This is a genomic window from Streptomyces sp. NPDC002057 (assembly GCF_040296665.1).
Classification (GTDB): Bacteria; Actinomycetota; Actinomycetes; order Streptomycetales; family Streptomycetaceae; genus Streptomyces.
The window spans coordinates 1-51,687 of record NZ_JBEOXR010000062.1 but is presented as its reverse complement, the minus strand read 5'-3'; the positions used below and the strand labels follow the sequence as shown (position 1 = coordinate 51,687).

Sequence of the window (51,687 nt, the reverse complement as noted above, 5' to 3'; positions counted from 1 at the left end):
TGGCGAGGTTGAGCTGGTCGAAGGAGGTGCACGTGGGGTTGTTGCGGTTGGAGCAGCCACCGGACGAGGACCAGGTGATCCCGGACGACTGGAACCGCGCGGTGGCGGTGGAGTGGCTGATCTTGGTGACCGCGTGAGCCTCGCCGGCGGCGGTGAGGACGCCGACGCCGGGCGCGAGGAACGCGCCGAGGACGAGGGCCAGGGCGGTCAGGACGGAGCGGAGCTTCATCGGAGTGCCTCCTGCTGGGGACCGTGAGGGGTGGGGACGGCGGTGCAGGTGGTGCCGGTGGTGCCGGTGGGGCTGGTGATTCCGGTGGGGACTGCGGTGCAGGTGGTGCCGGTGGGGACGGCGGTGCGCCTGGTGCTGGTGGCGCGTGGCCCGGGGGTGCCGGTGGCGCGTGCCGCGGCTCCGGCCCATGGGGTGCCGGTGGCGCGAGTGGAGCCGGTGAATCCGGTGGCGCAGGGAGATGGTGCCGCAGTTCTACGCGCGTCCGATAGGGGGCCTCACCCGATTCCTCGTCCGTCCGGGTGAACATCCTCCGGAGATGTTGAATGTTGAACGGAATGGAGCTACAGTCATTCTCGTTGAAGGTTCAACAAGTGCCGACAACCAACGTCCCGATCAAGGAGCAAGTCATGGGTCTCTTCAACCGCAAGAACGAGTCCGCCGTCGCCACCGCCACCCGCCCCGTGGACCCGGCCCTGGCCGCCCTGACCGGCGACTACACCATCGACCCGGCCCACAGCAGCATCGGCTTCACCGTCCGCCACGCCATGGTCACCAACGTGCGCGGCACCTTCGCCGAGCACGAGGGCGCGCTGACCCTCGACGGCTCGAACCCGGCCGCCTCCGCCGCCTCCATCGAGGTCCGGATCGCCTCCATCGACACGGGCATCGCCGACCGCGACGGCCACCTGCGCAGCGGCGACTTCTTCGACGCCGAGCAGTTCCCGCTGATGACCTTCCGCTCCACGCGGGCCGAGCAGCTGGGCGGCGACACGTACCGGATCACCGGCGACCTGACCATCAAGGACGTCACCAAGCCGCTCTCCATCGACCTGGAGTTCAACGGCGCCGCGACCGACGTCTACGGCAACGAGCGCGTCGGCTTCGAGGGCTCCGCCGAGATCCTGCGCTCCGCCTGGGGCCTGACCTGGAACGCGGCCCTGGAGACGGGCGGCGTGATGGTCAGCGACAAGGTCAAGCTGAACTTCGACATCTCCGCGATCAAGAGCGCCGCCTGAGCCGGGTCCCTCCCCCGGTTCCACCCCTGACACACGAGCGCGCCCGCCCTCCGCAGCAGCGGAAGGCGGGCGCTCGGCGTTCCCCGGACCGCGGTCAGCCCAGCTTCCCGGCGGCCGCGACCACCGCCGCGATCAGACGGCCGTTCTCGGGGGCGCCCGGGCCGCCGAGGAAGGCGAAGCGACGGCGGGCGTAGCTGTAGGCGAGGCCGGTCGACCGGTCGGCGAAGGCCTGGGAGCCGGGGGCGCCGCTGTGACCGACGGCGGTGGGGCCGAGCTCCGGGTAGCGGGTGGCCAGGGGGACGAAGCCGAGGCCGAAGGCGTTGTCGCTGCCCGTCACCAGGTCAGTGCCGGCGGAGTGGACCCGGGACACCTCGGCCAGGATGTCCGGACGCAGCAGCGGGGCGCGCCCGTCGAGCTCGCCCGCGATCGCCGCGTACATCCGCGAGAGGCCGCGCGCGGTGCCGATGCCGCCCCCGGAGACCGGCGCCTGCGCACGGACGGCCCGGGAGTTGGCGTACCCGACCATGTCGAAGGGCGGGTCGGCGTGGAGGTTGAACGCGATGGCCGCGAGGCTGTCGGGGGCGAAGGGGTTCTCCGTGAGGAACTCCTGCTCGGCGGGGGTGGGCAGCATCGGCAGGGCGGGACGGAAGCGGGGCTCCAGCTCTTCGGGGAGGCCCAGGTAGTAGTCGAGCGCGTACGGGGCACGGACCCGCTCCTCGTACAGGTCCCGGATCGTCCGGCCGGTGGCCCGCAGGACCACCTCGCCGACGAGGGCGCCGATCACGAGGCCGTGGTAGCCGTGGCCGGTGTCCGGCTCCCAGAAGGGGCGCTGCCCGGCGAGGCGGGCGGCGATCGCGCGGTCGTCGGCGAGCTCCTCGGGGCTGAGGCCGCCGTCGGCGCCGATGACGCCGGAGCGGTGGGAGAGCAGCTGGCGCAGGGTCAGCCTCTCCTTGCCCTCGGCGGCGAACTCGGGCCACCAGGAGGCGACTTCACGGTCCAGGTCGAGGACGCCGTCCTGGACGAGGAGGGCGGCGACCAGGGCCATGGCGCCCTTGGAGGAGGAGTAGAGGCCGAGGAGCGAGTCCCCGTCGACCCCGTCGCCGCCCCAGAGGTCGACGACCAGGCGGCCGTGGTGGTGGACGGCGAGCTGGGCCCCGCCGTCGCGCGCCTCCCGCGCCGCGACGGTGGCGAACTCCTCGCGTACGGACTCGAATCCGGGCTCCACCGTGCCGTGGACACGGCCCTGGACGTCACTCATCGCGCTGCTCCCCCTGCGAGGTCGTCGGCTCGTTCACAGACTCGAACGGTAGGGGACGCGATTCCCTTCCCGCGCGCCCGGGTGCGATCCGGCCGGCGGCGTTGTCAGTGGCGGCGTCTAGCGTCGGGGGCATGGAATTCCGTATCGACAGCGGCGTGTTGACCGATGCCGTGGCCTGGGCCGCCCGCGTCCTGCCGGCCCGCTCCCCCATGCCCGTCCTCGGCGGCCTGCTACTGGAGGCCGCGGACGGCCGGCTGCGGGTCTCCGGCCTCGACCACGAGGCCTCGGCCCGGGTCGAGGTCGAGGCGGACACGGGTGTCGAGGGCCGGGCCCTGGTCCTGGGCAGGCGCCTGCTCGACATCTGCAAGGTGCTTCCCCGGGGCGTCACGGAGCTGGCGGTGGAGGGCGCCCGGCTCTCGGTGACCTCGGGCGACGCCCGCTTCGGTCTGTCCCTGCTGCCGCTGGAGGACCATCCGGCCCCGCCCGCGCTGCCCGAGCTCCGCGGCGAGGTGGACGGGGACGCCTTCGCCACGGCGGTCGGCCAGGTGGCGGTGGCGGCCGGACGGGACGACTCGCTGCCGGTCCTGACCGGGATACGACTCGCCCTGGACGGTACGACGATGACGCTGGCGGCCACCGACCGCTACCGCTACGCCGTCCGCACCCTGGAGTGGAAGCCGGGGGCGGATGCCCCGGACGAGGCCGCCGACGTGGTCGTCCCGGCCCGGCGCCTCACCGAGATCGCCCGCTCCCTCGCGGGCACCGGCCCGGCCCGGCTCGCCCTCGACTCCGGTTCGATCGGTTTCGAGAGCGGCGGCCTGCGCACCACCACCCGGCTGCTCGACGGGCGTCTCCCCCGCCACGACAAGCTCTTCGCCCTCGGCGACCACGCCCTCGCGGCCACCGGCCGGGCCGCGCTGACCGAGGCCGTGAAGCGGGTCGCGGTCGTCGCCGAGGGCGACAGTCCGGTCCGGCTGACCTTCACCCGCACCGCGATCCACCTGCGGGCGGGGTACGAGGACGACGTGGCCTCCCAGCACCTCCCGGCCACCCTCGCGGGCCCGGACACCCTGACGGTCGCCTTCAACCCGGGGTATCTGCTGGACGCCCTCGCCACCCTGGACACCCCCGAGGTCCACTTCCACCTGCTGGGCCCCGGTCAGCGGGCCCTTCTCACGGACGGTCCCCGGGCCGCCCACCGCCACCTGCTGATGTCGGTGAAGCCGCTGGACTGAGGGAGACAGGGGGGAGGGCGGGAGGACGGGGTGGCCGGCTAGAACCCGCCCCCGCCGAAGTCGCCGCCCCCGAAGCCTCCGCCGTCGCCTCCTCCGAAGCCGCCACCGCCGCCGAAGTCACCGCCTCCGAAGTCGCCGGAGTCGAAGTCGCCGCCGGAGACGTCGCCGCCGCCGAAGTCACCGCCGCCGTACTCGGAGGCGTAGGCCGGGGTGGCGAGCATCGAGCCGAGCAGGGTGCCGGCCAGCAGACCGGGGAGCAGGCCGCCGCCGAAGTAGCCGCCCGCCCAGGGGCCGTAGGCGGGGCCCGCCTCCCAGTAGGGGCGGCGGACGCCGTCCGCGTCGACCATGCGGGCCATCGGGTCGAGGCCGCTGTCGAGGCGGGCCGCGTCGGCGGCGCAGACCGGGACCTGGCGGGCGGCGCCGCCGGCCGGGGTCCAGGTGCGGTCCTCGGTGGAGAGGCCGTGGCGCGGGTCGAAGAAGCAGGGGGCGCGGCGCTCGGGAAGCGGGCGGGACTCGCGGCGGGCGGCGAGGGCCGCCAGCGCGAAGCGGCCGTCGTCCAGTGCCTCGGTGACCGCGCGGACGTCGTGGGGGTGGGCGGCGGAGGCCATGAGGGACTTGGCCCTGTCGTAGGAGTCGAGGGCGCTCTCGTAGTCGCCGCGCATGGCGTCGTCGGCGCCGGGCTCCCCCGGGTGGAAGTCGAGGCGTTCGAGTTCCTCGCCGAAGGCGGTGATGTCCTCGTCGACGACGACCCGGAGCTTGTCGAGGGCGGCGCGCTCCTCGGCCTCCTTGCGGAGCCGGTTGCGGCGGACGACCGCGTAGGCGCCCGCGCCTCCGGCGGCGACGACGGCGCCGAGGGTCACGAGTCCGGCGACGGGGACGCCGGGGTCGTCACCGACGGAGCCCCAGCTCGCGGGGGCGGAGCCGCGCAGGGTGGGCAGGGCCTGGTCGACGAAGTTGTTGAGTTCGGTGGCCGCGTCCACGCCGGGCTGGCGTACGGAGGTGACGAGGTTGTCCACGGCCCGCGGGGAGATGACGGAGGCGTCGGCCTTGGCGTCGAAGCCGTCGCCGAGCCGGATCGCGTAGAGGCCGGTGACGCCGGTCTGGGTGCGCAGGTTCTGGAAGACCGTCTCCGGCGGGAACGCCGCGTTCGCGGGCAGGACGGCCACGAAGAGCGGCTTGTCGGCGTCCTTGATCTTCTGGGCGAGGGCGTCCGCGTCGGCCCGGGAGAGCTGGGCGGCGGCGCCCGGGTCGACGTAGACCGGGCCCTGTTTCAGGGCGGCGGCCACGTCGGGTATCCCCGTGGCCCTGGCGCCCGCGGAGGGGACCAGGACCAGGAGCAGCAGCAGTATCGGCCCGCCGAGGGCCGACAGGAGGCAAAGCGGCCTGGTCCTCATGGTTCGACGCTACCCGAACCAGGCCGAACTAGACATAGAGGACTATTCTGCGGGGTCGATCCCGGCCCGCAGCACTCCGTACGTGAAGGCGTCCTCCAGGGCCTGCCAGGAGGCGGCGATGACGTTCTCGCCGACGCCGACCGTCGACCACTCGCCGTTGCCGTCGCTGGTGGTGATCAGGACGCGGGTCGTGGACTCGGTGCCGTGGCGGCCTTCCAGGATGCGGACCTTGTAGTCGACCAGCTCGAACTTGGCGAGCTGGGGGTAGATCCGCTCCAGGGCCAGCCGCATCGCACGGTCGAGGGCGTTGACCGGGCCGTTGCCCTCGGCGGTGGCGACGATCCGCTCGCCCTTGGCCCAGAGCTTCACCGTGGCCTCGTTGGCGTGGGTGCCGTCGGGGCGGTCCTCGACGATCGCGCGCCAGGACTCCGTACGGAAGTAGCGGCGGGCCCGGCCCTCGGCCTCCTCGCGGAGCAGCAGCTCGAAGGAGGCGTCGGCGGCCTCGTACGTGTAGCCCTGGAGCTCGCGCTCCTTGACCCGCTCGACGACGCGGGCGACGAGGGCGCGGTCGTCGCCGAGGTCGACGCCGAGCTCCTTGCCCTTGAGCTCGATGGAGGCGCGGCCGGCCATGTCGGAGACGAGCATCCGCATGGTGTTGCCGACCAGCTCGGGGTCGATGTGCTGGTAGAGGTCGGGGTCGACCTTGATCGCGGAGGCGTGGAGTCCGGCCTTGTGGGCGAAGGCGGAGACACCGACGTACGGCTGGTGGGTGGAGGGCGTGAGGTTGACGACCTCGGCGATGGCGTGCGAGATCCGGGTCATCTCGGCGAGGGCGCCCTCGGGCAGCACCCGCTTGCCGTACTTGAGCTCCAGGGCGGCGACGACGGGGAAGAGGTTGGAGTTGCCGACCCGCTCGCCGTAGCCGTTGGCGGTGCACTGGACGTGGGTGGCGCCCGCGTCGACGGCGGCGAGGGTGTTGGCGACGGCGCAGCCGGTGTCGTCCTGGGCGTGGATGCCGAGGCGGGCGCCGGTGTCGGCGAGGACCGTGGCGACGACGGCCTGGACCTGGGCGGGGAGCATGCCGCCGTTGGTGTCGCAGAGGACGACGACGTCGGCGCCGGCCTCGTGCGCGGCCCGGACCACGGCCTTGGCGTAGTCGGGGTTGGCCTTGTAGCCGTCGAAGAAGTGCTCGCAGTCGACGAAGACCCGGCGGCCCTGGGAGGTCAGGTGGGAGACGGTGTCGCGGACCATCTCCAGGTTCTCGTCGAGGGTGGTGCGCAGGGCGAGCTCGACGTGCCGGTCGTGCGACTTGGCGACCAGGGTGATGACCGGGGCGCCGGAGTCCAGGAGTGCCTTGACCTGCGGGTCCTCGGCCGCGTTGCCGCCGGCCCTGCGGGTCGCGCCGAAGGCGACGAGCTGCGCGTTCTTGAACGCGATCTCCTGCCGGGCGCGGGCGAAGAACTCCGTGTCGCGCGGGTTGGCGCCGGGCCAGCCGCCCTCGATGAAGCCCACGCCGAAGTCGTCGAGGTGTCGGGCGATGGTCAGCTTGTCCGCGACGGTGAGGTTGATGCCTTCACGCTGCGCCCCGTCGCGCAGCGTCGTGTCGAAGACATGGAAGCTGTCGTCGAGGCGCGAGCCTTCGGCGTTCTCCGTGGTCATGACTGTGATGGCTCCTGTCGGATGTGGCTCCGGAAGGTCTGGATCCACTTGCCCCCATTCTCACGCGTCGTCCGTTTCCGGCGGGGGTGGGGCCGGAAAACGAAAAAACCCCTCGCGGGTGCGAGAGGTCTGCGCGCGGGTCTGGGGCACGGTGTCCACTGCCGCGGGGGTCGTGCCGCGATTCAGTGGCCACTGCGGACCGGCGCGCCGCTGCCGATAATCATCGTGGTAGCAAGCACGCCGGAAGTCTGACACAGGAGAAGGCCCGGCGGGACGCCGGTCTCACGATACGGGCAGCCGGTCCCGCTTCCGTCCGGGCACGGCGGGGCCGTCCGTCCCGACCCGGCCCAGATCGATGTCGCGGGTCTCCCGCATCGTGAGGTAGACGACCAGGGAGACGGCCGCGCAGCCCGCCACGTACCAGAAGAAGCCCGACTCGATGCCGGCGTCCTTGAACCACAGGGCGACGTACTCGGCGGTGCCGCCGAAGAGGGCGTTGGCGACGGCGTACGGCAGGGCGACCCCGAGGGCGCGGATGCCGGTGGGGAAGAGCTCGGCCTTCACGCAGGCGTTGATGGAGGTGTAGCCGGTGATGACGACGAGCGCCAGGAGCGAGAGCCCGAGCGCGGGCCAGAAGGAGCCCGCGTGCTTCAGCATCGTCATGATCGGCACGGTGAGGAGGGTGGAGCCGACCGCGAAGGTGATGAGGAGCGGGCGGCGGCCGACGCGGTCGGAGAGCAGGCCGGCCAGCGGCTGGAGGCAGGCGAAGACGATGAGGGCGCAGAAGGAGACGAGCGTCGCGGTCTGCTTGGGCAGTCCGGCGGAGTTGGCGAGGTACTTGGTCAGGTAGGTGGTGTACGTGTAGTACGCCACGGTCCCGCCCATGGTGAGCGCGACGACGAGGAAGGCCTCGCGGCGGTGCGCCCACAGGGCCGTGAGGGTGCCCTTCTGGTCGCTCGCCACCCCGGCGTCGGCGGACTCCTCGTACACCTCGGTCTCCAGCATGGTGCGGCGCAGGTAGAAGACGACGGCCGCGCCGAGGGCGCCGATGACGAACGGGACGCGCCAGCCCCAGCTGTGCAGGGCCTCGTCGCTCAGGGTGTGCTGGAGGACGAGCAGCAGGCCGAGGCCGAGGACCTGGCCCGCGGTCATGGAGACGTACTGGAAGCTGGAGGCGAAGCCGCGGTGCTGCGGCGCGGAGGCCTCGGTGAGGTAGGTGGCGCTGGCCGCGTACTCGCCGCCGACGGAGAGCCCCTGGAGGAGGCGGGCGACCAGGAGGACGGCGGCGCCGCCGTATCCGGCGACGGCGTAGGTGGGCGCGACGGCGATGAGGAGCGCGGAGGCCGACATCAGGGTGACGGTGAGGGTGAGGGCGGCCTTGCGCCCCTTGCGGTCGCCGACCCGGCCGAGGAGCCAGCCGCCGACGGGCCGCATGAAGAAGCCGACGGCGAAGATGCCGGCGGTGTTCATGAGTTTGGCGGTGTCGTTGCCCTCGGGGAAGAACGCCCCCGCGAAGTAGGTGGCGAAGCTCGCGTAGACGAACCAGTCGAACCACTCGACCATGTTGCCCGCGGAACCGACCCAGATCTTCTTCCAGTGCTCTCGTCCCATGGGCAGGAACCGTGCCGGAGATCATGTACGGGCAACAAGGGTGCAGGCCGCAACGATCGGGTGTACTTACGTGCGTTGCGGTCGTGACGCCGGGTGCGGGCCGCTGCCGTCAGGGTCGCGACAGCAGGTCCTGCTCGATGAACTCCCGCACGTGGGAGAGGACTTGTTGCCGTCCGGTGCCGGGGATCCCGACGGCGACGTGCACGCTGAAACCGTCCAGGAGGGCCCGCATCCGGGTGGCGGACCGGTCGGGGTCGACCGCCCGGAACTCGCCCCGCGAGACCCCCTCGGCGAGGATCGCGACCAGGTCCCGGTGCCAGGCCCCCTCGATGGCGGCCTGCCGGGCGCGGGCGTCGTCGTCGGCGTTCTGCGAGCGGTTCCAGACCTCCAGCCACAGGGTCCAGTGCGGGTCGCGGGGCCCGTCGGGCACGTACACGTCGACATAGCCGTCGAGCCGCTCGCGCGCGGTCCCGGGCCGGGACAGCAGGGCGCTCCGCTCGGCGCCGAGCCGTCCCTCGCTCCACTCCAGGGTCTGGAGCAGCAGCTCGTCCTTGGTGCGGAAGTAGTAGAGCAGGTGCCCGCTGCTCATCCCGACCTGCCGGCCGAGCCCGGCCATGGTGAGGCCGTCGAGCCCGCGCTCGGCGATGGTGTCCATGGCGGCGGCGAGCAGCTCCTCACGGGGAGGGGCGGCCTGGTTGCGGCGGCGGGGCGGGTTGCTGCTCTGACTCACCCGTATGTTCTACAGGATGGCCCCGTCGGGCCCGCGTCCGAAGGCGGCCTCCATGACGGCGGCCAGATCCTCCTCGGGCACCTCGGCGCGCACCTCGGCCAGGACCGGGGGGACGTCGTCGTCGCCGATGACCCCGAGGTACTCCTGGCGCAGCCGGTGGATCACCGCGACGAGCTCGGGGCGCAGCTCCATCCAGGCCCGCCCGCTGCGGACCTCGGCGTCCACGTGGTCCATGAACCAGCGCATGACGGGGTACGGGACCTCCGCGTGCCCGCTGACCGGGTCGTAGCAGAGGACCGGCTGCCGCGCCGGGTCCTCGTCGGGCACGATCGCCGTCACCAGGGTCCGGTTCCGGGACGACTCGTCCAGCTCCAGGTACCAGGCGTCGTCGGGCACGGAGTACATCGTGGTGATCACGTAGTCACCACCGGGGTGCGGTGTCGGCATGGCCGCAGGCTGTCACGGAGCCCGCGGCCGTCGCCAACCGGTTTCAGACCCTCGGCTGCTGCTGGGTGATGCAGTGGATGCCGCCGCCGGCCGCGAAGATCTGCCGCGCGTCGACCAGGACGACCTCGCGCTCGGGGAAGAGGCGGCGGAAGATCTCGGCGGCGAGTTCGTCGTGGGGGTCGTCGAAGGCGCAGAGGACCACGCCGTCGTTGCAGAGGTAGTGGTTGATGTACGAGTAGTCGACCCACTCCCCCTCCTCGTCCTTCAGGACGGTCGGGGCCGGGATCTCGACGACCTCCAGCGGGCGGCCCTGGGCGTCGGTCTGCCCGCGCAGGAGGCTCACGTACGTCTTCGAGCGCTCGTAGTCGGGGTGGGCCGGGTCCTGCTGGCTGTGGACGAGGACCGTGCCGGGGCGGGCGAAGGCGGCGACGATGTCGACGTGGCCCTGGGTGCCGTAGAGGCCGTAGTCGCCGGCGAGGCCGTGGGGGAGCCAGATCGCCTTCGTGGTGCCGAGCCTGGCGTGGATCTCGTGCTCGACCTGCTCGCGGGTCCACTCGGGGTTGCGGCCGGGGCCGAGCTGGACGGTGTCGGTCAGCAGGACCGTGCCCTCGCCGTCGACGTGGATCGCGCCGCCCTCGTTGACGAGGGGCGAGGACCGCACGCGGACTCCGGCGAGGTCCGCGACATGGCGGGCGATCGTGGAGTCGTGCTCCCAGCGGGCCCAGTCCTGGGCTCCCCAGCCGTTGAACACCCAGTCGACGGCGGCCAGTTCGGTGCCGTCGGTGACGAAGGTCGGGCCGATGTCCCGCATCCAGGCGTCGTCGAGGTCGCGCTCGACGAGGTCGACGTCCTCGCCGACGAGGGCGCGCGCCGACTCGGCGTCGCCGGGGGCGACCACCAGCGTCACCGGCTCGAACCGGCGGACGGCGCGGGCCACGGACGCCCAGGCCGCGCGGGCGGCGGCGAGCTCCTCCCCGTCGGTGAAGGTGGGGTTGGGGCTGGGCCAGGCCATCCAGGTGCGCTCGTGCGGCATCCACTCGGCGGGCATGCGGTAGGTCATCGGGGAGTCCTAGGGGGGGTCAGAGGAAATAGAGGCGGTTGAGCGAGACGGACTCGGCCGCCTCCGAGCGGATCGGCGCGCCGTCGAGCGAGACGAGGCCGGTGCGGCCGTCGACCTGGACGTCTCCGGTGCGCGAGTTGAGCCGCAGGTCGGCGGGGCCGATGCCGCGGGTGCCGCGCACGGCGACGCGGCGGCGGCGGGTCGGCATCCTGTCGGCGCCGAGGTCGACGGCGGCCCGGGCCACGAAGGCGACCGAGAGGTCCGCGGGCGTGGCGCCGTGACCGCCGAACAGCGGTCCGAGGACGAGGGGTTCGCAGGTGTCGGTGGCGGCGTTCGGATCGCCCACGACCCCCCACGCGGGGAAGCCGGACTTCAGCACCATCTGGGGCTTGGCGCCGAAGAACTGCGGCCGCCACAGCACGATGTCGGCCAGCTTGCCGACCTCGATCGAGCCGATCTCGTCTGCGAGGCCGTGGGCGATCGCCGGGTTGATGGTGAGCTTGGCCAGGTAGCGCAGGACGCGCGCGTTGTCGTCGTGCGCGCCGTCGCCCTCCATGGGTCCGAGCTCGGCCTTCATCTTCCCGGCCATGGCGAAGGTCCGGCGTACGGTCTCGCCGGCCCTTCCCATCCCCTGCGCGTCGGAGGAGGTGATCCCGATCGCGCCGAGGTCGTGGAGGACGTCCTCGGCGCCCATGGTCCCGGCCCGGATCCGGTCGCGCGCCATGGCGGCGTCGCCCGGGAGGTCGGTCTTGAGGTCGTGGACGGAGACGATCATCCCGTAGTGCTCGGCGACGGCGTCGCGGCCGAAGGGGAGCGTGGGGTTGGTGGAGGAGCCGATGACGTTCGGCACGCCCGCCATCTTCAGGACGTTGGGGACGTGCCCGCCGCCGCAGCCCTCGATGTGGAAGGCGTGGATGGTGCGCCCGTCCAGGACCCGCAGGGTGTCCTCGACCGACAGGCACTCGTTCAGGCCGTCGCTGTGCAGCGCGACCTGCACATCGTGCTCCTCCGCCACCCTGAGCGCGGTGTCGAGCGCCCTGGTGTGGGCGCCCATGTCCTCGTGGACCTTGAAACCGGACGCCCCGCCCTCGGCGAGCGCCTCCACCAGGGGCGCCGGGTCCGAGGACGAACCCCGGGCGAGGAAGCCGATGTTGACCGGCCACGCGTCGAAGGCGTTGAACGCGTGCCGCAGCGCCCACGGCGAGTTCACCCCGACCCCCCACACGGGGCCGAACTCCTGGCCGATGACCGTGGTGACGCCGCTCGCGAGCGAGGCCTCCATGATCCGGGGCGAGAGCAGGTGGACATGGGTGTCGATCGCCCCCGCCGTGGCGATGAGGCCCTCGCCGGAGACGATCGAGGTGCCGGTGCCGACGACGACGTCGACGCCGTCGAGGGTGTCGGGGTTGCCGGCCCGGCCGATCGCGTGGATCCGGCCCTCGCGGATGCCGATGGACACCTTGCGGATGCCGAGGACCGCGTCGAGCACCAGGACGTTGCTGATGACGACGTCGCAGGTCTCGCGGACGGCGGCGGCCTTCAGGTGCAGACCGTCGCGCGCCGTCTTGCCGAATCCGGCCAGGAACTCGTCGCCCGGCCTCTGCGAGTCCGACTCGACCCGGACGACGAGCCCGGAGTCGCCCAGGACGACCCGGTCGCCGGCGCGCGGGCCGTGCACGGATGCGTACTCGTACGGGTCCATCAGTGGCCCTCCTCGTCCGGCCGGACTCCCAGGTAGCCGCAGGCCGCCGCGCGGCGCAGGGCCTCTTCCCTCGCGCCGGGCGCGTCCAGCGGGCCGTCGACCAGGCCCGCGAAGCCGATGGCGACGCGCGCGCCGCCGATGGGGACGAGGCCGACCTCGGCCGCGCCGCCCGGATCGAAGCGGAAGGAGGCGCCGGCCGGGATGGCGAGCCGCATGCCGTAGGCGGCGGCGCGGTCGAAGTCGAGGCGCGGGTTGGCCTCGAAGAAGTGGAAGTGGGAGGTGACGCTCACGGGGACGGTCGCCGTGTTCCGTACGGCAAGGGTGAGCGCGGGCGTGGACTCGGGGTGTCCGGGGCCGGGCAGCAGCGCGCCGGGGGCGGCCTCGCCGAGTCCGCCGCCGCCGATCGGGGCGGTGACGACGGCGAGCCGGGAGCCGTCGTCGAAGACGGCCTCGACGTGGACCTCGGTCACCACGTCGGCGACGCCGGGCAGCACGTCGTCGGGGCCGAGGACCGCGCGGGCGGCCTCGATCGCCTCGGCGAGCCGGCGGCCGTCACGGGCCGCCTCGCAGACCGTGTCCGCGATGAGCGCGGTCGCCTCGGGGACATTGAGCCGCAGGCCCCGGGCCCGGCGGGCGCGGGCGAGCTCGGCGGCACCGAAGAGCAGTAGCCGGTCGCGTTCCGTGGGGGTCAGTCGCACGTCCGAAACACCTCCTGTTTGAGCGACACTCTAAATGTTGGGACGCCCGGTTCCAAGCATTGACGCGAGGTACGACCACAGGTCACATTGAGCGCCACTCTAAAAGTGCGCCGCGATCCACCGTCGCCCGTCACGGCCACCCGCGGCCCGCCCGACAAGGCCCCCGAAGCCCCCGCTCCCTTCCCCAGGAGTCCCCATGCCGATAGAACAGCGCGGAGTCGACACCGTCCCCGAGGCCGAGCGCACCAGCGGCCCCCGCGATCTCGTCGCGATCCTCCTCGGGTCCAACCTCTGCCTGGGGGTGATCGTCTTCGGCTGGCTCCCCGTCTCCTTCGGCCTCGGCCTGTGGGCCTCCGTGACCTCCGTCGTCACCGGCACCCTCGTCGGCGTCGCCGTCACCGCCCCGCTGGCGCTCGTGTCGCTCCGTACCGCGACCAACCTCTCCACCTCCTCCGGCGCCTTCTTCGGCGTACGCGGCCGGCTCGTCGGCTCGGTGGTCGGGCTGCTGCTCTCCCTCGGCTACACCGCGCTGACCCTCTGGATCGGCGGCGACGTCATGGTGGGGACGCTCGCCCGGCTGGTCGGCCTGCCCACCGGCGGCGCCACCCACACCGTGGTCTACGCGCTGCTCGCCGCCTGCACCGCGGTCGCCGCGGTGTACGGCTACCGGCTGCTGCTCAGGCTCAGCAAGGCGCTCGCCGTCGGCATGACCCTGCTCCTCGCCCTCGGACTCCTCGCCTACGCCGGGGACTTCACGACGGCCGCCGTCCCGGACACCCCGTACCTGCTCGGCTCGTTCTGGCCGACCTGGCTGTTCTCCGCGGTGGCGGCGGGCCTCAGCGGACCGGTCGCCTTCATCACCCTGCTCGGCGACTACACCCGCTACGTCTCCCCCGCGCGGCACAGCTCCCGGACCGTGTGGCGGGCCACCTGTCTCGGCCTGCTCGTCGGGCTGCTGATCCCCCAGCTCTTCGGTACGGTCACGGCGCTCGCCGCGCGCGGATCGCTCGACTACGCGGGGCCGCTCGTCGCCGCCTCCCCCGCCTGGTACCTGGTCCCGCTGCTGATCGCGGCCACCGCCGGATCCGTCGGCAACGCCGGGCTGATGCTGTACTCCATGGGGCTCGACCTGGACGCGATCCTGCCCCGGGCCACCCGGGCGCACGCCACGCTCGTGGTCGCGGCGGTGGCGACGGCCTTCGTCTTCCTCGGCCACTTCGCCTCGGACGCGCAGACGGCGATGACCTCGTTCGTCCTGCTGCTCACCGCGATCGGCACCCCGTGGGCGGTGATCACCCTGATCGGTCACGTGCGCTGCCGGGGCGCGTACGACCCGGAGGCGCTCCAGGTCTACAACCGGCGCTCGCGCGGCGGGATCTACTGGTTCTCGGCGGGCTGGCACCCGCGCGCCACCGCCTCCTGGGCGATCGGCGCGGCGGTCGGCCTGGCCTCGGTGTCGACGCCGCTCTACGAGGGGCCGCTGCTCGCCCTGACGGGCGGGATCGACTGCAGCTTCGTCCTGTCGGGGATCGTGGGCGGGACGCTGTACGCCGTCCTGACGCCGAACAGGGCCCCCGGGGCCGTGACGGCCCCGGAAGCCCTGGTGGGAACGGAGTGACGACTAGCCGAGCTCGTGCATCCAGCCGTGGGTGTCCTCGGCCCTGCCGGTCTGGACGGCGAGCAGCGCGTCGCGCAGCTTCATCGTGACCTCGCCCGGCTCACCGCCGGACTGCTGCCACTCGCCCCGCTCGGACTTGACCGTGCCGACCGGGGTGATCACGGCGGCGGTGCCGCAGGCGAAGACCTCGGTCAGGGTGCCGTTGGCGGAGTCGGTCTGCCACTGGTCGATGGAGACGCGGCCCTCCTCCGGCTCCAGGCCGAGGTCCGCCGCCAGCTTCAGCAGCGAGTCACGGGTGATGCCGGCGAGCAGCGAACCGGTGAGGGTGGGGGTGACCAGCCTGTTCCCGTACACGAAGTACAGGTTCATGCCGCCGAGCTCCTCGACCCACTTGTGCTCCACGGCGTCGAGGTAGGCGACCTGGTCGCAGCCCTTCTGGGCGGCCTCGGCCTGGGCGAGCAGGGAGGCCGCGTAGTTGCCGCCGGTCTTGGCGTCGCCGACGCCGCCGGGGACGGCGCGGACGCGGTTCTCCGAGAGCCAGATGGAGACGGGCTTCACGCCGCCGGGGAAGTACGGGCCGGCCGGGGAGGCGATGACGACGAAGAGGTACTCGTTGGCCGGGCGGACGCCCAGGCCGACCTCGGTCGCGATCATGAACGGGCGCAGGTAGAGCGAGGCCTCGCCGCCGTGCTCCGGGACCCACGCCTTGTCGTGCTGGACGAGGACGTCGCAGGCCTCGACGAAGGTCTCGACGGGCAGCTCCGGCATGGCCAGGCGCCGGGCGGAGGACTGGAAGCGGCGCGCGTTGGCGTCGGGGCGGAAGCTGGCGACCGAGCCGTCGGGGCGGCGGTAGGCCTTCAGGCCCTCGAAGATCTCCTGCGCGTAGTGCAGGACGTTGGTGGCCGGGTCGAGCGCGAGCGGGCCGTACGGCACGAGCTGGGCGTCGTGCCAGCCGCGGCCCTCGGTCCACCGGATGGTGACCATGTGGTCGGTGAAGTGGCGGCCGAATCCGGGGTTGGCCAGGATCGCCTCGCGCTCCGCGGCGGACAGCGGGCTGGAGGAGGGCTTGAGCTCGATCGTGGGCGTCGTCATGAGTGCGTGTCCTTCACCGGTTGTGTGGGGAGGACCGCGCGCGCACGCCATGGCCGGGGACTGGCGTCCCTGACGAGGTGGCGTCCGAGCATGCCCGTATGCCGCGGCCCCACGTTCGATTATCGCTCGCGGGGGCCGGTGCGGAAAACGGGTGAGCGCGGTCCTGGGTTCGAGGGGGTCGCCCGGGGCCGCGCAAGGGACAGCCGCCGGGCGCTGTGCGACCCGGCGGCTGCTGTCGTGTGTCAGTCGGCGCGGGTCAGCTCGCTACTCGCGCGGCGAGCGCGTCGCCGATCTCGTCCGTCGTGCGGACGGTGTCGCCGCGCTCGGTGAGGTCGGCGGCGACGGCCTCCTCGACCCGCACGGCCTCGGTCTCGTAGCCGAGGTGGCGCAGCAGGAGCGCGACGGAGAGGACGGTGGCCGACGGGTCGGCCTTGCCCTGGCCCGCGATGTCCGGCGCGGAGCCGTGGACCGGCTCGAACATGGACGGGAACTCGCCGCTCGGGTTGATGTTGCCCGAGGCGGCGACGCCGATGCCGCCGGAGACGGCCGCGGCGAGGTCGGTGATGATGTCGCCGAAGAGGTTGTCGGTGACGATCACGTCGAAGCGGGCCGGGTCGGTGACGAGGAAGATCGTCGCGGCGTCGACGTGCAGGTAGTCGGTGGTGACCTCGGGGAACTCGGCGGCGACCTTGTTGAAGGTGTCCGTCCAGAGGTGACCGGCGAAGGTCAGCACGTTGTTCTTGTGGACGAGCGTGAGCTTCTTGCGCGGGCGGGCCTGGGCGCGGGCGAAGGCGTCCCGGACGACCCGCTCGACACCGAAGGCGGTGTTGACCGAGACCTCGGTGGCGACCTCGTGCGGGGTGCCCTTGCGGATGGTGCCGCCGTTGCCCGTGTACGGGCCCTCGGTGCCCTCGCGGACCACGACGAAGTCGATCTCGGGCTGCCCGGCGAGCGGGGTGGCGACGCCGGGGAGCAGCTTCGAGGGACGCAGGTTCACGTGGTGGTCGAAGGCGAAGCGGAGCTTCAGGAGGAAGCCGCGCTCCAGGACGCCGGAGGGCACCGACGGGTCGCCGATGGCGCCGAGCAGGATGGCGTCGTGCTTCTTGAGGGAGTCGAGGTCGGCGTCGGTGAGGGTCTCACCGGTGGCGTGGTAGCGCTTGGCGCCGAAGTCGTACTCCTCGGTCTCCAGCTTCACGTCCTGGGGAAGGACGGCCGCGAGGATCTTGAGGCCCTGGGCCACGACCTCCTGGCCGATGCCGTCGCCGGGAATGACTGCGAGATTGATGCTGTGAGACATGTCGGCACCCTACTCTTCGTCCCATCGACTGACACGTCACGTCCATCATGTGGACGAACGGACGAGTCGGGACAGGGTTCGGCGGACGGTCCGGGCGGACGTCAGTGGCCGGTGGATCCGCCGTTGTCACGGCGGTCGAGGGCGCGCTGGAGGGCGGCGGCGGCGTTCTGACGGGCCTCGTCACCGGAACGGCCGGCGGAGTGGCGGACGCGGGGGGCGGTCTGAGTGGCCATGAGGGATCGACTCCTTGAGATCAGTGGTGATCCGACGTGCGGAGATCAGTGGTGATCGAAGGTGCCGGCAGGGGCGGGGAGCGCCGCCGCAGGGGTTGCCTGCACAGGGGCGTCGCGCTCTCGACCGCCATTCGCTGATGTAGCGAGACGTTCGGCTCCTACAAAGCTAGGGCAGCGCACCGCATCTGTCTCCACAATTACTCGGACTTCCTACTATCTGAGACGGCACGGGACAGCGCGTCACCTTCGGCCGCTGATCCTGCATCGCTATCTAGTTTGCGTTCCTACCTAGCTGGTGATCCAATACAGCCCATGGCCGCAGACCGCAGATCCAGCTGGCTCAAGGGAGTCCTCGACCTGCTCGTCCTCTCCCGCCTGACCGACGGGGAGAGTTACGGGTACGAGATCGCCAAGGCGCTCGCCGAGGCAGGACTCGGCGAGATCAAGGGCGGGACGCTGTATCCCGTGCTGAACCGCCTGGAGGAGGCCGGTCTGGTGGAGGCCGAGTTCCGTGCCGCCGAGCGCGGCCCGGGGCGCCGCTACTACCGGCTCACCGCGCGGGGGCGCGAGCACCTCGCCGCCGAGAGCCGCGACTGGCTCCGTTTCCACCGCGCCGTCGAGACCACGCTCCACCCAGGGGGAAGCACGACATGACCACGGAAACCGACCGGTACTTCACCGAGCTCGCCGACTCGCTGCGCGCCACGGGCGTGCCCGAGGAGCAGATCGCCGCCACCGTCGAGGACCTGCGCGGACACCTCGCCGAGACCGGGACGGGCGCGGCGGAGGAGTTCGGGCCGGCCGCCGCCTTCGCCGTCCAGCTCGGCGGGCTCGCCCCGCCGCCCGGCGAGCCGGACGAGCGGGCGGAGAGCTGGACCTGGACGGCCGACCTCTTCAACGACCGCCGGATGCTGGCCGTCCACGGCGAGCAGGGCTGGGAGGTGGAGTCGCTCGACGCGATCGGGCGGTTCGTCTCCCGCCGGGCGCCGGGGGCGGCGCTCCGCTGGGAGTACCGCCGCGAGGTCCTCAAGGGCGGGCGGCGCGAGCGGGTGCTGGCCGAACTGGAGCCCGAGGGCTGGGAGTTGTGCGGCGAGTGGGCGGTGTACGGCTACTTCAAGCGCCCGAAGGCGGCGAGCGCGGGCCCCGAGGGGGGCCTGGAGGCGGTGCCCGCGCGCCCGCGCGGATGGCTGTTCCTCAGCCGCCGGGGCAAGGTGGCGCTGGTGGTCTGGGTGCTGGCCGTCCTCGGCTGCCTGGCGGTGTCCCTGACCGACCTCGGACTGCCGGGGTACACGATCGGGCTGCTCGGAGTCGGATACGCGATCGGCATGACGTACACGGCGAAGCTGGAGACGGACAGGGCGCACGTCCACGCGGACCGCGCGGCGGCGGCCCGGAGCGACGGCGCCTGACGCGCCCTCACCCGGAGGCGCTCACAGCACGTCGCCGTCGCGCCAGTCGAAGACGAGCGCGGCGGCCGGGTCGGGCAGCGCGCGGCCGGTCGCGGGGCGGAGGTGGACGTACCCCTCCTCCTCCGGGAGCGGGACGATGCCCTCGGGGCCCATGGCCTCCAGGCGCCCCGGCCAGATCTGCCAGCCGCGCGCCCGGTAGAGCGCGGCCCCGTCGTCGGAGGCGCCGAGCGCCCCGAAGACGTACGCGCCGTCGATGACCCGCTCCAGCTCGGCCATGACGGCCCCGCCGAGTCCCCGGCGCCTGAGGTCGGCGCGGACGGCGACCCCTTCGACGTATCCGACGCGGTACGAGCGGCCGCGGTGCAGGGCGCGGCGCATCACGACGGCGCCGTGGGCGGTGATGCCCCGCCCGTCCTCGATCCAGGCGTGGACGCCGCCGAGGGTGTGGTCCCAGTCGTCGTCGGAGAAGTCGCCGTCGAAGGCGGTGTCGAGCAGTTCGCGTACGGAGCGGAGCCGGTCGGCGCCGAGTTCATGGGTGGGCGCGGTCCTCACGGTCATGCGCCCACCCTGCCACACCCACCTAACCCCTTAGTTGCTGTTGACAGGTTAGCCCTGGCCTGATTGAGTCGAGTCATAACCAGTGACACACACCTAAGGGGTTAGAACGATGTCCGTGCTGCCGACCCACCACCGCACCGTCACCGTCCGCGGCCACGAGATCGCCTACCGGGAGGCGGGTCCGGCCGGCGCCCCCGCCCTCCTGCTGCTGCACGGCTTCCCCACCAGCTCGCACATGTTCCGCGACCTGATTCCGCTGCTCGCCGACGAGTACCGGCTGATCGCCCCCGACCACCTGGGCTTCGGCCGCAGCGCCACCCCCTCGGCCGCCGACTTCGACTACACCTTCGCCGAACTGGCCTCGCTCACCGCCGAGTTCACCGAGGCCATCGGCCTGGACCGGTTCGCGCTCTACATCCAGGACTACGGCTCCCCCATCGGCCTGCGCCTCGCCCTCGCCCACCCCGAGCGCGTCACCGCGATCATCAGCCAGAACGGCAACGCCTACGAGGAGGGCCTCGGCGCCGAGGCCTGGGCCCCGGTCCTCGCCCTGATCGCCGAGCGCACCCCCGAGACCGAGGAGCCGGTCCGCGCGATCCGCTCCCTCGAAGGCATCAGGTGGCAGTACGAGACCGGCGTCCCCGCGGAGTACCGCGACCTCCTCAGCCCCGACGCCTGGCACCACGACGCCGGCCTCATGGCCCGCGAGGGCCAGGACGGCATCCAGCTCGGCCTGATCGCCGACTACGGCTCCAACTTCGCCCTCTACCCCGCCTTCCAGGAGTACTTCCGCGCCTCCCGGGTCCCGCTCCTCGCCGTCTGGGGCGAGGGCGACCAGGTCTTCGTCCCGGCGGGCGCCGAGGCCTTCCGCCGGGACCTCCCGGACGCCGAGATCCACCTCCTGCCCACCGGCCACTTCGCCCTGGAGACCCACGCGCCGGCGATCGCCGGACTGATCTCCGACTTCCTCGGGCGGCGCGTCGCCCTCAGGCCGTAGCCCGCTCCAGATCCCGGCCGATCCGCTCCAGCCACCCTGCAAGCTGCTCCCGTGAGGAGGCCTCGCCCCCACTCAGGACCGCGGCCTGCGCGTCCGTGATCCGGTCGGGCCCCGACGCCGTGAGGAGCCCGTGGAGCCGCTTCACCAGGGACATCATCCGCAACGCGTCGAGATGCTCGACCGCGTCGACCCCGTGCCCAGGGCCGAGTGTCGTCGAACCGGGCATGTCAGCCTCCTCACCGATCCCCCTCCAAGCAGCCTAGGCCCACCGAAGGAGAACCGCCCCCGCCCTCAGTGGGGGACAGCGCCCGTCAAGAGGAGGGACGGCCCGTTCAGCGGATCGCGATACGTCAGCGAGGTCGCCCACCCGGGCGTCGGCCGCGTCGTAGTGTCCGGGCCCGGAGTCCCGGTGCGCCTGTGTGAGAAGCCACGCGGAGGACATGGCCGCCCGGCTACCGGAGACCTACTACCACCCGGTCACCTCGTTCTCCCGGGCCATCATGGGCGCCCACGCCGTGACCGCATCGCCCAGTGACTCCCGCCCCCCTGGGGCGGGCCCTGCACCATCGGACATCCACCGCCAGGGGGACCCATGGCCTGCACGACCGGCAACCCCACACCCTGCTCGGCCAGTCCCGAGCCGCCCGGCAGCCCGGCCGGCGCCCGAGCCATGCTCAGCGACGCCGCGTTCAACGGCGTGACGCACTCGGTCCTGGACAACAGCCCCGAGTGGACCACCGACAGGGCCGGCCGGGTCGTGGTCGAGGCCCTCACGTTCGTCGCGGCCGCGTCGCTCTTCCCCACGGCCCGGATCTCGCCGACGCAGGAGGTCGACGAGGACGTCGTCCACCCGCCTCAGCCTGAATAGGCTTGGCGCCCGCCGACGCAAGGAGAGCCGCCATGGACGCGCGCGACGTCAAGGCCCTACACGACTCGATGCGCGAGTACGGGATTCCCGGCACGCTGGAGCCGGTGGAGCCGAAGAACCGCGCGGGTGACTGGCGGGTCGTCGACCCCGAGGACGGCCGGGACATCACCGAGGACGTCCTCGCCCGCGTGGCCGCCCTCGACCGTCACCGGCCCACCCGCGGGTTCGTCATCCCGCGGTAGCCGCGCCTGGACCGTCGAGCGACGGACTGCACAGCTCACCGATACGACGACGGCCCCGGCTCTTGGGGAAGAGCCGGGGCCGTCGTCGGCGCTGGTCAGAAGACCAACCTGGAACCGCCCCCGTCCGCGGTTGGGGGACCGGGGCGAGGGCGGTGATCAGGGGCCGCTCGCGCGGCGGGCGGGCGTCAGCCCATGTGCGGGTAGCCGTACTCGGTCGGCGGGACCAGCGTCTCCTTGATGGCGCGGGTCAGCGTCCAGCGCATCAGGTTCTGCGGGGCGCCGGCCTTGTCGTCGGTGCCGGAGGCGCGGCCGCCGCCGAAGGGCTGCTGGCCGACGACGGCGCCGGTCGACTTGTCGTTGATGTAGAAGTTGCCCGCGGCGTAGCGGAGCTTCTCCATCGTGTACGCGGCGGCGGCGCGGTCGTTCGAGATGACCGAGCCGGTGAGCGCGTAGTCCGAGACCGACTCCATCTGGGTCAGCATCGCGTCGTACTGGTCGTCCTCGTAGACGTGGATCGCCAGGATCGGGCCGAAGTACTCGGCCTTGAAGACCTCGTTCTCCGGGTCGGTGCAGGCGATGACGGTCGGGCGGACGAAGTAGCCCACCGAGTCGTCGTACGTGCCACCGGCGACGATCGTGCAGGTCGGGTCGGCCGCCGCGCGGTCGATCGCGGCCTTGTTCTTGGCGAACGAACGCTCGTCGATGACGGCGCCGATGAAGTTCGACAGGTCGGTGACGTCACCCATGGTGATGCCGTCGACCTCGGCCGCGAACTCCTCCTTGAAGCCGTCGTTCCAGATGGAGGCCGGAACGTAGGCGCGGGAGGACGCGGAGCACTTCTGGCCCTGGAACTCGAAGGAGCCGCGGGTCAGCGCGGTCTTCAGGACGGCACGGTCGGCGCTGGGGTGGGCGACGACGAAGTCCTTGCCACCGGTCTCGCCGACGATCCGCGGGTACGAGCGGTAGTTCTCGATGTTGTTGCCGACCGTCTTCCACAGGTGCTGGAAGGTCTTGGTCGAGCCGGTGAAGTGGATGCCGGCCAGGTCGCGGTGGTTCAGGGCCACCTCGGAGACGGCGATGCCGTCGCCGGTCACCAGGTTGATGACGCCCTTGGGCAGGCCGGCCTCCTCCAGGAGCTCCATGAGGAGCACGGCGGAGTGGGTCTGCGTCGGGGACGGCTTCCAGACCACCACGTTGCCCATGAGGGCGGGGGCGGTGGGCAGGTTGCCCGCGATGGCCGTGAAGTTGAACGGCGTGATCGCGTAGACGAAGCCTTCGAGCGGGCGGTGGTCCAGACGGTTCCAGACGCCCGGGGAGTTCGCCGGCGGCTGCTCGGCCAGGATCTGGCGGGCGTACGCCACGTTGAAGCGCCAGAAGTCGACGAGCTCGCACGGGGTGTCGATCTCGGCCTGCTGGGCGGTCTTCGACTGGCCGAGCATCGTCGACGCGGCCAGCGTCTCGCGCCACGGGCCGGCGAGCAGCTCGGCGGCGCGCAGGATGATCGCGGCACGGTCGTCGAAGGACATCGCGCGCCAGGCCGGGGCCGCGGCCAGGGCCGCGTCGATCGCGTCCTGGGCGTCCTGCGTGGTGGCGCCGCGGAAGGTACCGATGACGGCCCGGTGGTTGTGCGGCTGGACGACCTTGAACTCCTCGCCGCCACCGTGGCGCTTCACGCCGCCGATGGTCATCGGCAGCTCGCGCGGGTTCTCGGCCAGCTCCTTGAGCTTGATCTCGAGGCGGGCGCGCTCGGGGGAGCCGGGGGCGTAGCTGTGCACCGGCTCGTTGACCGGAGCGGGGACCTGGGTGACAGCGTCCATGAGTCGCGTTACTCCTTCTGAGGGGTGGGGGGCTCAGCCCTTGGTGAGGATGGAGCGGACGAAGAAGAGGAGGTTGGCCGGCTTCTCGGCGAGGCGCCGCATGAAGTAGCCGTACCAGTCGGTGCCGTAGGCCGTGTACACGCGCATGCGGTGTCCCTCGGCGGCGAGGCGGTGCTGCTCCTCGCCCCGGATGCCGTACAGCATCTGGAACTCGTACTCGTCCAGCTTGCGCCCGGCGCGGCGCGCCAGCTCCTGGGCGACGGAGATGAGGCGCGGGTCGTGGGAGCCGATCATCGGGTAGCCCTCGCCGTCCATCAGGATCCGCATGATCCGGACGTACGCCTTGTCGATCTCGGGCTTGTCCTGGATGGCGACAGATGCGGGCTCCTTGTAGGCGCCCTTCACGATCCGGACGCGGGAGCCGTTCGCGGCGAGGCGGCGGGCGTCGTCCTCGGTGCGGAAGAGGTAGGCCTGGATGACGCAGCCGGTCTGCGGGAAGTCCTTCCGCAGCTCCTCGTGGATGGCGAACATCGAGTCGAGGGTGGTGTGGTCCTCGGCGTCCAGGGTGACCGTGGTGCCGATCTCGGCGGCGGCCTCGACGACCGGACGGACGTTGGCGAGGGCCAGCTCGTGGCCGCCTTCGAGCGCCTGGCCGAACATGGAGAGCTTCACGGACATCTCGGCGCGCTCGCCGAGGCCCAGCTCCTTGAGGCGGCCGATGAGCTCCAGGTAGGCGTCCCGGGCGGCGTGGGACTGCTCGACGGTGGTGATGTCCTCACCGACGACGTCGAGGGTGACCTCCAGGCCGCGCTCGCTCAGCTCCTGGACGATCGGGACGACGTCGTCGACCGACTCACCGGCGATGAAGCGGGCGACGACCTGCTTGGTCCCGGGGGCGGCCGACACGAAACGACGCATCTTGTCGCTGCGGGACGCGGCGAGGATCACGGGACCCAGCACGGGGCACCTCCAGAAAGCACAGGGTGACGAAGGGTGCCGTACCCGTTCTTTCGTAAGAATTCGGGAACAGCACGGAGAACCACCGTGAAACCTATGGATCGCTCCGATCGTCCGCCATCTACAGCTGTCACGCATCCGTGCGCGGCATCTCATACATATGTCTGAGAGGGTGCGAGAATGGCTCCGTGAAGGGCGATTACCAGGAACTGGTGGACGAGATCTCGGCGCTGCTCGGCGCCCCCGCGACGCTGGAGAACCGTGACTTCGGCCTGATCGCCTTCGGGGCGCACGACAGCGACGACGACACCGCCATGGACCCCGTGCGGACCCGGTCGATCCTCACCCGGAAGTCGACGCCCGCGGTCCGCGCCTGGTTCGAGGGCTTCGGCATCACCCGGGCGACCGGCCCGGTCCGCATCCCGGCCGCCCCGGACGCCGGGGTGTTCCGGGACCGCGTCTGCCTTCCCGTACGCCATCGGGGTGTCGTCCTCGGCTACGTCTGGCTCCTGGACGCCGAGCCCGGCCCCACGCCCGACCAGCTGACGGCGGCGATGGAGGTGGCCACCCGGATCGGCGGGCTCCTCGCCGACGAGGAGCGCGCGGGCGCCGACCTCTCGCGCGAGTTCGCCGCGGTCCTGACCGCCGGCCGGGGCTGGCAGAGCGACATGGCCGTCGCGGCGCTCCGGGCGGCCCTCGGGCCCGGCGCGGACGGGCTGCACGCCGTCGTCTGCGTGACCCCCTGGCAGGGCGACGCCCCCTCGGTCCGGGCCGTCCCCGGCGCGGCGGCGATCGCCACGCTCCCCGAGGGCGACTCCCTCGCCGCCCTCGTACGGCTGCGCACCGCGGAGGACCTCTCCCCCGCCCACAAGGCCGCGGAGCGGCTGCGCGGCGACGCCCCGGCCGGCGTCGCCACCCCGCGCCGGGGTCTCACGGAGCTTCCGGCGGCCTGGCGCGAGGCCAGCACGGCGGCCCGCGCGGCCACCGCGCAGCCGACGCTCGGCCCGGTCGCGGAGTGGGCCCGGATCGGCCCGTACCGCCTCCTCGCGGCGCTCTACCACCCGGAGATCGACCCGGCCGTCGCACCGCTGCTCGCCCCCGCCCACACCGAACTGGCCCGCACCGCCGAGGTGTTCCTCGACAACGCGGGCCAGGCGGGCCGCACGGCGGCGGCCCTGGGCATCCACCGGCAGACCCTCTACTACCGGCTGTCCCGGGTCGAACAGCTCACGGGCCTCGACCTGGACGACGGCGAGGACCGGCTGCTGCTCCACATGTCCTTGAAGTCGGCCAGGCTGTAGCGGTCAGCTCCGCTCCCCCATCAGCACCTTGAGTCCCTCCGTGAGGTCCTCCGCGCTCGGTGCCGTGTCGGGGTCGACCATCCACTGGATCATCACTCCGGTGGCCAGGGCCTGGCAGAGCAGGCCGGCCACCCGGGCCTTCTCCGGGTCCGCCTCGGGGTCGATGCCGAGGAAGCCCTCGGCCATGCCGAGCCGGCCCTCCCGCTGCGGTTCCTTGATCGCGTCGCGCAGCTTCTCGTCGTCGTCGAGCCGGGTGACGACCTCGGTCTGGAGCCTCCAGAGGGGGCGGCTCTCCTCCGCCGCCGCGATGACCTGCTCCCAGACGGCGTGGAAGCGCCGGTACGGGTCGGCCGGCAGCTCCCGCTTCACCTCGTCGGCGCCGGCGGGGCCGACCCGGTCGCCCCACTCCTCGGTGAGGGCCAGGAAGGCCTGCTGGAGCAGGGCGTCCTTGGAACCGTAGTGGTAGCCGATCGAGGCGAGGTTGGTGCCCGACGCGGCGACGATGTCACGGGCCGTGGTCCGCCCGTACCCCTTCTCCAGGAGGCACCGCTTGGCGCCTTCGAGCAGGTCTTCCTTGTGTCCCATGACAGCACTGTACCCGGCTGCTAGACGCTCGTGTAAGACGATCGTCTAGCAGCCGGGCACGGGTACTGCGGGGTGCTAAGGGGCCGTGCGTCAGATCAGGTTGACCGAACGGGCCGAGGTCGCGCCGATCTCCTCCGCGATCTCCGCGAGCACCGGCGCCGGGAGCGTGTCGTCCACGGTGAGCACGACGAGCGCCTCGCCGCCCTCCTCCGCGCGGGAGACCTGCATGCCGGCGATGTTCAGACCGGCCTCGCCGAGGATCCGGCCGACGGTGCCGACGACACCCGGGCGGTCCTCGTAGCGCAGCACGACCATGTGGTCGGCGAGCGCCAGGTCCACGTCGTAGTCGCCGACCGCGACGATCTTCTGGAGGTGCTTGGGGCCGGCGAGCGTGCCGGAGACCGCGACCTCCTCGCCGCTCGACAGGGTGCCGCGCACGGTGACCACGTTGCGGTGGTCGGGCGACTCGGAGCTCGTGGTCAGACGGACCTCGACACCGCGCTCCTGCGCGAACAGCGGGGCGTTGACGTACGACACGGTCTCGTCGACCACGTCCTCGAACACCCCCTTGAGCGCGGAGAGTTCGAGCACCTTCACATCGTGCTGGGTGATCTCGCCGTACACCTCGACGTCGAGGCGGGCCGCGACCTCGCCCGCGAGCGCGGTGAAGATCCGGCCGAGCTTCTCGGCGAGCGGCAGACCCGGCTTCACGTCCTCCGCGATGACACCGCCCTGGACGTTGACCGCGTCCGGGACCAGCTCACCGGCGAGCGCCAGGCGCACCGAGCGGGCGACGGCGATGCCGGCCTTCTCCTGGGCCTCGTCCGTGGACGCGCCGAGGTGCGGGGTGCAGACGACCTGGTCGAGCTCGAAGAGCGGGGAGTCCGTGCAGGGCTCCTTCGCGTACACGTCGAGGCCGGCGCCGGCGACCCGGCCCTCCTTGAGGGCGGTGTAGAGCGCGGCCTCGTCGACGATCCCGCCGCGCGCGGCGTTGACGATGCGGACCGAGGGCTTGACCTTGTGCAGCGCCTCGTCACCGATGAGACCGAGGGTCTCCGGGGTCTTCGGCAGGTGGACGGTGATGAAGTCGGCGACCTCCAGGAGCTCGTCCAGGGCCAGCAGCTTCACCCCCATCTGGGCGGCGCGGGCGGGCTGCACGTAGGGGTCGTACGCGACGATCTTCATGCCGAAGGCCGACATGCGCTGGGCGACCAGGACGCCGATGCGGCCGAGGCCGACGACGCCGAGGGTCTTCTCGCTCAGCTCGACGCCCGTGTACTTGTTGCGCTTCCACTCGCCGTTCTTCAGCGCGGTGTTGGCCTGCGGGATGTTGCGCGCGGTGGCGACGAGCAGACCGCACGCGAGTTCGGCGGCGGTGACGATGTTCGAGGTCGGAGCGTTGACGACCATCACGCCGGCCTTGGTGGCGGCGGAGACGTCGACGTTGTCCAGACCGACACCGGCACGGGCGACGACCCGGAGCTTGTTCGCGGCGGCGAGGGCCTCGGCGTCGACCTTGGTCGCGGAGCGGACCAGGATCGCGTCCACATCGGCGATCGCGGGGATCAGTTCGGCGCGGTCGGCGCCGTTGCAGTGCCGGATCTCGAAGTCCGGGCCCAGCGCGTCGACGGTGGCGGGCGACAGCTCTTCAGCGATGAGTACGACAGGTTTCGAGCTCACGTGAGTCCTCACAGATCCAGTGCGGACGGCCGTCCCGACGGCCGCAGGCGGTGGAGGGGCTAGCCGCGTGAAAGCGCACGACGCTGTGGGCCTGAACGCGAATGTTGTTGAGCAGTGTAGTGGTGTGCCGGCGCCGTTCATGCGCCTCGTTGGAAGGATCACCCGTCCGTGGTTGGACGGGGTGTCCAACGATGGGGACAGGGGCCGGACACGCTGTCCGGCCCCTGCCCGGAAGGCTTACGCCTCCTCGTCGTTCACCCAGCTCATGAGCTTGCGCAGCTCCTTGCCGGTGGTCTCCAGGAGGTGGTTCTCGTCCTGGGTCTTGTACTCGTTGTACTTCTTCAGACCGCCGTGGTACTCGGCCATCCACTCCTTGGCGAAGGTGCCGTCCTGGATCTCCGCGAGGACCTTCTTCATCTCCGCCTTGGTGGCGTCGGTGATGATCCGCGGGCCGGTGACGTAGTCGCCCCACTCGGCGGTCTCGGAGACCGACCAGCGCATCTTCTCCAGGCCGCCCTCGTACATGAGGTCGACGATGAGCTTCAGCTCGTGGAGGCACTCGAAGTACGCGATCTCCGGCTGGTAGCCGGCCTCGGTCAGGGTCTCGAAGCCCGCCTTGACCAGCGCCGCGGTACCACCGCAGAGGACGGCCTGCTCGCCGAACAGGTCGGTCTCGGTCTCCTCGGTGAAGGTCGTCTTGATGACGCCGGCGCGGGTGCCGCCGATGCCCTTGGCGTACGAGAGGGCCAGCGCGAAGGCCTTGCCGGTCGCGTCCTGCTCGACGGCCGCGATGCACGGAACGCCGCGGCCCTCCTCGTACTGACGACGGACCAGGTGGCCCGGGCCCTTCGGGGCGACCAGGGCGACGTCGATGCCCTCGGGCACCTTGATGAAGCCGTAGCGGACGTTGAGGCCGTGACCGAAGAAGAGCGCGTCGCCCTCCTTCAGGTTGTCCTTGATGGACTCCTCGTAGACCTGGGCCTGGATCGGGTCCGGGGTCAGGATCATGATGAGGTCGGCCTCGGCCGCGGCCTCGGCGACGGAGACGACGCGCAGGCCCTGCTCCTCGGCCTTGGCCTTGGACTTCGAGCCCTCCTGCAGACCGACGCGGACGTCGACACCGGAGTCACGGAGCGACAGCGCGTGGGCGTGGCCCTGGCTGCCGTAACCGATCACCGCGACCTTGCGGCCCTGGATGATGGACAGGTCGGCGTCGTCGTCGTAGAACAGCTCGGCCACTGGGAATCTCCTTGAGGTGCTGGTGTTGCGTCCCACCGTACGGCGGGGAGCGGGAGGAAGGTTTTCGGGTCTCGTCAGTCGGACCGGCGGGTGGACCGCCGGTCGACCGTCGATGACTCTCAGGCGCTGCGGTCGAGAGCCCGCAGGGACCGGTCCGTGATGGACCGGGAACCACGCCCTATGGCGATCGTGCCGGACTGCACGAGCTCCTTGACGCCGAACTGCTCCAGCATCTTGAGCATGGCGTCGAGCTTGTCACTCGAACCGGTGGCCTCGATGGTGACCGCCTCGGGCGAGACGTCCACGGTCTTGGCGCGGAACAGCTGCACGATCTCGACGATCTGGGAGCGGGTCTCGTTGTCGGCGCGGACCTTCACCAGGACGAGCTCGCGCTGGATCGCGGCGCTGGGCTCGAGTTCGACGATCTTCAGGACGTTGACCAGCTTGTTGAGCTGCTTGGTCACCTGCTCCAGGGGCAGGCCCTCGACATTGACCACGATGGTGATGCGGGAGATGTCAGGGTGCTCGGTGATGCCGACGGCGAGGGAGTCGATGTTGAAGCCGCGGCGGGAGAACAACGCGGCGATCCGGGCGAGGATGCCGGGCGTGTTCTCGACGAGAACGGAGAGCGTGTGCTTGGTGGACATGGTCTGGGTCTCTTCCTTTTCGCTCTGCTTCGTTCCGCGCTTCAGTCGTCTTCGCCGTCGCCGAAGTCGGGGCGGACGCCCCGCGCGGCCATGACCTCGTCGTTCGAGGTGCCGGCGGCGACCATCGGCCAGACCTGGGCGTCCTCGTGGACGATGAAGTCGACCACGACCGGGCGGTCGTTGATCGCGTTGGCCTCGGCGATGACCTTGTCCAGGTCGGCCGGGTCCTCACAGCGCAGGGCGACACAGCCCATGGCCTCGGAGAGCTTGACGAAGTCGGGGACGCGGGTGCCCTTGTTCGCCTGGACGTCGTCCGGGCCGGAGTGCAGGACGGTGTTGGAGTAGCGCTGGTTGTAGAAGAGGCTCTGCCACTGACGGACCATGCCGAGGGCGCCGTTGTTGATGATGGCGACCTTGATCGGGATGTTGTTCAGGGCGCAGGTGGTGAGCTCCTGATTGGTCATCTGGAAGCAGCCGTCGCCGTCGATCGCCCAGACGGGACGGTCGGGCACGCCGGCCTTGGCGCCCATCGCGGCGGGGACCGCGTACCCCATCGTCCCGAGGCCGCCGGAGTTCAGCCAGGTGGCCGGCTGCTGGTAGTCGATGAAGTGGGCGGCCCACATCTGGTGCTGGCCGACGCCCGCGGTGAAGATCGTGCCCTCGGGGGCGAGCTGTCCGATGCGCTGGATGACCTGCTGCGGCGAGAGGCTGCCGTCCTCCGGCAGGTCGTAGCCGAGCGGGTAGGTCTCGCGCCAGCGGCTCAGGTCGCTCCACCAGGCGGCGTAGTCGCCCTTGTTGCCCTCGCTGTGCTCGGCCTGGACGGCCTGGACCAGGTCGGCGATGACCTCGCGGGCGTCCCCGACGATCGGGACGTCGGCGGCGCGGTTCTTGCCGATCTCCGCCGGGTCGATGTCCGCGTGGACGATCTTGGCGTACGGGGCGAAGCTGTCCAGCTTGCCGGTGACGCGGTCGTCGAAGCGGGCGCCGAGCGCGACGATGAGGTCGGCCTTCTGCAGCGCGGTGACGGCGGTGACCGCACCGTGCATGCCGGGCATCCCGACGTGCAGCGGGTGGTTGTCGGGGAACGCGCCGAGCGCCATCAGGGTCGTGGTGACCGGGGCGCCGGTGAGCTCGGCGAGGATCTTCAGCTCGGCGGTCGCGCCGGCCTTGATGACGCCGCCGCCGACGTACAGGACGGGGCGCTTGGCGGCGCTGATCAGCTTGGCGGCCTCGCGGATCTGCTTGGCGTGCGGCTTGGTCACCGGACGGTAGCCGGGCAGGTCCGTCTGCGGCGGCCAGCTGAAGGTGGTCTTCGCCTGCAGGGCGTCCTTGGCGATGTCGACCAGGACCGGGCCGGGACGGCCGGTGGAGGCGATGTGGAAGGCCTCGGCGATCGTCCGCGGGATGTCCTCGGCCTTGGTGACGAGGAAGTTGTGCTTGGTGATCGGCATCGTGATGCCGCAGATGTCCGCCTCCTGGAAGGCGTCCGTGCCGATGGCCTTCGAGGCGACCTGGCCGGTGATCGCGACGAGCGGGACCGAGTCCATGTGCGCGTCGGCGATCGGGGTGACGAGGTTGGTCGCGCCGGGACCCGAGGTCGCCATGCAGACGCCGACCTTGCCGGTCGCCTGGGCGTAGCCGGTGGCCGCGTGGCCCGCGCCCTGCTCGTGGCGGACCAGGATGTGGCGGACCCGGGTGGAGTCCATCAGCGGGTCGTAGGCCGGCAGGATGCAGCCGCCGGGGATGCCGAAGACGGTGTCGGCGCCCACTTCCTCGAGAGAGCGGATCAGGGACTGCGCACCCGTGACGTGCTCGACGGCGGTGGCGGGCTGCGCGCCGCTACGGGGCCGCGGCTGCGGATGGTGCCCGGTGGCCTGGTCGGTCATCAGCATCTCTTCTCGAAGCAGAGGGTTTTTGAGAGGTGTTTTGCGGGGGTTCGCGTCGCTTTGGTGGTGAGCCGGTGCAACAAAAAACCCCTCGTGCCGTGAGGCAAGCGAGGGGAGCGCGTCGGGTGCTTTCTCAGCGGGGCCCAGTGGGTCCTGCTTCAGCCGACGCGCTTTCCAAGTACGAGAATTCGGGTGCGCATGGCACTGACCCTCCCTCTCAGCCCTCACGACTGTCAAGTGGGTGGGACAGGCGTCTCATTATTTGAGCGGAACGGGGGACGGTTTCCGACACGGACGGGAACCGCTCCGGGCAGCGGGTACTCGTCCCGCACCAGCGCCCTGCGCAGCCGGTACTCGTCCAGCGGGCCCGAGAAGGCCATGCCCTGGGCGTGGCCGCACCCCATCGCCCGCAGGGCGACGACCTGCTCCGGCACGTCGACCCCCTCGGCCACGGTCTGCATCCCGAGCTCGCCCGCGATACGGAGCACCCCTCGCGTGATCTTGCGGAGCCGGGCCGACTCCACCACGCCCTCGACGAGCCCCCGGTCCAGCTTCAGTATGTCGACGGGAAGCCGCCGCAGGGCGTTGATCGCCACATGTCCGCTGCCGAATCCGTCGAGCGCGATCCGCACCCCGAGGCGCCGCAGGGTGACCAGGCGCTGCTCCAGCTCGTCGAGCGGGATCCGGGGGTCGCTGTCGGCGAGCTCGACGATCAGGGAGCCGGACGGCAGCCCGTGCCGGGTCAGCAGGGACTCGACCGAGCCGAGCGGCAGCGAGCGGTCCAGGAGGCGGCGGGCCGAGAGCCGGATGGAGACCGGCGCGCGATGGCCGATTCCCGCCCTCTCGGCGGCCTGCTCCACCGCTTCCTCCAGCAGCCAGCGGCCGAGCTCCGCGGTGCGCTCGCTGTCGTCGGTGACCCGGAGGTACTCGGCGGGGGTGAAGAGGATGCCCTGGGTCGACCGCCAGCGCGCCTGGGCGCTGACGGCGGAGATCCGGCCGGTGGCGAGGTCGACGACCGGCTGGTGGAGCAGGGCGAACTCGCCGTCGTGGAGCGCGGTGCGCAGCCGCGCGGCCAGCTCCGTCCGCCGGACCACCTCGGCCTGCATCTGGGGCGCGTAGAGCTCGACGCGGTCCTTGCCGGCGGCCTTGGCCCGGTACATGGCGAGGTCGGCGTTGCGCAGGAGGTCGCCCGCCTCCATGCCGGGCTCGGCGAAGGCGACGCCGATGGAGGCGGCGACCCGCACCTCGTTGCCGCCGTCGACGCGGTACGGCCGGGAGAGCGTGAGCCGGAGCCGGTCGGCGATCTCCTGGACCTGGCTGCGGCGGGCCGCCTGGTCGCGTCCGCCGTCGCCGAGGATCAGGGCGGCGAACTCGTCGCCGCCGAGCCGGGCGGCCGTGTCCCCGGCCCGTACGGAGTCGTGGAGCCGGCGGGCGGCCTGGACGAGGAGGTCGTCGCCCGCCTGGTGGCCGAGGCGGTCGTTGACGCCCTTGAAGCCGTCGAGGTCGATGAAGAGCACGGCGGTGCCGGGGTCGGAGGCGCGGCGGCCGCTGAGCGCCTGCCGGACCCGGCGGGTGAAGAGCGCCCGGTTGGGCAGGTCGGTGAGCGGGTCGTGCTCGGCGTTGTGCTGCAGCTGGGCCTGGAGCCTGACGCGTTCGGTGACGTCCCGGCTGTTGAAGATCAGGCCGCCCTGGTGCCGGTTGACCGTCGACTCCACGTTGAGCCAGTCTCCGCGGCCCGAGCGGAAGCGGCACTCGATGCGGGTGGTGGGCTCCTCGGCGGGCGAGACGGCCAGGAAGCGGCGTACCTCGTGGACGACGCCGCCGAGGTCCTCGGGGTGGATGAGCGAGGCCAGCTCGGAGCCGATCAGGTCCTCGGCGTCGCGTCCGTACACCCCGGAGGCGGCCGGGCTGACGTAGCGCAGCACCCCGCTCGGCGCGGCGATCATGATGACGTCGCTGGAGCCCTGCACGAGCGACCTGAAGTGGTTCTCCTTCTGGGCCAGTTCGTGGGTGAGGGCGATGTTGTCGAGGAGCATGATGCCCTGCCGTACGACCAGGGCCAGGACCACCGTGCAGCCGGTGAGGACGACGACCCGGTCGACCCTGCGCCCCTCGACGACGTTGTAGAGGATGCCGAGGGTGCAGACCGCGGCGGCGAGGTACGGGGTGAGGGCGGCGAGCGAGCCGGCGACCGGGCGGCTGTGCAGCCACGGCCCGCGTGCGGTGGTCACGCTCTCCGGCAGCCGGCGCACCCCCCAGGGCGCGTAGGCGAGCAGCAGGGAGCCGGCGAACCAGCCGGCGTCGAGCAGCTGGCCCGAGGCGTAGTTCTCGCGGAGCAGCGGCGAGGTGAACAGGGCGTCGCACAGGACGGTCAGGGCGAGGGCCGCGATGGCGGTGTTGGTCGCCGAGCGGTTCGCCTGGGAGCGCCGGAAGTGCAGGACCAGGACCATGCTCACGAGCACGATGTCGAGCAGCGGGTACGCGAGCGACAGCGCGGCCTGGGAGACGGACTCTTCCTGGACGTGGGCGGTACGCGCGAGGGCGAGGCTCCAGGAGAGCGTGAGCAGGGAGCCGCCGATGAGCCAGGCGTCGAGCCCCAGGCAGACCCAGCCGGCCCGGGTGACGGGTTTCTTGGCCAGGACGAGGAGGCCGACGATGGCGGGGGGCGCGAAGAGTAAGAAGAAGAGGTCGGCGACGGAGGAGTCCGGCACCTCCGTGCGGAGCACGACCTCGTACCACCCCCAGACGGCGTTGCCCGCGGAGGCCATGAACGAGGAGAAGGCGAAGAGCAGCCAGGCGGGACGGGCGCTGCCGCGGTGGGCGCGGGCGTAGAGGAAGCAGGAGACCGCGGCCGTGAGGGCTGCGGCGCTGAGTCCGAAGTCGCCCATGAAGAGAGCGAGTTCCGGCGAGCCCCAGCCGAGCGAGGCGCCGGTCGTGTAGCCCGCGCAGATCAGCCCCAGGGCGACCTGGGCGAGGATCCCGCCGATACCGGGGCGGCCGGGGTCCGGATGTCCGGGGTCGCCGCCACCGCCTCCGACGGAGCGGCGCGCGAGGACGGCCCCGGGCGCGGTCACCGGACCCTCCGGCGCCGCGCCACCGCACCCGGCCGCGTCGTGCGGGCGCGCCGGCGGCTCGTCGACGCCCCCGGGGGCGTGCCCGTCGCAGTCGTGGGGACCGGCGGGGTCCCGCACCTCCGGGGGGAACGGCTCGGGTACGGCGCCGCCACAGGACTCACAGGCGGGGTGCGACGCGAACCGGGCGGCACCGTCGGACGCGTGCCCCGCACCGGTCCGGCACTCGCCGTCCGGCCGGGCGTCCGGCCGGGCGTCCGGTCCTGAGCGTGGCCCGGCGTCCGGCCCGGTGCCGGAACCGCCCGGCCCGGTGCCGGAACCGCCCGGCCCTGTCGCGGAGCCGTCCGGTCCGGTGCCGTCCGGCCCCGTGGCGGAGCCGTCCGGCCCTGTCGCGGAGCCGTCCGGTCCGGTGTCGGACGCGGTGTTCGGTCCCGTGTCCGGTGGCTCGGTGGTGCGGGGCGACCGGTGGGCCGCCGCCTGGTCCGGCACGGAACGTGCGAGGCCGGTGGCGAGGCGCGGAAGGCTTGCCGGCGGCGGCGTCGCCGCGTCGGATCGTCGCTCCTCCGGCCGTGCTTCACCCGTCGCCCCCCTCGGAATCTGATGACCCGTCACTTCGCTCCCCAGCGTCAGCCCGTACTCGACGCAGTCCCCCGATCCGGGACGATACACCAGGACGGTCACTCAGGGACAGGGTCGCAGTACTCTCCGTGACGGCCAAGGGCTTGTACGCGGGGGCGTGTCGGGGGCGCGTACCACCCGACCGGCCCAGCACGACCCGCTCAGCCGGTGGTGAGGAGGACGTTGGCGAGCTCCTCGCCCGCCGCGAACCGCCGCAACTGTCCGGCGATCAGCCGCTTCGCCCGCGGCATGAAGGCAGAAGTGGAACCTCCCACATGGGGACTGATCAGGACACCGGGAGCGTGCCACAACGGATGCCCGGCCGGCAGCGGTTCCGGGTCGGTGACGTCGAGCGCCGCCGTGATCCTGCCGCTCTCGACCTCCTTGAGCAGCGCGGTCGTGTCCACGACCGGTCCGCGGGCGACGTTGACGAGGAGGGCCCCGTCCTTCATCCGGCCCAGGAACCCGGCGTCGGCGAGATGCCTGGTGGCGGGGGTGAGCGGCGTGGAGAGCACGACCACGTCCGCATCCGGAAGCAGCGCGGGCAGCTCCGTCAGGGGGTGCACCGGGCCGCGCGCTGTGGTGCGCGCGGAGCGTGCGACGCGCGCCACCCGCGCGCACTCGAAGGGCGCGAGCCGGTCCTCGATGGCGGCGCCGATCGACCCGTACCCGACGATCAGGACGGACTTGTCGGCGAGGGCCGGGTAGAAGCCGGCCCGCCACTCCTCGGCGTCCTGGCCGCGCACGAAGCCGGGGATGCCGCGCAGCGAGGCCAGGATCAGCGCGAGCGTCAGCTCGGCGGTGCTGGCCTCGTGGACGCCCTTCGCGTTGCAGAGGGCGACGCCGGGGGCCAGTGAGTCGATGCCGGGGGTGACGTGGTCGATCCCCGCGGAGAGCGTCTGCACGGCCCGCAGCGAGGTCATCGCGGCCAGCGGCCGGACGGCGATCTCCGAGCCCTTCATGTACGGAACGACGTAGAAGGCGCAGCGTGCCGGGTCGGCCGGGAACTCCGGTCCGCCGTCCCAGAAACGGTAGTTCAGGCCCGATCCGCCCGGTTCGGGGAGTCCTTCGATCTCCTCCGCGGGAATCGGAAGCCACACGTCAGCGGTCGCGTCTTCGTATCTCATGACCGGGAGGCTATGCGAAGAACCCCGTGCGCCATTGGTTACTTTGGGGGACGGCACAGGGAGGGGTACCGGCAGGTGGAGCGCAGGAGTATCGGGGCGACGGCGCTCGACGTGGGTGCGATCGGCCTGGGGTGCATGCCGATGAACTGGGCGTACAGCCGTTCGGAACAACGGGGGGACCGCTCGCTGCGGACCGTGCACGCGGCGCTGGACGCCGGGGTGAGTCTGCTCGACACCGCCGACATGTACGGACCGTTCACCAACGAGCTTCTGGTGGGGCGGGTGTTGAGGGAGCGGCGGGCGGAGGCCTTCGTCTCGACGAAGTGCGGGCTGCTCGTCGGCGACCAGCACGTGGTCGCCAACGGCAGGCCGGGGTACGTGCGCCGGGCCTGCGACGCCTCCCTGCGACGGCTCCAGACCGATGTGATCGACCTGTACCAGTTGCACCGCGCGGACCCGGAGGTGCCGGTCGAGGAGACCTGGGGCGCCATGGCGGACCTGGTCTCGGCGGGCAAGGTGCGGGCGCTCGGGCTGTGCGCGGTCGGCACCCGGTCGGCCCGCAGGGGCGCGACGGGCGTCAGCCGCGACGGGTACGAGGGAACGATCCGCCAACTGGAGCGGGTCCAGCAGGTGTTCCCGGTGGCGGCCGTGGAGGCCGAACTGTCGGTCTGGTCGCAGGAGGCGCTGGTGCGGCTGCTTCCGTGGTGTGCGGCGCGAGGCGTCGGCTTCCTGGCGGCGATGCCGCTGGGGAACGGCTACCTGACCGGGACGCTCACCCCGGGCGGCGGATTCGAACGGGACGATCCGCGGGCCCGGCACCCCCGCTTCACGGCGGAGATGATGGCGGCGAACCAGCCCATCGTGGCGGGCCTGCGGCGGGTGGCCGCGCGTCACGGCGCGGAGGTCACCCCGGCGCAGGTGGCGCTCGCGTGGGTGCTCGGCCGGGGGCCGCACGTCGTGCCGGTGCCGGGGGCGAAGCGGGAGCGGTGGGCCGTGGAGAACGCGCGGGCGGCCGGGCTGCGGCTGACGGCGGCCGATCTGGCGGAGATCGCGGCGCTTCCGGCGCCCCGGGGGTCATGGGACTGAGGGGTTCGCGGGGATCTTCGGCGGTGGGCGGGAACCTGATCGCGACGAGCGGTGTATCAAGGGTGTAGGGATGCCGTTCGACTGGTCGAAGGGGACCGCGCCATGAGCCGTCCTGTTGTTGTGAAGGCCCTGTGGGGCGCCGCCGTGCTGGTCCTGGTGGCGGGATGCTCCTCGGGAAGTACCGAGGATCGGCCGGGTGCGGCTCCGCCGACGTCGGCCTCGGGGTCCGCGTCGGCCTCGGTGTCCGCGTCCGCGAGGCCGTCCGGTTCCGTGTCCGGGGCTCCGGCCGCCGGTGGCCGGGCGACGGTGGCGGGCACGCTCACCGAAGGGCTGAAGTCGCCCTGGGGGCTCGCGGAGCTGTCCGGCGGGGATCTGCTGGTCTCCTCGCGGGACGAGCGGACGATCACCCGGGTCGACGGGCGGACCGGCGCGAAGACCTCCCTCGGCGAAGTGCCGGGGGTGGTTCCGGGCGGCGAGGGCGGGCTCATGGGCCTCGCGGTCCGGGACGGCTGGGTCTACGCGTATCTGACGGCGGAGTCGGACAACCGCATCGTGCGCATGCGGTACGGGGGCGGGGACGGGGACCGGCTCGGCGTGCCGCAGCCGGTCCTGACGGGCATCCCGAAGGGCTTCACCCACAACGGCGGACGGATCGCGTTCGGACCGGACGGCATGCTCTACGCGGGGACGGGTGAGACGGGCCGGACCGGGCTCGCCCAGGACCGGGAGTCGCTCGGCGGGAAGATCCTGCGGATGACCCCGGAGGGCAGGCCGGCACCGGGCAATCCCTTCGCCGGTTCGGTCGTCTACACGTACGGCCACCGGAACGTGCAGGGGATCGCCTGGGACGCGGAGGGCCGCCTGTGGGCGGCCGAGTTCGGGCAGAACACCTGGGACGAGCTGAATCTGGTCGAGGCCGGGAAGAACTACGGCTGGCCGGAGGCCGAGGGACGGACCGGGCAGGCCGGGTTCGTGGACCCGGTGGCCCAGTGGCCGACCTCGGAGGCCTCACCCAGCGGGATCGCCTACGCACGGGGCGCGATCTGGATGGCGGGGCTCAGAGGCGAGCGGCTGTGGCGGGTCCCGCTCTCCGGCGCGGAACGCTCGGGGGACCCCGAGGCGTTCCTGACGGAGGAGTACGGACGTCTGCGCACGGTCCTCGCGGGGGACGGCGGGCGACTCTGGCTGGTGACGAGCGAAACCGACACCCGGGGCACCCCCGGCGCCGGGGACGACCGGATCCTCCGGCTGGAGGTGAGCTGAAGGAGCTGGTGACCGTGTTCGACCCGATCGCGGAGCTGTTCGCGCCCGGCCGCAGGCACACCGAGGAGGAGCTGCGCAGGCAGGCCCTGACCAGGGAGGATCCGGGCGACGCCGATCCGTCACGAGGGCCGATAGACCTCACTTCGGGCCACGTGACGATACGGGCCCCCCGCCGGGCGGCGGAGAGCGAGGCGCCGGGGAACGGGGCGTCGGGGAGCGAGGCGGCCGACGACGCCGGGGAACCGGGCGGGGCGGAGGCTCGCGTCACCGGCGGGGCGGGGGCTCGCGTCACCGACTGACCGGAGGCTCGTGTCACGGGGGCTCGTGTCACCGCCGGCCAGGGGCTCGCGTCACCGGCGGACGTGAGGCGGGTGCCCCCCGGGGGTCAGAGGGCGGTGTCGAGGAGGTGGAGGCGGTGGGCCAGGGCGGCGGCCTCGCCGCGCCCGGCGACGCCGAGCTTGGCGAGGATGTTGGAGACGTGGACGCTGGCCGTCTTGGGTGAGATGAACAGCTCCTCGGCGATCTGACGGTTGGTGCGGCCGGCCGCGACCAGCCGCAGGACGTCCTGCTCGCGGGGGGTCAGGCCGAAGGAGTCGTCCCCGGGCTCCGCCGCCGGGGCCCGCTGCTCCGGGGTCAGGGAGAGACGGGCGCGGGCGGCCAGGAGTTCCACGTCCTCGCGGAGCGGCCGGGCGCCGAGGCGGACGGCGGTCGCACGGGCCTCGCGGAGCAGCGCGGTGGCCTCCTCACGGCGGCCGCCCTCGACGAGCAGGGCGTCGGCGAGGCGGTGGCGGGCCCGGGCGAGCAGGAGGGGGCGTTCCAGCGGTTCGTAGGCGGCGGTGACCTCGGCCCAGCGGACGGCGGACTCGCGGCCCTCGGCGCGGGCGCGCTCCTCGGAGACCTGCTGGGCGTGGGCGGCCCAGACGGGAGCCGGGGCGGCGAGGGCGCGGACGCAGCGGCCGATCACGGCGAGTGCCTCCGCGCGGCCCTCGTCGGCGGCGGGCAGTCCCCGGCTGTCGGCCTCGGCGGTGGCGGCGGTGAGGACGAGCGGCCAGCCGTAGCGGTGGGTGCCGGGCGGGAAGCCTGCCTGTTCGGCGGCGGCGAGGTGGGCCCGGACGTCGGCGACGCGTCCCTCGGCGGCGGCCACGGCGATCTCGATCTGGGCCATGGGCAGGGTGTACTGCGGGATCGGGTCGCGGGTGCCGTAGACGGCGCGGGCGTCGGCGAGGTGGCGGGAGGCCGCGTCGAGTTCGCCCCGGGCGGTGGCGAGCTGGGCGAGGCGGAGGGAGGCCGAGCCGCGGGGCTTGGTGCTGGTCCCGGGGCGGAGGAGGAGCCGTTCGGCGGTCTCCTGGGCCTCGTCCCACCGGCCGAGGGAGAAGAGGGACTCGGCCCGGTTGGCCTCGACCCAGCCGATGCTGTCGACGAGTCCGTAGCCGCGGGCGAGGCGGACGCCGGTATCGGCGAGTTCCACGGCCTCGCGGGAGCGGCCGAGGGACTCCAGGGAGGAGGAGATGTTGATGTGGGCGCGGGCGGTCTCGGTGAACTGGCCGATCGCGTGGGTCCGTTCCCGTACCTCGTGCATCTCGGCGAGGCCGGCCTCGACGTCCCCCGCCGCGACCATGAGGGTGCCGAGGGTGAGGCGGGCGTTGAGTTCGATCGACTCGGCCTTGACGTGCCGGGCGTACTCGACGGCGCGTTCGGCGGCGGTGAGGGCGTCGGGTCCGGGGTTGCGGAGCATGCCCCAGCCCGCGGCGCCGACGAGGACCACGGCGTGGACGGCGGAGGGCGGGAGGCCCTTGACGAGTTCCTGGGCGCGGGCGATCTCCTCCCAGCCGTCGCCCCGGCCGAGGTTGGACTGGAGGCGGGCCCGCTCGGTCCAGAACCAGGCGGCGCGGAGGGGGTCGTCGGCGTCCGCGCCGTCGAGGAGGCGGAGCGCCGTCCTGCCTATCTTGAGGGCGCGTTCGCGGTCGCCGCTGAGACGGGCGGCGACGGCGGCCTCGGCGAGCAGGTCGAGGTAGCCGAGCGCGGTGCTCTCGGGGTCGCAGCCGCAGGGCGGGTAGGCCTCGGCGTAGTCGATGGGCCGGAGCGAGCCGCGAATCTCGGCGGGGGCCTCGTCCCAGAGCTCCATGGCCCGTTCGAGGAGGCGGAGCTGCTCGGCGTAGGCGTGGCGCTTGCGGGTCGCGACGGAGGCGCGGAGGACGGCGGGCAGGGCCTTGGCCGGGTCGCGTGCCTGGTACCAGTAGGTGGCGAGCCGGTTGGCGCGTTCGTCGGCCCGGACGAGCGTCGGGTCGGCCTCCAGGGCTTCGGCGTAGCGCCGGTTGAGGCGGGAGCGTTCGCCGGGCAGCAGGTCGTCGCTGACGGCCTCGCGGACCAGGGAGTGGCGGAAGCGGTAGCCGTCGCCGTCGGGGACGGCGAGCAGGAGGTTGGCGCCGACGGCGGCCCGGAGCGCCTCGATGAGTTCGTCCTCGGTGAGGCGGGCGACGGCGGCGAGGAGTCCGTACTCGACGGTGGAGCCGCCCTCGGCGACGATCCTGGCGACCCGCTGGGCGTCCTCGGGGAGCGTCTCGACCCGGACGAGCAGGAGGTCGCGCAGGGAGTCGCTGAGCTGGCCGAGGGCGCAGCCGGCCTCGTGGGAGACGACGAGTTCCTCGACGAAGAAGGCGTTGCCGTCGGAGCGTTCGAAGACTTCCTCGACGAGGCCGGGGGCGGGTTCGGCGGCGAGGATGCCGGTGAGCTGGCGGTGCACCTCGGTGCGGGTGAAGCGGGCGAGTTCGATGCGGCGGATGGTCCGGAGCCGGTCGAGTTCGGCGAGGAGGGGGCGCAGCGGGTGGCGGCGGTGGATGTCGTCGGCGCGGTAGCTGGCGACGACCACGATCCGGCCGCGGCGCAGGGTGCGGAGGAGGTAGGTGAGGAGGTGGCGGGTGGAGGCGTCGGCCCAGTGCAGGTCCTCCAGGACGAGCACGATCGTGCGGTCGGCGGCGAGTCGTTCCAGGAGCCGTACGGTCAGTTCGAAGAGGCGGGCGGTGGAGTCCTCGTCGGAGGAGTCGTGGCCGCCGGGGTCGCCCAGTTCGGGCAGCAGCCGGGCGAGTTCGCTCTCCTGGCCGTCGACGGCGGCCGTGAGTTCGTCGGGGAGGCGGCGGCGCAGGGAGCGCAGTGCGGTGGCGAAGGGGGCGAAGGGGAGTCCGTCGGCGCCGAGTTCGACGCAGCCGCCGAGCGCGACGACGGCGCCCTGTCCGCAGGCCGTGTCGAGGAACTCCTCGATGAGCCGGGTCTTGCCGACCCCCGCCTCACCGCCGACGAGCAGGGCCTGGGGCTCTCCCGCGGTCGCGCGGGAGAGCGCCTCGGCGAGGGCGGTGAGTTCGCCGGCGCGGCCGACGAACACGGGGCTGACTGACCTGGTCTCCACGGCGCCGAGCATCGCACAGGCGTCCGCGTCATCGCCCATACGGGGTCACGCGGCCCGGACGAAGCGGCCGCGGCCGTCGCCACTCACCCGCCCCTCGGCGTCCTGGCCGCCGCTCCGGCGGCCGAGGCGGCGCAGCCCCCGGGCGGGGCCGGCCGCCCTGGCGGCCTCGCGGGACAGTCGCTGGGCGGCGGCCTCACGGACGAGCTGGGCGTGGTTCATGCGGTGGAGTTCGTACGCGAACATCGGGGTGCTCCCTGGTTCTCTCGGTTTCGGCATCGCTTTCCGCGATGCCTCCACTGTCGTTTCCCAGGGGGTGCGGCCACATCGGGCGAGTGCCGCATGTTCGGGGTACGGGGGTCCTTAGGCGGGCCTCAGGGGGGCCTTAGGGGTCGTCAGGATCCGGCGGTCGGGAGGCTCAGGAACAGGTCGAAGTAGGTGACGACCGACAGGAGCAGCCCGAGGGCGCCCAGCGCGACACCGGCGACGGCGACCGCGCGGACCCAGGTGGGACGCCCGGGAAGGACGAGCACGAGGACGGCGACGAACAGGGCGACGAACGCGAAGACGCCGTTCACCAGGGCGGTGCTGTGCCAGGCGTCGCCGTAGATCTCGGAGATCTGCTGGGTCGGGGTGCCGGCTCCGGAGGTCTTGATCTGCCCGATGAGGGTCTCGCGCTCGGCGACGATCTTGCCGGTCCAGGTGCCGGTGAGCGCCACGGCACCGAGGGCGGCGGAGACCACGGCCGCGGCGGCGCCGCCGAGGCCGGCGGAGGCGGGGGCCGACTCCGGGGACAGCTCCTCGTCGTCCTCGTCGTCCTCGACGAGGTCCTCGGTGGGCTCGCCCTCCCGCGCGTCCAGCGGGTCCGCGCCCTCGGTGCGGGCGTCGGCCCGCTCGCTCTTCCCGACCTTCTCGGCGCTCTCGGTCCGCTCCACCTTCTCGGCGTTCTCCGCCGTCTCGGCCCCGTCGGTCTTCTCGGTCGTCTTGATGTCCATGCGGCGCACGGTAGGGGGCCCTTATGAGAGCTGTCTTAACGAGCCGCGGAACCAAGCGGGTTGACGTATCACCTCACTCAGCCCCACCCTTGAGGTGACACGTCAACTCAGTGAGGGACGAGGGGAAGCCATGCCCAGGATCGGGATCGTCGTGGGAAGTGTTCGACCGGGCCGCGTGACGCGTGACGTGGCCGAGTGGGTGCACAGGACCGCCGCCACCCGCACCGCCGCCGAGTACGAACTGGTCGACCTCGCGGAGTACGACCTGCCCGCCTACGACGAGGCCCTGCCGCCGCAGTACGGGAGCTACGAGCACGCCCACACCCGCCGGTGGGCCGAGAAGGTCGCCGAGTTCGACGGCTACGTCTTCGTCACCCCCGAGTACAACCACAGCGTCCCGGCGGCGCTCAAGAACGCGCTCGACTTCGTCTACGGCGAGTGGAACGACAAGGCGGCGGGCTTCGTCAGCTTCGGCGGCACCGGAGGCGTCCGGGCGGTGGAGCACCTGCGGCAGATCGCGGCCGAGCTGCGGATCGCGACCGTCCAGGCCCACCTGGCGCTGCCCATTCCGCTGGACTTCCCGGCGTACCCGGCCTTCGCCCCCGGCGAGAGCCGCGCGGAGGAGCTCTCCGGAGTGCTCGACCAGGTCGAGGCCTGGGCGGCGGCGCTGGCGCCCCTGCGCGTCTGACGCGGCCCGGCGCGGGTGCCCGGATTGACCTGCGGGAACGGGGGTGTTGTGCTGGGGGGTTGACGGATCAACCCCCCAGCACGGCAGGAGCGTGGGCATGAGCGGCACCGCGGAGTGGCTCGACGGGCGCGAGGAGGAGGCCTGGAACGCCTTCTTCGAGATGCAGGTGCTGTTCTGGCCGCAGATGGCCCGCCGGCTCCAGCAGGACACCGGACTCTCCGAGCCGGACTTCGCCATCCTCGGCGCGCTCGTCCGGGCTCCGGAGGAGCGGCTGCGGCCCTACGAGCTCGGCGGGGTGACGCAGTTCGAGAAGAGCCGGCTGCACCACCACCTGACGAGGATGGCGGGCCGCGGCCTGATCACCCGGGAGCGATGTCCCGACTCCTCCCGGGGCGCCGTCGTCGTCCTCACCCCGGAGGGCCGGGCCGCCGTCACCCGCGCCTTCCCGCTGCGCGCGGAGCACGTGCGCCGCTGGCTGACCGATCCGCTGACCCCCGAGCAGCTCGACGCGCTCACCGGGATCTCCGCGGCGATCGCGGCCCGGATCCGCGCCGACCTCGGCGCGGCCGGCCAGGACGGGACGCCCCAGGAGGGCGGATGCGCCGTGGAGGGCGGGACGGGGTGCTGACGGGCTCCTAGGCGGTCCGGGCCGCCTTCGCCGCGCGCCACTCGGGCGCCAGCACGGCCCAGACCTCGGTGTCGGTGCGGGTGCCGCGGTGCGGGTAGTTCTCCCGCAGCACGCCCTCGCGCGTCATGCCGAGGCGGCCGGCCACGGCGGTGCTCGCCCCGTTCTTCGACGAGGCGTGCCACTCGACGCGGTGGATGCCGCGCTCCTCGATCGCCCAGTCGATGATGACCCGGCAGGCCCGGGTGATCAGGCCCTTCCCGACGGCGGCGGGCTCCAGCCAGCAGCCCGCCTCGGCGGTCCCGTACGTCACGTCCATGGTCCGGAAGAGGACGCCGCCGACGAGCGTGCCCCCGGTCCAGATGCCGTAGATGCGTCCGGCGTCGTTCGCGGCCTTCTCGGCGTACGAGCGGAGGAAGGAGCGGGAGGAGTCGAGGTCGGCGACGAAGTCCGGGAGGGCGATGTGCTGCCCGATGAACTCGCGGCCCCGGTCCATGTGCGCCAGGAACTCCTCGGCCTGCCAGGGCTCCAGGGGCCGCAGCTCGGCGCCGTCGTCACCCAGCGATATCGCGAACATCGTCGATCCTCTCCTCCACGGCCGGGGCCGTCACGCGTTGTGCTGGGATCTTCGCACGCGTGTCGGCGGCCTCCCGGCACTCGGGGGGTTCGATGCTGATCCGGGGCAGCAGGCGGTCGAGCCACTTCGGCAGCCACCAGTTCGCCCCGCCGAGCATGTGCATCAGGGCGGGGACGAGGAGCGTCCGCAGGACGAAGGCGTCCAGGGCGACGGCCGCCGCGAGCGCGATGCCGAACATCGCGATGACCCGGTCGCCGGAGAGCACGAAGGCGAGGAAGACCGCGATCATGATCACGGCCGCGGAGTTGATCACGCGGCTGGTCTCCGCGAGGCCGACCCGGACCGCCCGCCGGTTGTCACCGGTCTCCAGCCACTCCTCGTACATCCGGCTGACCAGGAAGACCTGGTAGTCCATGGAGAGTCCGAAGAGGACGGAGACCATGATCACGGGGAGGAAGGGTTCGATCGGCCCGGCGCTGCCGAGGCCGAGGAGTTCGCTCCCCCAGCCCCACTGGAAGATCGCCACGACGACGCCGAAGGCTCCGGCGACGGCGGCGACGTTCATGGCGGCGGCCTTGAGCGGGATGCCGATCGAGCGGAAGGCGAGCAGGAGCAGCAGACAGCCGAGGGCGATGACGACGCCGACGAAGAGCGGCAGCTTGCCGACGATGATCTCGGCGAAGTCGTCGTACGAGGCGGTGACGCCGCCGACGTGGACGTCGAGGGAGGTGCCGGCCTCCGCCCCGGGGAGGACGTCCGTGCGGAGCCGGTCGACGAGTTCGCTGGTGGCCTTGGACTGGGGCGAGGAGTCGGGGACGACGGTGAGGAACGCGGTGTCGCCGGAGCTGTTGTAGGTGACCGGGGAGACGGACGCGATTCCGCGGGTGGCGGAGAGGGCGTCCGGCAGCTGGTCGAGGGCGAGCCGGTCGTCGGCGCCGTCGAGGTCGGCGACGAGGGTGAGGGGGCCGTTGACGCCGGGTCCGAAGCCGTCGGCGATCAGGTCGTAGGCCTTGCGGGTGGTCGCGGTGGCCGGGCCGTTGCCCTGGTCGGAGGTGCCGAGGTGGAGCGAGAACGTGGGCAGGGCGAGGACGCCCATGACGACGGCGGCGACCACCCCGAGGAGCTTGGGGTGCCGTTCGACGAAGGCGGACCAGCGGGCGGCGAACCCGGTGGGCAGCTCGGGCTGCGGTCCGTGCTCGGCGAGGGTCCGGCGTTCGCGCCGGGACAGCGCCCGCATGCCGATGAGGGAGAGGAGCGCCGGAAGGAGGGTGACGGAGGCGGCCACCGTGAGGACCACGGTGAGGGAGGCGGCGATGGCGACGCCGTTGAGGAAGCTGAGCCGCAGGATCAGCATGCCGAGCAGGGCGATGCAGACGGTGGCCCCGGCGAAGACGACGGCCCGGCCGGTGGTGGCGACGGCCGTCTCGGCGGCCTCGGCGACGGACAGACCGCGTTTGAGGCCTCTGCGGTGTCGGGTGACGATGAAGAGGGCGTAGTCGATGCCGACGCCCAGGCCGACGAGCATGCCCAGCATGGGGGCGAAGTCGGCGACGGTCATCAGGTGACCGAGGAGCACGATCCCGGAGTAGGCGATGCCGACGCTGACGAGCGCGGTCGCGATGGGGAGCGCGGAGGCGGCGAGGGAGCCGAAGGCGAGGAAGAGGACGACGGCCGCGACGGCGACGCCGACGACCTCGGCGATGTGCCCGCCGGGGGCCTCGGTGAGGGCGACGGCGCTGCCGCCGAGTTCGACGGCGAGGGAGTCGTCGGCGGCGGCCTTCGCCGTGTCGACGAGGGCGCGGGCCTGCGCCTCGGGGATGTCGTCGGCCTGCTCGTGGAAGGTGACGGTGGCGTAGGCGGTGTGTCCGTCCTCGCTGACCTGTCCCCGGGTGTCGCCGTAGGGGGAAGTGACGGCCGCGACGCCGGGCAGGTCGGCGACCTCGTCGAGCATCGCCGTCATGCGCCGTTCGACCGCGTCGGCGCGGACGCTGCCCCGGTCGGTGTGCCAGACGATGGTGTCGCTGTCGCCGCCGAGGTCGTGGAAGCCGCGTTCGAGGAGGGCGGTGGCACGGCCGGACTCGGTGCCGGGCACCTCGTAGTCGTTGGAGTACGCGCTGCCGGCGACGACCGCCGCGGTGCCGACCCCGCCGAGGGCGAGGAGCCACAGGAGGACGGCGACGAGGCGGTGCCTGATGCACCACCGGGCGATGGCTGCCAAAGGACGTGCTCCCTGGGTGGTTCGTGGATCTTTCGCGGGAGAACGACCCGAGAAGAACGCATGAGCTACGTGCGCCCACTGTGACAGCCAAACGTGATCGTTTGTCCGTTTCGTGTCGATGCTCACAGGCGTGCCCGGGGGTTCGGGACCGAGGTCCTGAACGCCCGGGCGGAACGGCTCACCGTGGGTGCTCAGCCGGAGACGCTGGCACGGCCGTTCTCGATGTGGCCCATCAGCCGGCGGCGGAAGCCGCCGGGTGCGGTCACCTCGACGTCGTACCAGCCGTGCGCGTCGGCGGCCGAGTGGACGACGGTACGGGTCCTCCCGGGCTTCACGGTGACGGTGCGGGTCCAGTCGGCGAGGTCGTCCTCCTCCACGTACCCGAGCGGACGCACCGTGAAGGAGACCGGGCTCCGGCCGGTGTTCCGTACGGTGAGGTGCAGGTCACGGTCGTGGTGGTCGATCCGCGAGGCCAGCTCGGCACCGCCCGTCGCGGGCCCCTCGAACTCGCGGCGGAATCCGTTGGGGCCGGTGATCGTGAAGCGGTAGCGGTCACCCGGGACGGGGACGGTCCACTCCCCCGCCCCCCTGACGTCCTGGTGCTGCGGGACGGCGAACTCGCCCGCGTACGGGTAGAGGGCGAAGTGCGCGCTCGCCTTCCCCCGGTTGCTCAGCCCGACCCGGACGGAGCCGGCGCGGACGGTCGCGTCGGCGTCCGGCTGGTACGGCAGCGGGCGGGCGCGGCGGACCCCGGGCTCCTGGACCGGCATCCGCTGCACGGCCGGGGGCTGCGGCCGCCAGCGGCCGGAGAAGGGCGGGATCGGGCCCGGCTGCTCGACGTCGGGCTGCCTGCGGCCCCGCTGGAAGTCGAAGGCGGAGGTGAGATCGCCGGTGACGGCCCGGCGCCAAGGGGTGATGTTGGGCTCCCGGATACCCGTGAGCCGCTCCAGGAAGCGGATCACCGAGGTGTGGTCGAAGGTCTCGGAGCAGACGTACCCGCCGACCGACCAGGGGGAGACGACGAGCAGCGGGACCCGGATGCCGAGCCCGGTGGGCTGGCCCTTCCAGCGCTCGTCCGTGTTGTCCGCGGGTGGGACCGGCGGCGGCACGTGGTCGAAGAAGCCGTCGTTCTCGTCGTAGTTGATCAGGACGACGGTGTGGCGCCAGACGTCCGGGTGCGCGCCGAGGGCGTCGAGCACCTTGTAGACGAGGGTCGCGGAGGCGATCGGCGACGAGGAGCCGGGGTGCTCGGAGTCGATCGCGGAGGGCACGAGGTACGAGACCTCGGGCAGGGTGCCGGCGGCGACGTCGGCGCGGAAGGCGTCGGCGAGGGTGCCGCTCTCGACACGGCGCAGCCCGCGCTCGAAGAGGGAGCGCTCGGCCTCGGTGAGTTCGGCGACGCCCTGCTCCAGGAGATCGAGGAGCCGGGTGCGCCCGGCCGTGTCCCCGTCGGCGTCGGCGTCTCGGACGGCGGCGTAGAAGGACTCCATGAAGGTGTGCCCACCGGTATGGGCGAGCGCCTTGCGGGCGATCTTCTTGAAGCTGGTGAAGAACTCGATGTTGTTGTCGGTGAAGTTCTCCCACTCGGTGTACGTCTTCCAGCTGCGCCCGGCGGCTTCGAGCCGCTCGGCGTAGGTGGACCAGCCGTAGCCGGGGTGGGTGCCCTCGGCGTAGGCGGCGTTGGTGACCGCCCGGCTGCCGTCGGCCTCGAAGCCGGTCCAGCCGGACCAGAGGTGGTTGCGGTTGGGGCTCGTCGAGGTGTGGACGGACGAGTGGTAGGCGTCGCAGACGGTGAAGGTGTCGGCGAGCTCGTAGTGCAGAGGGATGTCCCGGCGGTCGTAGTACGCCATGGTGGCGGCGGTCTTGGCGGAGACCCAGCCGTCCATCCAGCCCTCGTGCCAGGCCTTGCCGCCGCCGCCCCAGGAGTGGTCGAGGTCCCCGATGTACTGGAGGTCCTTCTTCTGGGTCTCGGCGGCGCCGCGGATCGGGAAGGGCAGCACGGTCCGGCCGAGGGCGGCCGGCTGTTCGAACACCGGCTTGCCGGAGGGAAGTTCAATGGCATTGCGGTCGCCGAATCCGCGGACGCCTCGGAGGGTGCCGAAGTAGTGGTCGAAGGAACGATTCTCCTGCATCAGGATCACCACGTGCCGGACCGCCGACATCCCCCCGGCCGGGGGCTCTGCGGCCATCGCGGCCTGCAACGACGGCGGCAGCAACGAGCCGGCGGCGGCGACACCGAGGGCGCCTCCACCCAGTGCGAGGAGCCTTCTGCGGGACATCTCGGATGACAAGACCGACCTCCAGTCGACGGCCAATGGTTCGCCTTCGAGCCATTGGTTGGTACGCCGGGGACGGTAGTGAGACGGGGTGACGGCGAGAAGACCCGACGGGGGCGCCACGGTGAACGTCCAAGAGGACGTGACAGGAGTCCAAGCGGTTTCCGGCCGCCGTCCGGGCCCCCCGCCGCCGTGGCACCCCCACCCTCCGGCGCCTTCCGCGTTGACCACGGAGCCACCGGAACGGCAAGCTGACCGTCTGTCAATCACTGTGCCCTGGGGGAACATTGAGCAACACGGCACACCACATCGGCCCCGACTCCACTCCCGACAGGTACCGGCTCCTGCGGTCCATCGGGCGGGGCGGCGAGGCCGTCCTGTACCTGGCGGAGATCGAACTGGCCGGCGGCACCGAACCGGTCGTCGTGAAGGTCCTCGACTCGAAGACGACGATCACGCCCGAGGTCTTCGAGCGGATCAGCCAGAAGTGGAACGAGCAGGCCGAGCTCCTGCGCTTCGTCCACCGGCCCGGGGTCGTCGGCGTACGGGAGCACTTCCAGGGGCCGCCGATCCACCGGCCCGGCGAGTCCGGCACGATCACCGGCCGCGCCCTGGTCCTCGTCATGAACCACGTCGACGGCCTCGACCTGCGCGACTGGCGGGCCGAGCGCACCCTCACCAGCCCCGGCGAGCGCCGCGAGGTGATGCGGACCCTGGAACAGCTCGCCGACGTCCTCGACTGGCTGCACTCCGGCAAGGCCACCCCGTCCGGACGCACGGTCGTCCACGGCGACCTCTCCCCGGGCAACGTCATGGTCGACGAGCACGGCCAGGCGACCCTCGTCGACTTCGGCCTGAGCAAGCTGACCGCCGACCACCAGACCGCCGAGGTCTGGTTCACCCCCGGCTACGCCGCCCCGGAGATCTTCGAGGGCAAGCGCACCCCGGGCACCGACCGCTACGCCTTCGGCGCCATCGCGTACTTCCTGCTCAGCGGCCAGTCCCCGCCGACCGCCCCCGAACAGCTCGTCGCCGCGCTCGGAGCGCTGCCGCAGATCGCGGGCCTGCCGCAGGAACAGCGGGAGCGGGTCCTCAGCATCGCCGCCGCCGACGCGGCCCGGCGGCCGCTCTCCCTGTCGGCCTGGGTGAAGGACGTACGGCACGGGGTGGTCTCCACGACCACCTCCCGCCCGGCGACGGTCGCGGACGCGATCCCGGGCGCTCCCCCGGCCCCGCCCGGGCGGCCTGCTGCACCGCCGCAGCCCGCGACCCCGCCGGTCCCCGCGGCGACGCCGGTCGTGGGGCCCCGGCCGGTCGTGACACCACCGCCGACCACACCACCGCCGCCCGCCGCGGGACCGGCGCCCGTCGTGGGACCGGCGCCCGTCGTGGACCCGCAGCCGCTCCTCGCGGCGCAGCAGGCCGCACCCCGGCCCGCCGCCGAGCCGCCCACCGTCGCCACGCCCGGCTTCGGCGCCGCCGGCTTCGGCCCGCCGACGCCCCCCGCGTCCCCGGAGGCGCGGACCGCGCCTCCCACGGCGCCGGAACCGCGACGACGCCGCAAGGGCCCGCTCATCGGGGCCGTGGCCGGGGTCCTGGTGGTCGCCGCCCTCGCGGTGGCCGGTGTCCAGCTCCTCGGCGACAAGGAGGACAAGGACGGCAAGAACACCGCCGCCGGTGGTCCGGCCACCACGGCCTCCTCCTCCGCGCCCGCCGCGACGGAACCCACGACCGACGCCCCGACGGACCCGCCGACGGAGGATCCGACGACCGAGGCGCCCACCGAGGAGGCCGCGGACCCCTCGGAGTCGGCGAGCCCGACGGACGACCCCGGCTCCGTGCGGGACTCCCCCACGGCCGACCTGACCACGCTCGCCTCCGTGAGCGACCCCGACGACTTCGTGGTCGGCGCCGCCAAGATCGACACCAAGGAGTACGGGGCGGCCCTGATCGGCGACTGCTACAACGGCGCCTACGTGGAGTACGACCTCAACCGCGAGTGGACGACCTTCGAGTTCACCGCCGGGATCGACGACGGATCGAAGATCGAGTCCGCCCGGGTCATCATCTCCGTGGACGACCAGCCCGCCCTCTTCAACGAGACGGTGGACCTGGGCAAGCCGATCACGAAGAGCCTGACCGTCAAGGGAGCCCTGCGGCTGCGCCTCAAGGTCGAGTCGACCTGCACCGACACCGGCAACGCGGTCATCGCCGCCCCGCTCCTCAAGCGGTAGCCCCGGCACACGGCGGCGGCCCCGCACCGGAACTCCGGTGCGGG

At 72.3% G+C, this 51,687-nt stretch carries 44 protein-coding genes and 1 pseudogene; 15 read left to right on the top strand and 30 right to left on the bottom strand.

What is annotated here, in order from left to right; translation table 11 throughout:
- Positions 1 to 229 (bottom strand): annotated as a pseudogene (locus ABT129_RS33160) (hypothetical protein); the annotation flags it as partial.
- Between the two features lie 407 nt (positions 230 to 636).
- On the opposite strand from ABT129_RS33160, the gene ABT129_RS33155 reads away from it, so the two are divergent.
- The gene (locus tag ABT129_RS33155) at positions 637 to 1,245 is read left to right on the top strand and encodes a YceI family protein (RefSeq protein ID WP_351909050.1); all 609 of its coding nucleotides are present in this window, start codon (positions 637 to 639) and stop codon (positions 1,243 to 1,245) included.
- 94 nt (positions 1,246 to 1,339) lie between these two features.
- Here ABT129_RS33155 and ABT129_RS33150 read toward each other — a convergent pair whose 3' ends face one another.
- A complete protein-coding gene (locus ABT129_RS33150) occupies positions 1,340 to 2,503 on the bottom strand; it encodes a serine hydrolase domain-containing protein (protein ID WP_351909048.1) in 1,164 nt (387 codons plus the stop codon).
- A gap of 131 nt (positions 2,504 to 2,634) precedes the next feature.
- Here ABT129_RS33150 and dnaN point away from each other — a divergent pair, with 131 nt between their 5' ends.
- Positions 2,635 to 3,738, top strand: a complete 1,104-nt coding sequence (gene dnaN / locus ABT129_RS33145; RefSeq protein ID WP_351909046.1) for a DNA polymerase III subunit beta — start codon at positions 2,635 to 2,637, stop codon at positions 3,736 to 3,738.
- Positions 3,739 to 3,776: 38 nt separating this feature from the next.
- Here the strand turns inward: dnaN and ABT129_RS33140 are convergent, their stop codons facing one another.
- The 8 genes from ABT129_RS33140 to ureA form a co-directional block, all read right to left on the bottom strand.
- Entirely contained in the window at positions 3,777 to 5,132 is a 1,356-nt protein-coding gene (locus ABT129_RS33140) for a hypothetical protein (protein ID WP_351909044.1), read from the bottom strand.
- Between the two features lie 42 nt (positions 5,133 to 5,174).
- The gene (gene cimA / locus ABT129_RS33135) at positions 5,175 to 6,791 is read right to left on the bottom strand and encodes a citramalate synthase (protein WP_351909042.1); all 1,617 of its coding nucleotides are present in this window, start codon (positions 6,789 to 6,791) and stop codon (positions 5,175 to 5,177) included.
- Between the two features lie 282 nt (positions 6,792 to 7,073).
- Positions 7,074 to 8,402: an MFS transporter gene (locus ABT129_RS33130; RefSeq protein WP_351909040.1), complete on the bottom strand. Its 1,329-nt coding sequence runs from the start codon at positions 8,400 to 8,402 to the stop codon at positions 7,074 to 7,076.
- Between the two features lie 109 nt (positions 8,403 to 8,511).
- On the bottom strand, positions 8,512 to 9,072 hold the full coding sequence (locus tag ABT129_RS33125) for a TetR/AcrR family transcriptional regulator (RefSeq protein ID WP_351909054.1): 561 nt from the start codon (positions 9,070 to 9,072) through the stop codon (positions 8,512 to 8,514).
- 69 nt (positions 9,073 to 9,141) lie between these two features.
- Positions 9,142 to 9,579 carry a hypothetical protein gene (locus tag ABT129_RS33120; protein WP_351909038.1) on the bottom strand — a complete coding sequence of 146 codons (438 nt, stop codon included), beginning with the start codon at positions 9,577 to 9,579 and terminating at the stop codon, positions 9,142 to 9,144.
- Between the two features lie 43 nt (positions 9,580 to 9,622).
- A complete protein-coding gene (locus ABT129_RS33115) occupies positions 9,623 to 10,639 on the bottom strand; it encodes an agmatine deiminase family protein (protein ID WP_351909036.1) in 1,017 nt (338 codons plus the stop codon).
- Between the two features lie 19 nt (positions 10,640 to 10,658).
- Positions 10,659 to 12,341 carry an urease subunit alpha gene (locus ABT129_RS33110; protein WP_351909034.1) on the bottom strand — a complete coding sequence of 561 codons (1,683 nt, stop codon included), beginning with the start codon at positions 12,339 to 12,341 and terminating at the stop codon, positions 10,659 to 10,661.
- Complete coding sequence (gene ureA / locus ABT129_RS33105; RefSeq protein ID WP_351909032.1) at positions 12,341 to 13,039, bottom strand: urease subunit gamma; 699 nt, start codon at positions 13,037 to 13,039, stop codon at positions 12,341 to 12,343. Before ureA ends, ABT129_RS33110 begins: the two co-directional genes overlap by 1 nt.
- 196 nt (positions 13,040 to 13,235) lie before the next feature.
- Between ureA and ABT129_RS33100 the strand changes: the two genes are divergently transcribed.
- Positions 13,236 to 14,657, top strand: a complete 1,422-nt coding sequence (locus tag ABT129_RS33100; protein WP_351909030.1) for a cytosine permease — start codon at positions 13,236 to 13,238, stop codon at positions 14,655 to 14,657.
- A gap of 3 nt (positions 14,658 to 14,660) precedes the next feature.
- Here ABT129_RS33100 and ABT129_RS33095 read toward each other — a convergent pair whose 3' ends face one another.
- The 3 genes from ABT129_RS33095 to ABT129_RS33085 form a co-directional block, all read right to left on the bottom strand.
- Positions 14,661 to 15,749, bottom strand: coding sequence for a branched-chain amino acid aminotransferase (locus ABT129_RS33095; RefSeq protein WP_351909028.1), 1,089 nt, complete (start codon positions 15,747 to 15,749; stop codon positions 14,661 to 14,663).
- 256 nt (positions 15,750 to 16,005) lie between these two features.
- On the bottom strand, positions 16,006 to 17,046 hold the full coding sequence (locus ABT129_RS33090) for a 3-isopropylmalate dehydrogenase (RefSeq protein WP_351909026.1): 1,041 nt from the start codon (positions 17,044 to 17,046) through the stop codon (positions 16,006 to 16,008).
- A gap of 101 nt (positions 17,047 to 17,147) precedes the next feature.
- Positions 17,148 to 17,279: a hypothetical protein gene (locus ABT129_RS33085; protein WP_351909024.1), complete on the bottom strand. Its 132-nt coding sequence runs from the start codon at positions 17,277 to 17,279 to the stop codon at positions 17,148 to 17,150.
- A gap of 312 nt (positions 17,280 to 17,591) precedes the next feature.
- Here ABT129_RS33085 and ABT129_RS33080 point away from each other — a divergent pair, with 312 nt between their 5' ends.
- Positions 17,592 to 17,933, top strand: coding sequence for a PadR family transcriptional regulator (locus ABT129_RS33080; protein WP_351909022.1), 342 nt, complete (start codon positions 17,592 to 17,594; stop codon positions 17,931 to 17,933).
- Complete coding sequence (locus ABT129_RS33075) at positions 17,930 to 18,688, top strand: hypothetical protein (protein ID WP_351909020.1); 759 nt, start codon at positions 17,930 to 17,932, stop codon at positions 18,686 to 18,688. The genes ABT129_RS33080 and ABT129_RS33075 overlap by 4 nt, the downstream gene beginning before the upstream one ends.
- 21 nt (positions 18,689 to 18,709) lie before the next feature.
- On the opposite strand, the gene ABT129_RS33070 is transcribed toward ABT129_RS33075, so the two are convergent.
- Positions 18,710 to 19,246 carry a GNAT family N-acetyltransferase gene (locus ABT129_RS33070; RefSeq protein ID WP_351909018.1) on the bottom strand — a complete coding sequence of 179 codons (537 nt, stop codon included), beginning with the start codon at positions 19,244 to 19,246 and terminating at the stop codon, positions 18,710 to 18,712.
- 109 nt (positions 19,247 to 19,355) lie between these two features.
- Between ABT129_RS33070 and ABT129_RS33065 the strand changes: the two genes are divergently transcribed.
- The gene (locus tag ABT129_RS33065) at positions 19,356 to 20,243 is read left to right on the top strand and encodes an alpha/beta fold hydrolase (protein WP_351909016.1); all 888 of its coding nucleotides are present in this window, start codon (positions 19,356 to 19,358) and stop codon (positions 20,241 to 20,243) included.
- Here the strand turns inward: ABT129_RS33065 and ABT129_RS33060 are convergent.
- Positions 20,233 to 20,469 (bottom strand): hypothetical protein, encoded by a 237-nt coding sequence (locus tag ABT129_RS33060; RefSeq protein WP_351909014.1) that lies wholly within the window; start codon positions 20,467 to 20,469, stop codon positions 20,233 to 20,235. The genes ABT129_RS33065 and ABT129_RS33060 overlap by 11 nt on opposite strands.
- A 366-nt stretch (positions 20,470 to 20,835) precedes the next feature.
- On the opposite strand from ABT129_RS33060, the gene ABT129_RS33055 reads away from it, so the two are divergent.
- Complete coding sequence (locus tag ABT129_RS33055) at positions 20,836 to 21,111, top strand: hypothetical protein (protein ID WP_351909056.1); 276 nt, start codon at positions 20,836 to 20,838, stop codon at positions 21,109 to 21,111.
- Between the two features lie 32 nt (positions 21,112 to 21,143).
- Complete coding sequence (locus tag ABT129_RS33050) at positions 21,144 to 21,353, top strand: hypothetical protein (protein WP_351909012.1); 210 nt, start codon at positions 21,144 to 21,146, stop codon at positions 21,351 to 21,353.
- 185 nt (positions 21,354 to 21,538) lie between these two features.
- Here the strand turns inward: ABT129_RS33050 and pruA are convergent, their stop codons facing one another.
- Positions 21,539 to 23,170 carry an L-glutamate gamma-semialdehyde dehydrogenase gene (pruA, locus tag ABT129_RS33045; protein WP_351909010.1) on the bottom strand — a complete coding sequence of 544 codons (1,632 nt, stop codon included), beginning with the start codon at positions 23,168 to 23,170 and terminating at the stop codon, positions 21,539 to 21,541.
- A 33-nt stretch (positions 23,171 to 23,203) separates the two neighbouring features.
- The gene (locus tag ABT129_RS33040) at positions 23,204 to 24,130 is read right to left on the bottom strand and encodes a proline dehydrogenase family protein (RefSeq protein WP_351909008.1); all 927 of its coding nucleotides are present in this window, start codon (positions 24,128 to 24,130) and stop codon (positions 23,204 to 23,206) included.
- Between the two features lie 185 nt (positions 24,131 to 24,315).
- Between ABT129_RS33040 and ABT129_RS33035 the strand changes: the two genes are divergently transcribed.
- Positions 24,316 to 25,428, top strand: coding sequence for a PucR family transcriptional regulator (locus ABT129_RS33035; RefSeq protein WP_351909006.1), 1,113 nt, complete (start codon positions 24,316 to 24,318; stop codon positions 25,426 to 25,428).
- A 3-nt stretch (positions 25,429 to 25,431) separates the two neighbouring features.
- Here ABT129_RS33035 and ABT129_RS33030 read toward each other — a convergent pair whose 3' ends face one another.
- The 7 genes from ABT129_RS33030 to ABT129_RS33000 form a co-directional block, all read right to left on the bottom strand.
- Positions 25,432 to 26,013, bottom strand: a complete 582-nt coding sequence (locus ABT129_RS33030; protein ID WP_351909004.1) for a TetR/AcrR family transcriptional regulator — start codon at positions 26,011 to 26,013, stop codon at positions 25,432 to 25,434.
- A 90-nt stretch (positions 26,014 to 26,103) separates the two neighbouring features.
- Positions 26,104 to 27,693 (bottom strand): phosphoglycerate dehydrogenase, encoded by a 1,590-nt coding sequence (gene serA / locus ABT129_RS33025; RefSeq protein WP_351909002.1) that lies wholly within the window; start codon positions 27,691 to 27,693, stop codon positions 26,104 to 26,106.
- Positions 27,694 to 27,930: 237 nt separating this feature from the next.
- Positions 27,931 to 28,932 (bottom strand): ketol-acid reductoisomerase, encoded by a 1,002-nt coding sequence (gene ilvC / locus ABT129_RS33020; RefSeq protein WP_056567920.1) that lies wholly within the window; start codon positions 28,930 to 28,932, stop codon positions 27,931 to 27,933.
- Between the two features lie 119 nt (positions 28,933 to 29,051).
- Entirely contained in the window at positions 29,052 to 29,579 is a 528-nt protein-coding gene (gene ilvN / locus ABT129_RS33015; protein WP_351909000.1) for an acetolactate synthase small subunit, read from the bottom strand.
- Between the two features lie 41 nt (positions 29,580 to 29,620).
- Complete coding sequence (locus tag ABT129_RS33010) at positions 29,621 to 31,465, bottom strand: acetolactate synthase large subunit (protein WP_351908998.1); 1,845 nt, start codon at positions 31,463 to 31,465, stop codon at positions 29,621 to 29,623.
- A gap of 233 nt (positions 31,466 to 31,698) precedes the next feature.
- Positions 31,699 to 34,539 carry a putative bifunctional diguanylate cyclase/phosphodiesterase gene (locus tag ABT129_RS33005; RefSeq protein WP_502981980.1) on the bottom strand — a complete coding sequence of 947 codons (2,841 nt, stop codon included), beginning with the start codon at positions 34,537 to 34,539 and terminating at the stop codon, positions 31,699 to 31,701.
- A 776-nt stretch (positions 34,540 to 35,315) separates the two neighbouring features.
- Positions 35,316 to 36,281 (bottom strand): 2-hydroxyacid dehydrogenase, encoded by a 966-nt coding sequence (locus ABT129_RS33000; protein WP_351908996.1) that lies wholly within the window; start codon positions 36,279 to 36,281, stop codon positions 35,316 to 35,318.
- Positions 36,282 to 36,356: 75 nt separating this feature from the next.
- On the opposite strand from ABT129_RS33000, the gene ABT129_RS32995 reads away from it, so the two are divergent.
- The 3 genes from ABT129_RS32995 (at position 36,357) to ABT129_RS32985 (ending at position 38,929) form a co-directional block, all read left to right on the top strand.
- Positions 36,357 to 37,367 (top strand): aldo/keto reductase, encoded by a 1,011-nt coding sequence (locus ABT129_RS32995; protein WP_351908994.1) that lies wholly within the window; start codon positions 36,357 to 36,359, stop codon positions 37,365 to 37,367.
- A 102-nt stretch (positions 37,368 to 37,469) separates the two neighbouring features.
- Positions 37,470 to 38,630 (top strand): PQQ-dependent sugar dehydrogenase, encoded by a 1,161-nt coding sequence (locus tag ABT129_RS32990; protein ID WP_351908992.1) that lies wholly within the window; start codon positions 37,470 to 37,472, stop codon positions 38,628 to 38,630.
- A 14-nt stretch (positions 38,631 to 38,644) separates the two neighbouring features.
- Positions 38,645 to 38,929 carry a DUF6191 domain-containing protein gene (locus ABT129_RS32985; RefSeq protein WP_351908990.1) on the top strand — a complete coding sequence of 95 codons (285 nt, stop codon included), beginning with the start codon at positions 38,645 to 38,647 and terminating at the stop codon, positions 38,927 to 38,929.
- An 86-nt stretch (positions 38,930 to 39,015) separates the two neighbouring features.
- Here the strand turns inward: ABT129_RS32985 and ABT129_RS32980 are convergent, their stop codons facing one another.
- The 3 genes from ABT129_RS32980 to ABT129_RS32970 all read right to left on the bottom strand — a co-directional run bounded on the left by ABT129_RS32980 (position 39,016) and on the right by ABT129_RS32970 (position 43,025).
- Entirely contained in the window at positions 39,016 to 42,072 is a 3,057-nt protein-coding gene (locus ABT129_RS32980; RefSeq protein ID WP_351908988.1) for a helix-turn-helix transcriptional regulator, read from the bottom strand.
- 6 nt (positions 42,073 to 42,078) lie between these two features.
- On the bottom strand, positions 42,079 to 42,276 hold the full coding sequence (locus ABT129_RS32975; RefSeq protein WP_351908986.1) for a hypothetical protein: 198 nt from the start codon (positions 42,274 to 42,276) through the stop codon (positions 42,079 to 42,081).
- Positions 42,277 to 42,425: 149 nt separating this feature from the next.
- A complete protein-coding gene (locus ABT129_RS32970) occupies positions 42,426 to 43,025 on the bottom strand; it encodes a hypothetical protein (protein ID WP_502981979.1) in 600 nt (199 codons plus the stop codon).
- Between the two features lie 130 nt (positions 43,026 to 43,155).
- Between ABT129_RS32970 and ABT129_RS32965 the strand changes: the two genes are divergently transcribed.
- Together ABT129_RS32965 and ABT129_RS32960 are read left to right on the top strand one after the other, a co-directional pair.
- Positions 43,156 to 43,713 (top strand): NADPH-dependent FMN reductase, encoded by a 558-nt coding sequence (locus tag ABT129_RS32965; RefSeq protein WP_351908982.1) that lies wholly within the window; start codon positions 43,156 to 43,158, stop codon positions 43,711 to 43,713.
- 97 nt (positions 43,714 to 43,810) lie between these two features.
- Positions 43,811 to 44,341, top strand: a complete 531-nt coding sequence (locus ABT129_RS32960) for a MarR family winged helix-turn-helix transcriptional regulator (RefSeq protein ID WP_351908980.1) — start codon at positions 43,811 to 43,813, stop codon at positions 44,339 to 44,341.
- A gap of 7 nt (positions 44,342 to 44,348) precedes the next feature.
- Here ABT129_RS32960 and ABT129_RS32955 read toward each other — a convergent pair whose 3' ends face one another.
- The 3 genes from ABT129_RS32955 to ABT129_RS32945 form a co-directional block, all read right to left on the bottom strand.
- Positions 44,349 to 44,915 carry a GNAT family N-acetyltransferase gene (locus ABT129_RS32955; RefSeq protein WP_351908978.1) on the bottom strand — a complete coding sequence of 189 codons (567 nt, stop codon included), beginning with the start codon at positions 44,913 to 44,915 and terminating at the stop codon, positions 44,349 to 44,351.
- Positions 44,893 to 47,133 carry an MMPL family transporter gene (locus tag ABT129_RS32950; RefSeq protein WP_351908976.1) on the bottom strand — a complete coding sequence of 747 codons (2,241 nt, stop codon included), beginning with the start codon at positions 47,131 to 47,133 and terminating at the stop codon, positions 44,893 to 44,895. The genes ABT129_RS32955 and ABT129_RS32950 overlap by 23 nt, the downstream gene beginning before the upstream one ends.
- Before the next feature lie 191 nt (positions 47,134 to 47,324).
- Positions 47,325 to 49,424 (bottom strand): phosphocholine-specific phospholipase C, encoded by a 2,100-nt coding sequence (locus tag ABT129_RS32945; protein ID WP_351908974.1) that lies wholly within the window; start codon positions 49,422 to 49,424, stop codon positions 47,325 to 47,327.
- Positions 49,425 to 49,696: 272 nt separating this feature from the next.
- Here ABT129_RS32945 and ABT129_RS32940 point away from each other — a divergent pair, with 272 nt between their 5' ends.
- Complete coding sequence (locus ABT129_RS32940) at positions 49,697 to 51,643, top strand: protein kinase domain-containing protein (protein WP_351908972.1); 1,947 nt, start codon at positions 49,697 to 49,699, stop codon at positions 51,641 to 51,643.
- Positions 51,644 to 51,687: the final 44 nt, after the last annotated feature.

Bases quoted from the DNA above. Each gene is read 5' to 3' on its own strand.
- ABT129_RS32990 (WP_351908992.1), top strand. From the start codon at position 37,470: ATGAGCCGTCCTGTTGTTGTGAAGGCCCTGTGGGGCGCCGCCGTGCTG.
- ABT129_RS33130 (WP_351909040.1), bottom strand. From the start codon at position 8,402: ATGGGACGAGAGCACTGGAAGAAGATCTGGGTCGGTTCCGCGGGCAAC.
- ABT129_RS33115 (WP_351909036.1), bottom strand. From the start codon at position 10,639: ATGACCTACCGCATGCCCGCCGAGTGGATGCCGCACGAGCGCACCTGG.
- ABT129_RS33090 (WP_351909026.1), bottom strand. From the start codon at position 17,046: ATGTCTCACAGCATCAATCTCGCAGTCATTCCCGGCGACGGCATCGGC.
- ABT129_RS32965 (WP_351908982.1), top strand. From the start codon at position 43,156: ATGCCCAGGATCGGGATCGTCGTGGGAAGTGTTCGACCGGGCCGCGTG.
- pruA (WP_351909010.1), bottom strand. From the start codon at position 23,170: ATGGACGCTGTCACCCAGGTCCCCGCTCCGGTCAACGAGCCGGTGCAC.
- ABT129_RS33085 (WP_351909024.1), bottom strand. From the start codon at position 17,279: ATGGCCACTCAGACCGCCCCCCGCGTCCGCCACTCCGCCGGCCGTTCC.
- ABT129_RS33055 (WP_351909056.1), top strand. From the start codon at position 20,836: ATGGCCTGCACGACCGGCAACCCCACACCCTGCTCGGCCAGTCCCGAG.
- dnaN (WP_351909046.1), top strand. From the start codon at position 2,635: ATGGAATTCCGTATCGACAGCGGCGTGTTGACCGATGCCGTGGCCTGG.
- ABT129_RS33065 (WP_351909016.1), top strand. From the start codon at position 19,356: ATGTCCGTGCTGCCGACCCACCACCGCACCGTCACCGTCCGCGGCCAC.
- ABT129_RS33110 (WP_351909034.1), bottom strand. From the start codon at position 12,341: ATGGACCCGTACGAGTACGCATCCGTGCACGGCCCGCGCGCCGGCGAC.
- ABT129_RS33080 (WP_351909022.1), top strand. From the start codon at position 17,592: ATGGCCGCAGACCGCAGATCCAGCTGGCTCAAGGGAGTCCTCGACCTG.
- cimA (WP_351909042.1), bottom strand. From the start codon at position 6,791: ATGACCACGGAGAACGCCGAAGGCTCGCGCCTCGACGACAGCTTCCAT.
- ABT129_RS32970 (WP_502981979.1), bottom strand. From the start codon at position 43,025: ATGGACATCAAGACGACCGAGAAGACCGACGGGGCCGAGACGGCGGAG.
- ABT129_RS32955 (WP_351908978.1), bottom strand. From the start codon at position 44,915: ATGTTCGCGATATCGCTGGGTGACGACGGCGCCGAGCTGCGGCCCCTG.
- ilvN (WP_351909000.1), bottom strand. From the start codon at position 29,579: ATGTCCACCAAGCACACGCTCTCCGTTCTCGTCGAGAACACGCCCGGC.
- ABT129_RS33075 (WP_351909020.1), top strand. From the start codon at position 17,930: ATGACCACGGAAACCGACCGGTACTTCACCGAGCTCGCCGACTCGCTG.
- ABT129_RS33140 (WP_351909044.1), bottom strand. From the start codon at position 5,132: ATGAGGACCAGGCCGCTTTGCCTCCTGTCGGCCCTCGGCGGGCCGATA.
- ABT129_RS33050 (WP_351909012.1), top strand. From the start codon at position 21,144: ATGGACGCGCGCGACGTCAAGGCCCTACACGACTCGATGCGCGAGTAC.
- ABT129_RS33060 (WP_351909014.1), bottom strand. From the start codon at position 20,469: ATGCCCGGTTCGACGACACTCGGCCCTGGGCACGGGGTCGACGCGGTC.
- ABT129_RS33030 (WP_351909004.1), bottom strand. From the start codon at position 26,013: ATGGGACACAAGGAAGACCTGCTCGAAGGCGCCAAGCGGTGCCTCCTG.
- ABT129_RS32980 (WP_351908988.1), bottom strand. From the start codon at position 42,072: ATGGGCGATGACGCGGACGCCTGTGCGATGCTCGGCGCCGTGGAGACC.
- ABT129_RS32960 (WP_351908980.1), top strand. From the start codon at position 43,811: ATGAGCGGCACCGCGGAGTGGCTCGACGGGCGCGAGGAGGAGGCCTGG.
- ABT129_RS33000 (WP_351908996.1), bottom strand. From the start codon at position 36,281: ATGAGATACGAAGACGCGACCGCTGACGTGTGGCTTCCGATTCCCGCG.
- ABT129_RS33150 (WP_351909048.1), bottom strand. From the start codon at position 2,503: ATGAGTGACGTCCAGGGCCGTGTCCACGGCACGGTGGAGCCCGGATTC.
- ABT129_RS33155 (WP_351909050.1), top strand. From the start codon at position 637: ATGGGTCTCTTCAACCGCAAGAACGAGTCCGCCGTCGCCACCGCCACC.
- ABT129_RS32975 (WP_351908986.1), bottom strand. From the start codon at position 42,276: ATGTTCGCGTACGAACTCCACCGCATGAACCACGCCCAGCTCGTCCGT.
- ABT129_RS33100 (WP_351909030.1), top strand. From the start codon at position 13,236: ATGCCGATAGAACAGCGCGGAGTCGACACCGTCCCCGAGGCCGAGCGC.
- ABT129_RS33120 (WP_351909038.1), bottom strand. From the start codon at position 9,579: ATGCCGACACCGCACCCCGGTGGTGACTACGTGATCACCACGATGTAC.
- ABT129_RS33010 (WP_351908998.1), bottom strand. From the start codon at position 31,465: ATGACCGACCAGGCCACCGGGCACCATCCGCAGCCGCGGCCCCGTAGC.
- ABT129_RS33095 (WP_351909028.1), bottom strand. From the start codon at position 15,749: ATGACGACGCCCACGATCGAGCTCAAGCCCTCCTCCAGCCCGCTGTCC.
- ABT129_RS33070 (WP_351909018.1), bottom strand. From the start codon at position 19,246: ATGACCGTGAGGACCGCGCCCACCCATGAACTCGGCGCCGACCGGCTC.